72 protein-coding genes (2 of these 72 running past the window's edge) are annotated in these 57671 nt (G+C 30.6%); 19 read left to right on the top strand and 53 right to left on the bottom strand.

Annotated features, from left to right (window positions below; genetic code table 11):
* The 37 genes from Q9969_RS03835 to Q9969_RS03655 form a co-directional block, all read right to left on the bottom strand.
* Window positions 1-305 carry the start of a phage tail domain-containing protein gene (locus Q9969_RS03835; RefSeq protein ID WP_305554639.1) on the bottom strand. The gene continues 2653 nt to the left of window position 1, outside the view, so 305 of the gene's 2958 nt are visible here — the first part of the coding sequence; it begins with the start codon at window positions 303-305; its stop codon lies beyond the left edge, outside the window.
* A gap of 10 nt (window positions 306-315) precedes the next feature.
* A complete protein-coding gene (locus Q9969_RS03830) occupies window positions 316-1839 on the bottom strand; it encodes an Ig-like domain repeat protein (RefSeq protein ID WP_305554637.1) in 1524 nt (507 codons plus the stop codon).
* Window positions 1832-6355 carry a hypothetical protein gene (locus tag Q9969_RS03825; RefSeq protein WP_305554635.1) on the bottom strand — a complete coding sequence of 1508 codons (4524 nt, stop codon included), beginning with the start codon at window positions 6353-6355 and terminating at the stop codon, window positions 1832-1834. Before Q9969_RS03825 ends, Q9969_RS03830 begins: the two co-directional genes overlap by 8 nt.
* Window positions 6356-6566: 211 nt before the next feature.
* Window positions 6567-7010 carry a hypothetical protein gene (locus tag Q9969_RS03820; protein WP_305554632.1) on the bottom strand — a complete coding sequence of 148 codons (444 nt, stop codon included), beginning with the start codon at window positions 7008-7010 and terminating at the stop codon, window positions 6567-6569.
* A gap of 20 nt (window positions 7011-7030) precedes the next feature.
* A complete protein-coding gene (locus tag Q9969_RS03815) occupies window positions 7031-7279 on the bottom strand; it encodes a hypothetical protein (RefSeq protein ID WP_305554629.1) in 249 nt (82 codons plus the stop codon).
* On the bottom strand, window positions 7263-8339 hold the full coding sequence (locus tag Q9969_RS03810; RefSeq protein WP_305554626.1) for a carboxypeptidase regulatory-like domain-containing protein: 1077 nt from the start codon (window positions 8337-8339) through the stop codon (window positions 7263-7265). The genes Q9969_RS03815 and Q9969_RS03810 overlap by 17 nt, the downstream gene beginning before the upstream one ends.
* A gap of 38 nt (window positions 8340-8377) precedes the next feature.
* Window positions 8378-8878: a hypothetical protein gene (locus Q9969_RS03805; RefSeq protein WP_305554623.1), complete on the bottom strand. Its 501-nt coding sequence runs from the start codon at window positions 8876-8878 to the stop codon at window positions 8378-8380.
* 25 nt (window positions 8879-8903) lie between these two features.
* On the bottom strand, window positions 8904-9332 hold the full coding sequence (locus Q9969_RS03800) for a hypothetical protein (protein ID WP_305554620.1): 429 nt from the start codon (window positions 9330-9332) through the stop codon (window positions 8904-8906).
* Window positions 9333-9344: 12 nt separating this feature from the next.
* Window positions 9345-9707 (bottom strand): hypothetical protein, encoded by a 363-nt coding sequence (locus Q9969_RS03795; RefSeq protein WP_305554617.1) that lies wholly within the window; start codon window positions 9705-9707, stop codon window positions 9345-9347.
* Window positions 9708-9730: 23 nt separating this feature from the next.
* Window positions 9731-10018 (bottom strand): carboxypeptidase-like regulatory domain-containing protein, encoded by a 288-nt coding sequence (locus Q9969_RS03790; RefSeq protein WP_305554614.1) that lies wholly within the window; start codon window positions 10016-10018, stop codon window positions 9731-9733.
* On the bottom strand, window positions 10000-11007 hold the full coding sequence (locus Q9969_RS03785) for a major capsid protein (protein ID WP_305554611.1): 1008 nt from the start codon (window positions 11005-11007) through the stop codon (window positions 10000-10002). Before Q9969_RS03785 ends, Q9969_RS03790 begins: the two co-directional genes overlap by 19 nt.
* 68 nt (window positions 11008-11075) lie before the next feature.
* Complete coding sequence (locus Q9969_RS03780) at window positions 11076-11702, bottom strand: hypothetical protein (RefSeq protein WP_305554608.1); 627 nt, start codon at window positions 11700-11702, stop codon at window positions 11076-11078.
* Window positions 11703-11705: 3 nt separating this feature from the next.
* Window positions 11706-12050, bottom strand: coding sequence for an XkdF-like putative serine protease domain-containing protein (locus Q9969_RS03775; protein ID WP_305554605.1), 345 nt, complete (start codon window positions 12048-12050; stop codon window positions 11706-11708).
* 308 nt (window positions 12051-12358) lie between these two features.
* The gene (locus tag Q9969_RS03770; RefSeq protein ID WP_305554602.1) at window positions 12359-12640 is read right to left on the bottom strand and encodes a hypothetical protein; all 282 of its coding nucleotides are present in this window, start codon (window positions 12638-12640) and stop codon (window positions 12359-12361) included.
* Complete coding sequence (locus tag Q9969_RS03765; protein ID WP_305554599.1) at window positions 12637-14301, bottom strand: hypothetical protein; 1665 nt, start codon at window positions 14299-14301, stop codon at window positions 12637-12639. The genes Q9969_RS03770 and Q9969_RS03765 overlap by 4 nt, the downstream gene beginning before the upstream one ends.
* Window positions 14302-14327: 26 nt before the next feature.
* Window positions 14328-15746, bottom strand: a complete 1419-nt coding sequence (locus Q9969_RS03760; RefSeq protein ID WP_305554596.1) for a phage portal protein — start codon at window positions 15744-15746, stop codon at window positions 14328-14330.
* Window positions 15747-15754: 8 nt separating this feature from the next.
* Complete coding sequence (locus Q9969_RS03755; protein WP_305554593.1) at window positions 15755-17038, bottom strand: PBSX family phage terminase large subunit; 1284 nt, start codon at window positions 17036-17038, stop codon at window positions 15755-15757.
* Entirely contained in the window at window positions 17025-17546 is a 522-nt protein-coding gene (locus Q9969_RS03750) for a hypothetical protein (RefSeq protein ID WP_305554590.1), read from the bottom strand. Before Q9969_RS03750 ends, Q9969_RS03755 begins: the two co-directional genes overlap by 14 nt.
* A gap of 31 nt (window positions 17547-17577) precedes the next feature.
* Window positions 17578-17856 (bottom strand): hypothetical protein, encoded by a 279-nt coding sequence (locus Q9969_RS03745; RefSeq protein WP_305554587.1) that lies wholly within the window; start codon window positions 17854-17856, stop codon window positions 17578-17580.
* A 34-nt stretch (window positions 17857-17890) separates the two neighbouring features.
* Window positions 17891-18016: a hypothetical protein gene (locus Q9969_RS03740; protein ID WP_305554584.1), complete on the bottom strand. Its 126-nt coding sequence runs from the start codon at window positions 18014-18016 to the stop codon at window positions 17891-17893.
* 876 nt (window positions 18017-18892) lie between these two features.
* Window positions 18893-19213 carry a hypothetical protein gene (locus tag Q9969_RS03735; protein ID WP_305554581.1) on the bottom strand — a complete coding sequence of 107 codons (321 nt, stop codon included), beginning with the start codon at window positions 19211-19213 and terminating at the stop codon, window positions 18893-18895.
* A 28-nt stretch (window positions 19214-19241) separates the two neighbouring features.
* A complete protein-coding gene (locus tag Q9969_RS03730; RefSeq protein WP_305554578.1) occupies window positions 19242-19532 on the bottom strand; it encodes a hypothetical protein in 291 nt (96 codons plus the stop codon).
* 99 nt (window positions 19533-19631) lie between these two features.
* The gene (locus tag Q9969_RS03725; RefSeq protein ID WP_305554575.1) at window positions 19632-19790 is read right to left on the bottom strand and encodes a hypothetical protein; all 159 of its coding nucleotides are present in this window, start codon (window positions 19788-19790) and stop codon (window positions 19632-19634) included.
* 340 nt (window positions 19791-20130) lie between these two features.
* A complete protein-coding gene (locus Q9969_RS03720) occupies window positions 20131-20358 on the bottom strand; it encodes a hypothetical protein (RefSeq protein ID WP_305554572.1) in 228 nt (75 codons plus the stop codon).
* 18 nt (window positions 20359-20376) lie between these two features.
* Window positions 20377-20781 carry a hypothetical protein gene (locus Q9969_RS03715; RefSeq protein ID WP_305554569.1) on the bottom strand — a complete coding sequence of 135 codons (405 nt, stop codon included), beginning with the start codon at window positions 20779-20781 and terminating at the stop codon, window positions 20377-20379.
* Complete coding sequence (locus Q9969_RS03710) at window positions 20778-21224, bottom strand: hypothetical protein (RefSeq protein ID WP_305554566.1); 447 nt, start codon at window positions 21222-21224, stop codon at window positions 20778-20780. Before Q9969_RS03710 ends, Q9969_RS03715 begins: the two co-directional genes overlap by 4 nt.
* Window positions 21221-21430, bottom strand: coding sequence for a hypothetical protein (locus tag Q9969_RS03705; RefSeq protein WP_305554563.1), 210 nt, complete (start codon window positions 21428-21430; stop codon window positions 21221-21223). Before Q9969_RS03705 ends, Q9969_RS03710 begins: the two co-directional genes overlap by 4 nt.
* Window positions 21427-21726 carry a hypothetical protein gene (locus Q9969_RS03700; RefSeq protein ID WP_305554560.1) on the bottom strand — a complete coding sequence of 100 codons (300 nt, stop codon included), beginning with the start codon at window positions 21724-21726 and terminating at the stop codon, window positions 21427-21429. The genes Q9969_RS03705 and Q9969_RS03700 overlap by 4 nt, the downstream gene beginning before the upstream one ends.
* The gene (locus tag Q9969_RS03695) at window positions 21716-22039 is read right to left on the bottom strand and encodes a hypothetical protein (RefSeq protein ID WP_305554557.1); all 324 of its coding nucleotides are present in this window, start codon (window positions 22037-22039) and stop codon (window positions 21716-21718) included. The genes Q9969_RS03700 and Q9969_RS03695 overlap by 11 nt, the downstream gene beginning before the upstream one ends.
* 12 nt (window positions 22040-22051) lie before the next feature.
* Window positions 22052-22273, bottom strand: coding sequence for a hypothetical protein (locus Q9969_RS03690; RefSeq protein WP_305554554.1), 222 nt, complete (start codon window positions 22271-22273; stop codon window positions 22052-22054).
* Between the two features lie 196 nt (window positions 22274-22469).
* Window positions 22470-22871, bottom strand: coding sequence for a hypothetical protein (locus tag Q9969_RS03685; protein ID WP_305554552.1), 402 nt, complete (start codon window positions 22869-22871; stop codon window positions 22470-22472).
* On the bottom strand, window positions 22868-23113 hold the full coding sequence (locus Q9969_RS03680) for a hypothetical protein (RefSeq protein WP_305554549.1): 246 nt from the start codon (window positions 23111-23113) through the stop codon (window positions 22868-22870). The genes Q9969_RS03685 and Q9969_RS03680 overlap by 4 nt, the downstream gene beginning before the upstream one ends.
* Window positions 23110-23904: a hypothetical protein gene (locus Q9969_RS03675; RefSeq protein ID WP_305554546.1), complete on the bottom strand. Its 795-nt coding sequence runs from the start codon at window positions 23902-23904 to the stop codon at window positions 23110-23112. Before Q9969_RS03675 ends, Q9969_RS03680 begins: the two co-directional genes overlap by 4 nt.
* 1 nt (window position 23905) lies before the next feature.
* Window positions 23906-24145 (bottom strand): hypothetical protein, encoded by a 240-nt coding sequence (locus Q9969_RS03670; protein WP_305554543.1) that lies wholly within the window; start codon window positions 24143-24145, stop codon window positions 23906-23908.
* 2 nt (window positions 24146-24147) lie between these two features.
* Window positions 24148-24504 carry a hypothetical protein gene (locus Q9969_RS03665; RefSeq protein ID WP_305554540.1) on the bottom strand — a complete coding sequence of 119 codons (357 nt, stop codon included), beginning with the start codon at window positions 24502-24504 and terminating at the stop codon, window positions 24148-24150.
* The gene (locus tag Q9969_RS03660) at window positions 24501-24677 is read right to left on the bottom strand and encodes a hypothetical protein (protein ID WP_305554537.1); all 177 of its coding nucleotides are present in this window, start codon (window positions 24675-24677) and stop codon (window positions 24501-24503) included. The genes Q9969_RS03665 and Q9969_RS03660 overlap by 4 nt, the downstream gene beginning before the upstream one ends.
* Window positions 24674-24841 carry a hypothetical protein gene (locus Q9969_RS03655; RefSeq protein WP_305554534.1) on the bottom strand — a complete coding sequence of 56 codons (168 nt, stop codon included), beginning with the start codon at window positions 24839-24841 and terminating at the stop codon, window positions 24674-24676. Before Q9969_RS03655 ends, Q9969_RS03660 begins: the two co-directional genes overlap by 4 nt.
* Window positions 24842-25141: 300 nt before the next feature.
* On the opposite strand from Q9969_RS03655, the gene Q9969_RS03650 reads away from it, so the two are divergent.
* Window positions 25142-25321, top strand: coding sequence for a hypothetical protein (locus tag Q9969_RS03650; protein ID WP_305554531.1), 180 nt, complete (start codon window positions 25142-25144; stop codon window positions 25319-25321).
* 248 nt (window positions 25322-25569) lie between these two features.
* On the opposite strand, the gene Q9969_RS03645 is transcribed toward Q9969_RS03650, so the two are convergent.
* From Q9969_RS03645 to Q9969_RS03620, 6 genes are all read right to left on the bottom strand, one after another.
* Window positions 25570-25983: a hypothetical protein gene (locus Q9969_RS03645; RefSeq protein ID WP_305554528.1), complete on the bottom strand. Its 414-nt coding sequence runs from the start codon at window positions 25981-25983 to the stop codon at window positions 25570-25572.
* A gap of 49 nt (window positions 25984-26032) precedes the next feature.
* The gene (locus Q9969_RS03640; RefSeq protein WP_305554525.1) at window positions 26033-26449 is read right to left on the bottom strand and encodes a hypothetical protein; all 417 of its coding nucleotides are present in this window, start codon (window positions 26447-26449) and stop codon (window positions 26033-26035) included.
* On the bottom strand, window positions 26439-26573 hold the full coding sequence (locus Q9969_RS03635) for a hypothetical protein (RefSeq protein ID WP_305554522.1): 135 nt from the start codon (window positions 26571-26573) through the stop codon (window positions 26439-26441). Before Q9969_RS03635 ends, Q9969_RS03640 begins: the two co-directional genes overlap by 11 nt.
* Window positions 26570-27031 (bottom strand): hypothetical protein, encoded by a 462-nt coding sequence (locus Q9969_RS03630; RefSeq protein ID WP_305554519.1) that lies wholly within the window; start codon window positions 27029-27031, stop codon window positions 26570-26572. The genes Q9969_RS03635 and Q9969_RS03630 overlap by 4 nt, the downstream gene beginning before the upstream one ends.
* A 31-nt stretch (window positions 27032-27062) precedes the next feature.
* Window positions 27063-27890, bottom strand: a complete 828-nt coding sequence (locus Q9969_RS03625; RefSeq protein ID WP_305554517.1) for a Bro-N domain-containing protein — start codon at window positions 27888-27890, stop codon at window positions 27063-27065.
* Window positions 27891-28094: 204 nt separating this feature from the next.
* A complete protein-coding gene (locus Q9969_RS03620) occupies window positions 28095-29261 on the bottom strand; it encodes a tyrosine-type recombinase/integrase (protein WP_305554514.1) in 1167 nt (388 codons plus the stop codon).
* Between the two features lie 82 nt (window positions 29262-29343).
* Between Q9969_RS03620 and Q9969_RS03615 the strand changes: the two genes are divergently transcribed.
* From Q9969_RS03615 to Q9969_RS03585, 7 genes are all read left to right on the top strand, one after another.
* Entirely contained in the window at window positions 29344-30528 is a 1185-nt protein-coding gene (locus Q9969_RS03615; RefSeq protein WP_305555008.1) for a cysteine desulfurase family protein, read from the top strand.
* 12 nt (window positions 30529-30540) lie between these two features.
* Window positions 30541-30912 (top strand): Fe-S cluster assembly scaffold protein NifU, encoded by a 372-nt coding sequence (nifU, locus tag Q9969_RS03610; RefSeq protein WP_305554511.1) that lies wholly within the window; start codon window positions 30541-30543, stop codon window positions 30910-30912.
* A gap of 54 nt (window positions 30913-30966) precedes the next feature.
* Window positions 30967-31332 carry a desulfoferrodoxin family protein gene (locus tag Q9969_RS03605; protein WP_305514103.1) on the top strand — a complete coding sequence of 122 codons (366 nt, stop codon included), beginning with the start codon at window positions 30967-30969 and terminating at the stop codon, window positions 31330-31332.
* A gap of 153 nt (window positions 31333-31485) precedes the next feature.
* Window positions 31486-31917, top strand: coding sequence for a hypothetical protein (locus Q9969_RS03600; RefSeq protein WP_305554508.1), 432 nt, complete (start codon window positions 31486-31488; stop codon window positions 31915-31917).
* Window positions 31918-31932: 15 nt separating this feature from the next.
* Window positions 31933-34188 (top strand): DHH family phosphoesterase, encoded by a 2256-nt coding sequence (locus Q9969_RS03595; protein ID WP_305554505.1) that lies wholly within the window; start codon window positions 31933-31935, stop codon window positions 34186-34188.
* A gap of 12 nt (window positions 34189-34200) precedes the next feature.
* Window positions 34201-35085, top strand: a complete 885-nt coding sequence (locus Q9969_RS03590) for a zinc ribbon domain-containing protein (RefSeq protein WP_305514108.1) — start codon at window positions 34201-34203, stop codon at window positions 35083-35085.
* On the top strand, window positions 35085-36074 hold the full coding sequence (locus Q9969_RS03585) for a zinc ribbon domain-containing protein (protein ID WP_305554502.1): 990 nt from the start codon (window positions 35085-35087) through the stop codon (window positions 36072-36074). The genes Q9969_RS03590 and Q9969_RS03585 overlap by 1 nt, the downstream gene beginning before the upstream one ends.
* Window position 36075: 1 nt before the next feature.
* On the opposite strand, the gene Q9969_RS03580 is transcribed toward Q9969_RS03585, so the two are convergent.
* Complete coding sequence (locus tag Q9969_RS03580; RefSeq protein ID WP_305514112.1) at window positions 36076-36366, bottom strand: transcriptional regulator; 291 nt, start codon at window positions 36364-36366, stop codon at window positions 36076-36078.
* 277 nt (window positions 36367-36643) lie between these two features.
* Between Q9969_RS03580 and Q9969_RS03575 the strand changes: the two genes are divergently transcribed.
* The 8 genes from Q9969_RS03575 to rrp42 all read left to right on the top strand — a co-directional run bounded on the left by Q9969_RS03575 (window position 36644) and on the right by rrp42 (window position 42554).
* Window positions 36644-37273 carry a zinc ribbon domain-containing protein gene (locus Q9969_RS03575; RefSeq protein WP_305514116.1) on the top strand — a complete coding sequence of 210 codons (630 nt, stop codon included), beginning with the start codon at window positions 36644-36646 and terminating at the stop codon, window positions 37271-37273.
* Between the two features lie 70 nt (window positions 37274-37343).
* Window positions 37344-38054, top strand: a complete 711-nt coding sequence (locus tag Q9969_RS03570; protein ID WP_305514118.1) for an RNase P subunit p30 family protein — start codon at window positions 37344-37346, stop codon at window positions 38052-38054.
* Window positions 38044-38400 carry an Rpp14/Pop5 family protein gene (locus Q9969_RS03565; protein ID WP_305514119.1) on the top strand — a complete coding sequence of 119 codons (357 nt, stop codon included), beginning with the start codon at window positions 38044-38046 and terminating at the stop codon, window positions 38398-38400. The genes Q9969_RS03570 and Q9969_RS03565 overlap by 11 nt, the downstream gene beginning before the upstream one ends.
* Window positions 38401-38606: 206 nt before the next feature.
* A complete protein-coding gene (psmA, locus tag Q9969_RS03560) occupies window positions 38607-39377 on the top strand; it encodes an archaeal proteasome endopeptidase complex subunit alpha (RefSeq protein WP_305514122.1) in 771 nt (256 codons plus the stop codon).
* A 35-nt stretch (window positions 39378-39412) separates the two neighbouring features.
* Window positions 39413-40111 carry a ribosome assembly factor SBDS gene (locus Q9969_RS03555; RefSeq protein WP_305554499.1) on the top strand — a complete coding sequence of 233 codons (699 nt, stop codon included), beginning with the start codon at window positions 39413-39415 and terminating at the stop codon, window positions 40109-40111.
* A 33-nt stretch (window positions 40112-40144) separates the two neighbouring features.
* Window positions 40145-41044 (top strand): exosome complex RNA-binding protein Rrp4, encoded by a 900-nt coding sequence (gene rrp4 / locus Q9969_RS03550; RefSeq protein ID WP_305514126.1) that lies wholly within the window; start codon window positions 40145-40147, stop codon window positions 41042-41044.
* Window positions 41045-41069: 25 nt separating this feature from the next.
* On the top strand, window positions 41070-41759 hold the full coding sequence (gene rrp41 / locus Q9969_RS03545; protein ID WP_305514128.1) for an exosome complex exonuclease Rrp41: 690 nt from the start codon (window positions 41070-41072) through the stop codon (window positions 41757-41759).
* Window positions 41760-41768: 9 nt separating this feature from the next.
* Complete coding sequence (gene rrp42 / locus Q9969_RS03540) at window positions 41769-42554, top strand: exosome complex protein Rrp42 (RefSeq protein ID WP_305554496.1); 786 nt, start codon at window positions 41769-41771, stop codon at window positions 42552-42554.
* On the opposite strand, the gene Q9969_RS03535 is transcribed toward rrp42, so the two are convergent.
* The 9 genes from Q9969_RS03535 to Q9969_RS03495 all read right to left on the bottom strand — a co-directional run bounded on the left by Q9969_RS03535 (window position 42551) and on the right by Q9969_RS03495 (window position 47967).
* On the bottom strand, window positions 42551-43165 hold the full coding sequence (locus Q9969_RS03535) for a molybdenum cofactor guanylyltransferase (protein WP_305554493.1): 615 nt from the start codon (window positions 43163-43165) through the stop codon (window positions 42551-42553). The two genes, rrp42 and Q9969_RS03535, sit on opposite strands and share 4 nt — an antisense overlap.
* A gap of 20 nt (window positions 43166-43185) precedes the next feature.
* Window positions 43186-43944: a hypothetical protein gene (locus tag Q9969_RS03530; protein WP_305514134.1), complete on the bottom strand. Its 759-nt coding sequence runs from the start codon at window positions 43942-43944 to the stop codon at window positions 43186-43188.
* Between the two features lie 20 nt (window positions 43945-43964).
* Complete coding sequence (gene cbiT / locus Q9969_RS03525; protein ID WP_305554490.1) at window positions 43965-44528, bottom strand: precorrin-6Y C5,15-methyltransferase (decarboxylating) subunit CbiT; 564 nt, start codon at window positions 44526-44528, stop codon at window positions 43965-43967.
* Window positions 44529-45077: a UbiX family flavin prenyltransferase gene (locus Q9969_RS03520; RefSeq protein ID WP_305514136.1), complete on the bottom strand. Its 549-nt coding sequence runs from the start codon at window positions 45075-45077 to the stop codon at window positions 44529-44531.
* A gap of 9 nt (window positions 45078-45086) precedes the next feature.
* Window positions 45087-46313 carry an HD domain-containing protein gene (locus Q9969_RS03515; RefSeq protein ID WP_305554487.1) on the bottom strand — a complete coding sequence of 409 codons (1227 nt, stop codon included), beginning with the start codon at window positions 46311-46313 and terminating at the stop codon, window positions 45087-45089.
* A gap of 4 nt (window positions 46314-46317) precedes the next feature.
* Complete coding sequence (locus Q9969_RS03510) at window positions 46318-46620, bottom strand: hypothetical protein (protein WP_305554484.1); 303 nt, start codon at window positions 46618-46620, stop codon at window positions 46318-46320.
* Window positions 46621-46864: 244 nt separating this feature from the next.
* Complete coding sequence (locus Q9969_RS03505; protein WP_305554481.1) at window positions 46865-47152, bottom strand: hypothetical protein; 288 nt, start codon at window positions 47150-47152, stop codon at window positions 46865-46867.
* 101 nt (window positions 47153-47253) lie between these two features.
* On the bottom strand, window positions 47254-47511 hold the full coding sequence (locus tag Q9969_RS03500; RefSeq protein ID WP_305554478.1) for a hypothetical protein: 258 nt from the start codon (window positions 47509-47511) through the stop codon (window positions 47254-47256).
* Window positions 47512-47778: 267 nt separating this feature from the next.
* Window positions 47779-47967 carry a hypothetical protein gene (locus Q9969_RS03495; RefSeq protein ID WP_305554475.1) on the bottom strand — a complete coding sequence of 63 codons (189 nt, stop codon included), beginning with the start codon at window positions 47965-47967 and terminating at the stop codon, window positions 47779-47781.
* Between the two features lie 1144 nt (window positions 47968-49111).
* Here Q9969_RS03495 and Q9969_RS03490 point away from each other — a divergent pair.
* The 3 genes from Q9969_RS03490 to Q9969_RS03480 all read left to right on the top strand — a co-directional run.
* Window positions 49112-53275: an Ig-like domain-containing protein gene (locus tag Q9969_RS03490; protein WP_305554472.1), complete on the top strand. Its 4164-nt coding sequence runs from the start codon at window positions 49112-49114 to the stop codon at window positions 53273-53275.
* Between the two features lie 62 nt (window positions 53276-53337).
* Complete coding sequence (locus tag Q9969_RS03485) at window positions 53338-54915, top strand: hypothetical protein (protein WP_305554469.1); 1578 nt, start codon at window positions 53338-53340, stop codon at window positions 54913-54915.
* On the top strand, window positions 54869-57671 hold the 5' portion of the coding sequence (locus Q9969_RS03480) for an Ig-like domain repeat protein (protein WP_305554467.1). The gene runs 1280 nt beyond the window's last position; the window shows 2803 of its 4083 coding nt (coding positions 1-2803); it begins with the start codon at window positions 54869-54871; the stop codon falls past the right edge of the window. The genes Q9969_RS03485 and Q9969_RS03480 overlap by 47 nt, the downstream gene beginning before the upstream one ends.

The following is a 57671-nucleotide window of genomic DNA, read 5'->3' as shown; positions in this document are numbered from 1 at the left end:
GATGCACTAACATTTAATAAATCTAGACTAGGTCCTGCAATACTTAAGTTTCCAGTATAACAAGCAGCATATTCTAATGTTATCTTTGTAATTTTAGAACCAGTTGGTATTTTTGCTTTATAATTTTTAGTGGTTAGTGTGGATGGTCTGTTATGTGTTCCACTGCTACTTGCAATGTCTGATTCTGAAATCGCATAACTTGATGTGTTATTTTTTATATTATTTAAATTTGTGAATTCTCGAAATTTAGTGTTTGATGAACTACTTTGAGAAATAGTGCTGGGATAAACAGTTTTACTTGACATGGTTACATTTTCACTCCAATATTCTCTTTGCAATAATATTTCTTATTCTGGAAGGGCCATATTGACTAGTAGTATTATGTCTTGCTCCGCAGGATATTTGTTGCCAGTTAGGTAAATTAACTAGTTCAACAGTTGCATTTTTATTTAACTTAACAGATTCTATTCTAGCATGTGTTTCATCAATTTTTGTTATTTTTATGTCAAACCAATCAATAGCTCCATCATAAGGGCCTGCGTATGCTGATGTACCTGGGAAACTTCCTTCCCAAGTGGTTAGTGCATTTGTTCCACCACCTCCACCTCCATTATATGAAGAGTTAACATCAGCTAAAAGAATTATGCCTGTGTATCTTATGTTGTCGTGCCTGAATTCGAATGATAATTCCCATTTTTCAATATTTGGAAATCCTCCATTTATGATAAATCCTTTTCCAACACTTTCTCCGTTTGCTTCATTATACGAATGACAGTATTTTGCTCCTGTTGTCCCGTCTAAAGCCGGTTTGAATAAGTAATCTTCAATAATGTAAGTTCCGTGTAGATTCATGTATTCAGCGGTTATTGTTGCATCTCCAATTCCTTGTGAATTATATGTGTATGTTGCTTTACCCTCATTATCTGTGTTAACTGTGGTTAAAATTGTGTTTCCTTGTTTAAATGTGATTGGTTTGTTAACATTGTCTGATGTGAACAATGTGGCGGTTAAAGTACAGTATTCTTCTCCATTACTTATGTTAGGGTAGTATAATATTTGTTTGCCTGCTGTTTTAGTAAGTGTTAGACTTCCTTCCAGTACACTAAAATTGATATGTGCATCACTTGAAGTATAATAGTTATCTTCATAATGTATGTTTAAACTATATTGACCTACATTTAGTCCAGTTAGTGTTGTTGAGAATGAACCATCATTACCTGTAGTGATAGATGCCAAGACCTCATTATTGTTCCTCAAGCTTATGTTTTGATGGATTAATGGTTCTCCATCATCACTAGTTAAAACACCGCTAACATTTACCACATCTCCAGAATAATATATTTGATTATTTGCTGGAGAATTAATATTTAAAACACTTGTTTCTTTATTTATATCTCGTGTTATTTCACTTGAAACTGAATTTTCATAGTTATCATTTCCATCAAAAACTAATTGGAAACTATGTGTACCTAAGTTTACTGGGGTTTGAGTAAAAGTCACTACTCCCTCAGTATTAGTGATTTGTGTATCAACAACAGTATCTCCGACCTTTAACTTAATATTAACATTACTTATAGGGGTGTTTTCTTCATTATGTAATGTTCCAGTAATATTAAACTCATCACTATAAACTAATGATAATGGCACATTAATACTAAGTACAGTATTGGCTTTTGTTTTCACTGGCAGTACATTAAAAACTTGAGAAGTTACTAATCCTACTGTTTCTTCACTTTCAGATATTATGCTTTGATATCCTATGAAATCAGAAAAAGATTTTGGGGAAACTATATTCCCCAATCCTCTTATCTTTTTAACATCGACAATTAACTTATCCACTTATAATTCCTCCCGCACGTGCATTCTTTTTATTTAATTTGATTTTTTCTTTTAAATCCAAATCTTGGAAGTGTTTCTCTTTAACCAGTAACTTGATTAATTTTATTAACCAATTTTGATTTTCAGGTGCTTCATTGATTAATCTAGCCACTTCTGCAGCAGAAACTCCTTCTGGTAAATCAATGAATTTATGAATATGTTCAACAGTTACTTTACCGTTGATTTCCACATCATCATCACTAGAATTGTTATCCACTACAAGAGTAGAATCATTTTTAGATTTAATAGCATCAATAAATTCACCAAAGCTTAATCCTCTTGGAGCAGGTCCAGCATGACTAGCAGCAGGAGTCCAATTTCTTTGATTCATCCAACCGGTAGTATCCATTTTATGCCCTGCAACATTAGCCCAGAAATGTCCGGTCTTACCCCAATGCCCATGAACTTTACTGGCCGGTAAGCCCATACTATGAGCCATTGCAATTAATGCATCACTTGAATCACTACAATTCATACCCCCACCAGCAAATGCTCTTTGCCATGAACCATACTTATTACTATCGTAATAAAATTCATAATGACATTGACTAAATACATCTTCTGCAATTCGTTTAAATGTACTAAAGTCAATTTTTGGAGTTCCATTTTCAAAATCACCAACTTTAAATCCTATGCTTGTTGCATATTTACCAATGATTTTAGGACCTTTCATTCTCCATTTATCAGATAATGATTTGATTTTTTGGGTGTGTTTTCCAACACCATCAGACCAGCCAGCACCTTTATTGGATGGATCTTCCAATCCAATTGGTATTTTAATACTACCCGCTCTGATGAGATCTGCTACATTGAACCTATTATTATTTCCAGTGACATATCCTCCAATATTATCCATTGAAATAAAAGGATTAGTGCGGATTTCACTTAATGTCATGGTTTGTGGCATTTGGTATTTTCTTAATGCATTTGTAATACTTTTGAATCCATTTGTTCCACTACGTTTCACAGTTGAAACTTTTCCACTTGGACTTGAAGGTCCAGCACCAAAACCCCCAGGATTTTGAAGTTTACGATAGAATGATCCAATTTTACTACCTAACTGATCAAAGTGCTGACTTGATCGAGTTTTGATTTTACCTGCAAAACTAATAACATCATTACTCATTCCTTTCCATGAAGATATCATTTTAGCATTAGCTTGTTTTGTTTTAGTCACCATACTGTTTAATTGAGTTGTAGTGTTATTTTTAGCAGAAACGAATCCTTGTTTGTTTTTAGTAACAATATTATTCATGTTAGTTTTAACATTATTAGTCATTTGTTGCATTTTATTTCCAACAGTAGCAGCAATATTGCTCATTTGAGCAGTGTCATTTGCTTTAATATTATTAAATGCTATTTTGTCTTGTGAAACCATACTTTGAAGACTGTTTCCAGTTAATTTAGCAAGATTTCCATATTGATTGATAACATCTTGGTTTGCTGAGTTTAATTGACTAGTATCAATTCCAACATTCATTGTTGGAGTGTCTAACTCTTGGACAAGACTAGTATCTGCTTCAAGTGTTGGGTTTCCAAATTCATTAACTAATGTTTCACCAAATTCTTTAGCCATCTCTCCGGCAGGTTTCATTTGGTCTGAAACACGACCTAACATATCTTTAAATTCTGAGACAACTTTAGTTTGAATAATCCCTGGGCTATGAATACCCATTGAATTAAGTAAACCTTTTACAATATTTTTACCTATTTCTTTTGCTTTTTGTACAAGTTGGCCTCCAGCACTCATTATCCTAGAACCTATATTTAGAAATTCAGTATATATTTTTCCAGGTAATTGTTTAACATGATTTACTACTCCAGACACCATACGAGAAGCCGCACTTACACCACCACTTACCCAACTTGCACCTGCACTAATAATTCTACTCACAATACTCAAAAGTATATGTCCAACTCTTCCAGGTAAACTAGATATTCTATTGATGATTGCATTTACAAATCCCCTAGCAGCATTTAATGCACGGGATACTAAACTTTTTGCAAATAATCCCACATGAGTAATTATGACATTCAATACTGAGAAGAACATTGATTTGATAACTGCCCAAATTTGCCCCAACATTGTTTGTAAAGTGATTTGACCACTTAAAAATTGGCTGAAAATAGTGATTATTATTTGTAAATGATTCCAAACAGTCATGAATATTGTGATTATTGTTTGCCATGCAAACTGGAAGGTACCTAATAAAAATTCTCCAATTAATGTGAGTATATCTAAAACAGGTTGAATAGCAGTTAAAACACTAGGAATAATTCCACTTAACAATGAAACAATAGCATTCCAAACTGTACCAAATATTTCTAATACTTTTCCTAACGCTGGAACAATACCTGGACTACAACCAAGAAGAACACATATTATAGGTTTCAATGCATTATAAATACCTTGACCTATAGGCAATGCAAAATTATACAACATTTGCAAAGCAGTTATAGCAGAACGAATAGGACCTGTCAGTAACTTAAAACTAAATCCTATTGCATCAATAATAGCTCTTGTACCATCAACTTTACCTTTAGCAGACTCCGGAAACATTTGATCCCAAATTCCACGCAACCAATCCACTACTGGTTTTAAAGAATCATTTAACCATTTCCAAGCAGCACCTATAGCATGAATTGTTGCTTGAACATCAGGATGATGAATAAAAGCATCCCACAATCTGCCGACATTATTTTTAATAGCATCCAACATTGAACCAACATCAGACCACCAACCAAATGCTTTACCAACTTCATAAATGGCATACACCAATATTCCAATCACGGCAACAACCGCCAATATTGGAGCTACAAATGCTACTACTGCAGAAACTGCAGACCATGTGACAGTTGCAAGGAAACCTAATGTGGTTGCCAATCCCATGTTAGTAATCATCCATGCTAGACTAGAAGCTTCAGCTGCAATAAAAGATATGGCTGAACCTGCAACACCTGGTATTAAGTTAAATTTTATTGCTAATGCTAATGCACCTACTGCTAATGCCACACCCGTAATTAATAGTGCGGCTCTTTGCCAGTCAGGCATATTATTCCAAGCATCTTGCATTGATTTGATGAATCCTTTGGCCTTTGTAACGACATCATAAATTGCATTGGAAATTAGAATTAAATAAGGAGTTATTGGAACTAATACTGCTGATAATAATTGACCTCCACTAACACTTAGGACTGCATAAGCATCATCTAAAGTTTTAACTTGTTTTGCAGTTTCTTCAAACCCCATGGTTTTTAATGTTTTATTCATAGCTTCAAGAAGACCAGTTTTATTTTTAAGATCCCCATCCCACCCATTATCCATGAGTTTTTGTTGATCAATACCAAGTTCCAACATTCTTTTGAATTGCCCATCCATTGCATCAGAAACAGCCAATATTGCATCTTCTTGAGTACGACCTTCTTTAACAAAAGCTGAACTCATAACTGCAGTTGTCCTAGATAAATCTATCATTGCTTCTTTAGGAATATTAAATTTCACACCCATTTCTAATGCACTAGCACCTACTGCATCCATATCAACTTTACGGAACTCACTTTGTAACTTTCCAAGACCACTTCTGAAATCTTCAACTTCAGAACCAGACATTTTAATTCTTTTACCAAAAGCTTCAATGTTTGATTGAGCATTGATGTTTGCTCTAGCTGATTGAGCAAAACTATTAACAAGATCATATCCTATCATTCCTGCAGTCATTGATGCTGCAGTTCTAAGAAATCCTAAACCCCCACCAGCACCTCTTGCTGATGTGTTGAATTGATTTAGTTTTGCTCTTGCTTGACTAATACTATTACCCAATCCTGCTAGTTTACCTTTTGCACTTGCAGTTGCACTAGTAAAAGCTTGAGTGATCCTATTTTTTGCAGTTGAACTGAAGTTAACTATTTTATTTCTTAAATTATTAAAACTGGAACCAGTTCCCACTACTGTTCCTTTGACTTCTATGAATGATGAACCCATTTTAGAACTAACAATACCTGCTTTTGTGCTTAATTGTTGTAATGGGATTAATGCTCTTTGTTCACTATTACTTACTTCAGAAAATGTTTTTGTGCTTGATGAACCAAATGATGATACAGAATTTTTTAAACTATCAAATTTACTTCTGACACCATCAGAAACTCCTTTGATTCTATCCATTGCTTTAGAAGCAGTATTTGAAACATTTGTAATTTTACCAATACTATTAACTGCATTTCCTACTTTTTGTTTGATTTTATCAAATGCTGATGATCCACTTTTTCGTAGACTGTCAAATCGGGTTTTTGCAGATTTCACGAATTTTTCCATTCGTGACATAGTTTGTTGTGCAGTACGTGAAGCTTGATTAATCCCCTCCATACCTTGTTCACCTGACAACCCCATATCTTTTATTGCTTTTTCTGCTTGTTTTGCAGCTTTACTTATTGTTTCTTCTGCTTCTATTATTACCTTGATTACTTGTTTAGATACCATCAATTATTCACCTCCATATAATATTTTTATTGAATAAAAAAAAGGAGATGAATAAAAATAAAAGTTTTAATTTTAATCTTTTACTTCATTCATCTCCTTGTATAGATTCATTCGACCTTTACTAATTAATAATGCTTGAGTTGGAGTTAAATCACTTTGCTTTTCTGCCAAGTGATACCCACAATAATCAAGCCAGATGATTTTTGTACCTTCAGCTGTTCTCAGGAAAGTCTTCAATTTCAGTTTCTAAATCCTCATCATTAGCACCTGAAATTTCTTCAATTTTTTCATAAATTTCAATGATTTCATTTTTATGCAATTTTTTGATTTGTTCAAGTGTCCATTTTTCAGGGTTACCTGGATTATCAGTACTTAATTTTATTGCTTCATACATTGCTTTTTTAGTAGCTTTACTTGAAGCATTGATATTGAATTTTGCTTTTGATTCCATTTCCCCTTTTACTCTTCTTTTCTTTTTTGTGAATGTTTTTTCATTGATAGTGTAATCTCCCAAATCTTTTTGTTTGATTTCATCAATTCTATCCCATTCTCCACTTGTCAAAGCTCTTAAGCAAATCTCCCCATCAAGAGAGTTAATGTAATATTCGTGATGATCTTCTTTTCCATTTAATATTTCAGATATTGATAATACCATAATTAATTCTCCTTTTTTTTCTAGTCTAATGTAAATTCAAATGAGGTGTTTGTTTCAGAAACAATAATATCATTTAAATTATTACTTTCTACACTTACATGGTAGGTGCCTTCAAGAATATTTTTTATAGTACATCCTCCAGCAGAACCTGTTGTTCCAGTGTAAGTATTTACTCCATCAGTTAATGTAACTGTTTTAGAAGCTACATCTGTTCCATTTAATTTTATTGAAATTTCAGGAATTACCTTAGGCTCAGGGAGAATGTGCAACTCCTAATTCAGTTTGATTGTTTTTGAGTAATACATACATATCAGTTTGAACTTTAGTAGTTTCATCAGCAAGAGTTATTTCGTTTGATCCTAATGTTTCCATACTAATAGTAGCATCAATACTGTCTGCACCACTCATATCATATTCAACAGCTAATGTACACATTGGGAATACTATTCTCATTAATAAATCAGGATATTCACACATTCTCACATTTATTGCAAATGGAATTTCAAGAATAGTACATCTTGAAGGTTCATATGCTCCACTGTCACCTACAGTTAATTCACCAATTTTACCATATTCTGCTGCAATAATAGATTCAATTGTATCTTCAGTTAAACCAATGGTTACACTTGGGGTATTCTCTCTTTTTTGTGCTAAAGCTAAAGCTTGTGGTCCTCTTGAACCAAAACCCACTATGTTATCTACTGCAAGATTGTTTTTACCTTCAAAAGATAAATTGGTTCCAATACCTGTCATTGGTTTATTATTTAATTCTAAGCTTATGTCATAGAACATTAAGAATAAATCATTGATAAGGTCTTTTGGTTTGGTGAATGTTTCACTATTTTTACCAATTATTCCTGCATGTTCTGTTTTATAAATCCAATTTACTTCCACACTCATTGATTCATCAGATACTTCGAATTTTAAACCATCACAAAGTAGACCAAATATGTATTTTTTCAATTGATCTGCAACATATACTGCTCTGAACGATTGAAGTTTTTTATTTTCCCCGCCCCAGAATTCATGTGTATGTACATCTCCAGAACCTGCAGTGTATTTATAATTATCAAGATAAGCTCTGAAATATAATGCGAATCTTTGTAAATCTGCATCTGCTTTTGTAGTTCCTGTTGGTTTGATGATTCCTGCACGTGACTGTTTGTTCATTCTACTTGAACCTGATTTTGTAACTGGTTTGTCATTTAATTTGAAGTCTGCAGAGTCTGCTTCACTCCACCAATCCAATTTGGATTCATTGAAATTAGTAGTGTTTAAAACTTCGCCGTATGTGGTTTCTTGACATAATCCAAATCCTCTATCTACCATTTTTTAATCACCCTTTTTTAATTAGTTATTATTGATTTTCATTGACAACATATTTTCCAATCAACATAATAAATGAAATTAATTCTTAGCTTTGTAATTGGTACTTTTTCTCCAAGGTCATCATCTTGTATGAATCCCACTGGAGCTAATAATTCAAATACTGGCCTTAAACCTTGAATCATCGTATTATCTTCTTTAAGTACCCTAATATGATTTTTAGCAATGCATGCTGCTATTCTAGTTGCTAAGTTTTTTCCTTTTATTTCTGATTGCTCTATGTCCTCTTCGTCATATACTATGCAATAAAATTCGAAAGGAGTTTGTAGCTCCATTTTACTTGAAAGTGTTCCTTTTCCACTTGCTATTGTTGTTTCTTGTTCGAATAACCATATACATGGTTCTTCGATTTCATCATCCGAACGATAACTAGGAATGAACATTTCAACATCAGATAAAATTCCTGTTGGAGTTAATTCTTTGGTGATGCATTGTTTCACCATTCTAGTTACTGCTTCAGGACCTTTAATAATATTCAACATCTAATACTCCACCATTTCTTTTTTTTTATTCTAATGTTCCATTCTTAGCAATTACAACTGCACTTTCAATAGATTGAATAACTTCAATCATGCTCCTTTCAACAAATTTTTTAGGTTTTTGACCTTTAACATGTTTAAGAAACCATTCCCTACCTCTCCAAGTAAAATGTAATACTTTTGCTTTTTTAGGCTGTATCACTGCATGTCTTGCACCATATACTCCAGTACCATCATTAACAAATGGTAAATAAAAAGCATCATTGGTTACTTCATGCTTGTCTTCAGATTTAATAATTTTATAATTATTTGCTCCATGACTTGTTTGTCTTGGAGTGTTTTTTTCAAAAAGTGTTTTTGTATTTTTACTTAGTTGATCTAATAACTTCTTTTTAAATTCAACTGCATTTTCTGTAAGATGAATGTTAGATTCAACTTTGATATGGATTGTAACCATGTATATTCACCTTTATATTTTGAATACTTTTACTTTGGATGATTTCTTAAAAGGTTTGAGGTCTTGTTTTAAGTCATTTGTGAATATTTCACTTGAGTAAATTTTAGTGGTGTAATCATTGACTTTTTTGATTGGGGATTCCCCACGTGAAATATGAAATGCGATCATGTTAGATACTAATCTACTGCATATATTTTTCACTGCTAAAGGAGTGTTTTCTTCCCATTTTCTGTTACAATATGAATTGATTAATCCTTCACTTTGTGAAATCCAATCTTTGATTAATTTCTCAAATTCTTGTTCATTATCTTTGAATCCTAAGCTTTTTGCTTTGATTCCTGATAGGTTTTTCACATCATCAACTGTACAATACAAGACCCTGATCCCCCTTTCTCATTTTATTCTTTTGTTAAAGTTATTGCAAGTGTAGTGTTTTCTTCACTTACTGTAATGTTTCCAGTGTAAACAGCATAACCTGTTTTGGAAGCCATTACACTATAACTTCCTTCTGGAACATTACTTATTGTGCATCCTCCAGCACTTCCTGTTTTACCAGTAAATTGATTTCCATCTGTATCTTCCAATACAACATCAACATTACTTACTGGATTTGTTCCCTCCATTACAGATACTGAAATGTTACGGGTAACTGCTGGTGTTGGAGGAATTATGCTTCCTTTAACCAAGCAAGACTAGTAGCATCTTTGAATGCAAAGTTGATATCTGCATACATTGTGGAAGCAATATCGTAAGTGTTACTTCTTAACATGAATTGGGATTCTACCATTATGTTATCAGGATCTGCTAACCATTGAATGTTTTCTTTGTGAGTTAAGATGACTGGTTTTTTAGTGAACCCATTACGTAAAGTACTGAATTGTGGTATTCCTACAATTGGAATATCTTCAATTATTAAGTCACCGTCTTTAGTGATTATTGCTTCTCTACCGTATTTATCTTGATTATCAGCTATGAACCTGTATAATGCTCTTCTTAATACTGGTGGTACGAAACAAGCCATTCCACCATCGACTTTGTATTTGTCTGGGAATAAATCAAACATTCTACGGAGTTCTTTTAATGGGTTGGAATCAGTTGCAGTTAAATCAATTTCTTCAACACTGATTTCTGATTTGGTTTTTACTTTTTTAACAATACCATCAATGACTTTATAACCAGATGATGCAGTAGAGTCAGTAGAATTTTTATCTCCATAAAGTAGGATTCTTTCTAATGCTAAACCATTGGCTTCTGCAAAAGTATTAGTTAAAGTGTTCATGAAGTTTTTACCTTCAATACTGTCATATAATGTAGTACGATGTAATCCAGTTAATGCTCTTAATTCTTCTGCATCGAAACTTGCATCAGTAAAGCTTGGGTGTTGAGCATTTGATAATGTTTGTGGAGTTCCATTGATTCTTCCTGCTTCCAATTCAATGTCAAAACTCATCATGTCTAATTGTCTTTTGTGATTGTGACTTGTAATGAGTTTTGTTTTTTCAAGAAAAGTTGCCTTGTTACTTAATGCTTGGATGTATTTGTCAGATTTTTCTGCTTGTAATACACCATTATTTAATTTTCCACTTCCTTGACCAATATCTACGAATTTAGTAACGAAACCCTCTCCATTTAGGATACGGTCACGGATTGTGTTTTCAACTAGTGCTATTGACATTATTTATACCTCTATAAAAAAATTGTAAAATTGTTTATTTGATATTCATATAAAAACTTAATTTTTTTTTACCAGGTCATACCATTACTATTCCTACCTGTTCTTTTCATGAAAGAATCATTGGTGGTGGAAACTGTACTGTTATCTGGGTCTAATTCTTGTGATTTAGCAACAACTGAAGCAGTATCTAAAACAGCATCATTAGGTTTAGGTGGTTCAGAATTATTTGCTTCAGATTCATTATCATTTTTACCTACTGCACCTGGTGCAGGAGTACTATCATTATCTTCAGGTGGGTTTGGATCTTCTTCTTTTTCAAGTTTAACTACTCTAGTATCGATGGAGTCAATTTTTTTATCCATTGCATCTAATTTTTCCATGATTTTAGCAGCACTACCTTCATCATCATTTGGTTTTGGTGGTTCAGTAGTGGGTTCTGTTGATTTAAGAATAGATCTTCCTAAAAGTTTTTCCAAGAAACTTTCACTAACAGAAACTCTAGCTTCTTCAGTTGTACTGTCATTTGTTGTTGATTCAACCATGATTTCACTTCCAGTTATATCAATTGATTTTTTCACATACTCATCATCATCGTCATACACTTCGAAATGGCATAGTGGATGTGAAGGTTCATCAACAATACTAATACTTGAAGGAGTCCATTCCCCTATGTCTTTAAACTTTAATCTAGCCATAATTTAATGTAACCCCCTGTCCATTTCTTGAACAGATTTTGTAGGTGCGGATAATATACTAAAACCAGTATACTTACCATCACGAATAGCCTGTTGTATATCTTCTTTTAACACATCAACACTTGCAAATAATGTTCCTTTAGGTAATGTATTACTCATCCACTCAACTGTTGAATCAGTAATATACAATTCTAAAAGTTTACCGACATTCATTAAGCTGTGTTGAACATCCATTAATACACCATTACGTGCAATAACGAGTAATGCTTTTCTAATTGTTTCTTCATCAAGCACATCCCCAGCTTTATCAGGTATTTCTGGTACTAGCACCGGACCTTTAACAATCATATATATTTTGCCCCCATTGTATTTTGAGGTTTAAATTTTTTATTTAAAAGATAGAAATTGATGAAGAAGTAAATAAACAAAAAAAATAATAATATTATTATACTTCCTCTTCAATACTTAAAGGTGGAAAAATAGAAAAAATAATAAAAGATATACATTACATCCATAAATTAAAATAATAAAATAGTAGTAGAGATGGGATTTGAACCCATGAAAAAACTAATTCAATAAATCCTAAGTCTATCTCCTTTGACCACTTGGATACTCTACTAAAAAAACATTAGAAAAAAATAGTTGATTTTTTTTTTTTAGAAAAGCAACTCCAAATTATAAACAGGGATTGCTGATAATACCTCATCAGAAAAAATATTCTCTGGATTAACTACCCCATACTTTTCAGGACAATCATAATGATGGCAATCTTGCCTATATAAATTTCTGATGAAATCCGGATCATTTTTTAATAATTCATCATATATGAATTCTAGTTTTTCTTCTTTTGTTGCAGTGTATGTTCCTGGTTCCAGGAATAATTCAATGACTCTTTTTTCATATTCTTCATATGTCATAGGATATTTTTTTTCATTCATTGTTTCATCCCCTCATCCCTTATTCTTTCGGCATGATCATAATCTTTACCTTTATATTCCTCAATACTTATAAATTCATCAGCATCTAAATATTTACTTTGTTTACCCGTGTATTCAAAGAAAATAATATGTTCTGTTTTATATGTTTCAGGGTTTGTTTTGTGTCCTTTTTTCCAACTATCTGGGTAAAATTCATATACTCCTTCACACCAGCTGCGTGGTTCAAAACCACAGTGCCTATAAACTCCATAATTACCAGAGTAACTATCAAATTTGGTTCCACCATTCTTTATAGTGAATTCTAATAATGCTCTTATGGAATCTTTTTTACCATTTGTATTTGTACATACACTTATGATATCACCATCGGGTTTTACTGCTGCTGTACTTCCATTTTTGGTGACATACATTTTACATCCTGATTTAATATAGTCTTCAGGAGTGTAAGTTAAATCAACTCTCCATGCTTTATGTTTAGGTTGTGATTTATATGCATCATCTAAATATTTTTTAAACTCATAAGCATCATTGATTTCTTTAACATTGATGGTATGTTTACCATCTTTAGTTGTATGTTTGGTGTACTTTTTATTTAATAGTTTGTTTTTGAAATTGTTACCAATACTTTTAATCTTTGATTTGGTATTTTTTTGTTGTTTACCTTTATGATTATAATTTTTAGTATTGGCTTTTGGTGTTTTGATTTTTGAGGTGATTTTCTTAGTGATCTGTTTAATCTTGGAAGTTACTTTTTCAGTAGTGTTTGATATACGTGTTTTAAATGTTTCTAGTGGTTTTGTTAGTATGTTTTCTTTATTTGCATTATTTGTTGGTTTATTTTGTGGAGATAAATAAGAAGTATTGGGAATATTATAGGTGTTTGGTGTTTTACCTAATCCTTCTGGTCTTCGGTTAGTGTATCTTAACCAACATTTACAGTTAGCTACATTTTCTGCTCCACTATGTAAGTCCCCAGGATACATTGATTGTGCATGATATGATCCGTAAATATCAAAGTAATCTTCAATAGGTACTGGTGCTATAAGTTTAGCTCTGTGCCATGCACGGGTTTTACCTTTGCTTCTACCATTCATCCAAACTTTATAATTATAACCTTCATTTAATGCATTGATAAAACTAATGTTGGATTCATTGGTGTGTATACTATCTCTTATGATATTCTTGATTCTTGCTTTGGCAGTATCTTGATATTTCTCTTGTAGAACATTTCTTGTTTGGGCTTCACTTAAACCATTATGTACTCCACTACGGAGTTCAGATTCTATTTTTGCCTGTAATTTAATAGCTTCAGTGTTGATACGATTGGTTAATATTTCACTGTATCTTTTAGAATTTAATTCCACAGCATGAGTAACATACTTATCATTTTGATGATGTATACGCTTACGCTCATTTTCCAAGGTAGAGGTCATTAATTTTTCTATATTAGAATCTATGTTCTTGACAGTATTACCATTTCCATACATTACCTCATCGATAATGGAATTAATAATCTTATCCTGCAAGGAATGTGCATTATGTATTGCTTTGTTCTGATTCTTGTACTTGTAGGTTAGGTGAATATTGTCTTTGATTACATATAGTTCATGTAATCTTTTAAGTTTCATTGCATATTCTAACCTTTGCTGATAAGTATACATCCGCCAATACACACCCCATTAATGGTTTAATCATATTTTTCCAAATAAGACTTACCCATATCTTTATCTAAATCATTAATCATACTATTCAATTTACCTTCAGCATCAATGGGATCATCACCATACAACACACTATCCAATGACTGATTATTCATAAACCTAGCATTATAATATTCATCACTTTCATCCATGTGCAATTCAAATGACTCACCAAAACGGTTAATAAACTCACCTAATTTCATCGCACCATTCTGCAATAATTTTATACCTCTGCCCAATACTTTATCTTCCTCATCAAAGTTACAAGGAAGATATTCTATTTTATGATCATTAGTAGTGAACTCATATTTGATGATGGTTTTGTTAATGTAGTTTGCCATTCTTTTTTGAATATTACCCACAGTACTTTTGGAATAATTTTTGAGTAACATTTCAGTCCTGTTACTTGCAATACCAGATGATTTGCTTTCACCTAATCTTTCACGTGGCACACGATGAATACGATAAATACGATCTGCCACGGAATCAGCTAATGCAAGAAAACTACCTTCTTTTTTCTCCTCACCTATTTTATGCACATTAACATTGATTGGTGCATCACCATCACTTGGAACACACATTACCAATGCAGTTCCAGGTTCATTAGTAACAGTACTGAATTCTTTTTCCAAATCCCTTTCAAAATCATCCATACTGTAATCTTCTTTTTCCTCAATACTTCCTGTAACTGTAATCACATAATTCGGAATTCCTTTAGCTTTGAAGTGTCCTTGTTGATATTCAATTATTGCATTGTCCGTTAGAATAGCATCTAATTCACTTAAGTATCCGGGTTTACCATACACTTTACTTTCATTGCTTTTACCATTAAACCATAATAACTCATTTGCAATCGTATCAGGAGTAATATCATATTCAAAGACTCCAGTGTTTTTATTTAGTCTTTGAGTATTGCTTGGGTCATATAGTTTGAAGTATGATTTTTGATTACCTATTTTTTGAACAACACGTTTTTTATCACGGCACATACGAAGATACAATGAAGGAATCTGATTCACACTTTTAAATGCTGGACCTTCACGTAAAATTTCCAATCCTGCAAAACCATATGTTTCAATGTCATTTAAGAAGGAATCGCATTCCTCATCAAATTGGAAATCATTCAAGAATTCTTCAAGTTCAACTGGTATTTCCATTCCTTCTTTACTGATAATTTTTTTCCCACTGTAAATTGCATCTTCACATTTGACAGTAATGCAAATATCATGCAATCCAGATATATCTCTGAGTTTCTCTAATTGGAATGGATTGAAAGGTGGATCTATAGCCTCATCACCATAGTTCATATCTTCTGTACTTAACTCTTGACTTTTCACATCATATTCATTAAGTACACTTTTAATTACAGCATCTTTTAAGAATGTGTTTGTTACAATTTTAACCATAAATATCATCATCTCTTTTTACGTTTTCTTAATTTGAATCCTTTTTTACGAGGACCTAATATGCCTCCACGCCACATGTCTGGACAATGGTCATCAACTTTTAATGGTTTATCCTCACCCCGTTGTTGAGCTTTTGTATCCCAACAATAAGATTGAGCTTGAGTAATACTATTTTTACAACTTGAATTAATGAAAAAACGATTTGTAGCAAATAAATTTTGAATAGTAGTAATATCTTCAAAAGTATCTGGAGCATAAGTTTTTACTTTCATTCGTATTCTTTTATCTTTTTTAGCAGCTGCTTTTAGACTGGCCGCATCATGAGGTAGGAAAATAGTATTGTTTTTATTAAGATGGTGTTTGTCTTGGAGTTTAACTAAATCATCTACTCTATTAGTGTCTGATTGAGTTACTCCTTTGATTTCAGCATCATAATAAGTTTCATCCATTAAATAGTAAGTATTACCATCAACTAAATCTTTTTTATAACCTATCACTCCAAACGTAGTGACTGTTGATACTCCATAATCACATGTAATATTCATATCATCTACTTCAACAGGAGTATTATACACATGCACATCCTCATCGAACATGTCATATATTGCTCCTTCAGCAATTACCCATTGACCTAGAATATTCCTTTTGTAAAACAAAGGATTTTTCTTATTTACTCTTATTAATTCATCAACATATTGTTTTGGAAGATTAGGATTATCCTCAAGAAGAAATTTCCATACTTTAACAGTACCTGATTTGAGTAATTCTTTATTGTTAATGTAATCTGTGTAGAGAAAATGGTATGGGCTTGATGGATTCATGTTAAGAAACATTTTTGCTCCAGGTAAACTACATCTACTTATTGCCATTTCAATTGTTGATTTTGGGTTACGTGTTACCTCATCTCCATACCATCCTCCAACTGTCATTCCCGCAACAACATCAGTAGCTCCTTCATCATTAAAACCCATGAGGTAAATTGTTTTATCTTCAACCTCTAAGATATTTTCATACCTATCATGATGATACCAAATATCCTCAGTATTTAACATTTTAAAAAAATTAGTCAATACATTTCTTTTTAATGTAGTGATAGTTTTACCACTCATTAAAAATTCATCATGAGGACTTTCACATAAAAATTTTAACCATCTGGCACTACAAGTTACTGTTTTACTAGATCTAACTGCACCTTCAACAATGTTAATCCATGCATTACTATTATTGAAAAAGTCTTTACTTTTGGGACTTGTTTCCCCCCAGTTCCAATATTGTTTATTATTTGAAAGCATCAGCCAACCTTTTTAAGCCGTTATGTTCAACTACAGATTTATTATTATCCGTAGACATTCCCATAATTAATCGTAATTCTTTCATTAGAATAGCTTTATTCACACTATTACGCTTTAAAGCTAAAATCTTCTTATCATCAACAACATCAGAATATTTTATAGATTTTCTTTCTTGATCCAAATCATCAATTTGTTCTAAAATAGTTCTAACTTGATTACCAAAAGCATCATCAACAAGAACCTTATTCTGATTTCTGATTCTTTCAACATTTTTCATGTCAAAAGCATCTGCTCGTTCTTTCCAATGCCATCTTTTAGACCATTCATCAACAGTCCATTTTTTAGGTGGTTTAGAAGCGGTTTCAGAGGTGTTTTTTTCAGCCCATTTTAAAAATTTGGGTAATGTCCGAGGTTTGGGTGAGTATAAATATTGGGTGAACACTTCAAATGCTCTGGTGGTTTCTTTACCTTTTTCATCTGTTTGTCTTTCTTCCCAAATTTCACTCATAGTAACCTTCCTGCTAGTGTTTTTTTTTAATTCAGATTATTTTGATTAGTTCTGTTATTAGGAATACGAATATTCCTCCGAAAAGAGTTATTAGAATGCCGATTAACCATTTTAGAATGTTAAATGTTGTATTTAATTGTGCTATTTCTATTGCTAGTTTGTCTTGAGTAGCATCTAACTTTTTTAGAGTGTCTTCTAAATTGTCAGTTTGGTTGAGTACTACTTCTACTTTTTCTTCATTACTTGTTAAGCGTTTTTCTATGTTTATGAATGTTTCTTCACGCACACAATCATGGTTATCTAGAGTCATAATGCTTAACTCCTAAAAATTTTGTTTATAATATTTATTCTATTTCTTCGGTTTCATCTGCTTCTTTTTGTTTGTTGATTGTGATATTGGCGTCTTTACTGAGGTATCCTACTAGTCCGGATACTATTGCCAGTGCTATTTGTTCGTAATTGTTTAACATTGCACAGATTGCACCTATTATTAGTCCTGTTATGAGTATTGTTTTGTTGTCGAATTCCATTGTATTATTCACCTTTTTTCTTTTTTTTGTTGTTTTGAACAGTTTTTTAAATATTTTATTAAACACGATTTTCTAAATCCTCGTGTTTTTTAAAATAAGATTGAATGAAATAATATATTTTAATGTTTTTTATTGAACGATTATAAATATTAAAAAATGGTAGGTAAGAAATAATTGAATGAGTGATAATAAAAAATTGATTTTAAAAAGAATTTTACCTACACATCTTAATATAAATCCAAAGAAGGAGAATATCTCTTAAAATAACACATCAACAATTTTTTTTATATGAACCGGATTTTTATGTGTTTTCCCTTTTTTTTTTATACTAAAATTTAATATTCATATCTGAACTTCTATATTTTTTAAAAGGAGGAAAAAAAATGGCGGAGACAATAAAAGAAAAAATGTTTTTTTCCCAAAATAATAAATTTCACAATCCAGAATATATTCCCTTTTTTTTTACAAACAATTAATTTCATATATTACTAATCCACATTTTTTACAATAGATTAATGCATGATGAGTATCATAGAGTATTTCCTTGTTTTCACCACATTCCCGGCATCGCAAACCAGGAACATGCTTATGCTGATACTCATAACTCATCATTAAAATACACAATCCTCATCTCATAATATGAAAAAAATATATAAATGTATTATAAAAAAGTATATATCCCTCCCTCTTCAATATTAAAAGGTGGAAAAATAGAAAATTTTTTTTTTTAGAATGTTGATAAAATTATCATAAAATTATATTCAAGACCAAATTTATCCATAACATTCTTTTAAATAAAATTCAATACTACATACATTATATTATACCGGCTTTTCTTTTAGCATATTTGACTCTTTTTAGTTCATCTACCCAGTCACCTATTTCTTCTGGGAAATGTATTGTTCCCAATTTACGGGTTTCATTACTTACAAGCTCACCACTATTAATAAGTTTCCTTCTTTTTCGTTGGTATTTGGCTTTGTTGTCTTGAGTAGATTTACATGCACATTCTATGCTGCAGTACATTTTTTTGTTTTCGAATTTTATGAATGTTTTGCCACAATACTTGCAGGTATATGTGGCAAAGCAGGTTTGAATTGATCCATCACTGCATTCATAACTTTTTTTAAGTAACATTCACTACTAAATATTTTTTAGGGGAAGTTCATCTATATTTACATAGTAAGAAGTCATCTATATGTTCTAATATATATTCTATTGCTACATTCTTAAATACTTTTAAATTAATTTTAACCTCTGTTTCCTTCTCATAAAAATAATGACCTCTTGAATTATACTCTGTTTCTTCAATTAAAATATGAATATAATCTTCCACAAGAAACATATTCAACTCATCAAATTTATGTATACTTTCACGACACGCAATAAAAATCTCACGAGTAATAGATTTTCTAACATCATGCTTCCCCACAAAATCACAATCAACAAACTTCATATTCACCCCTCTTCAAAGCAGGGACAATTATGAGAATAAGAACATACCATTTCAGGGGCTCCATTCTCAACAGTTGCATTCCCATGCTCACAACACATCTCATTCTACCACCAAACTGTACTTACCCTCTTCAATATCATATAACAATTGGTCTAAATCATCACATCTCTTCATTGCTGAAGCAATTTCTTCATTTTCTAAATCAAATCGTATTCTTTGAACTTCTTTACAAATATTTCCAATAGTAAATTCAGTCATTTAATCACCTTTTAAAATATAAACTCCATCTACCACATCGTTCACATTTCTTATACTCATAAACACCATTATTAATTAATAAACGATACCAATAACCACAAAAACACTTATTCATTTTAAATCTCCCCTTTTTTTTAGGAAAGGGTAAATATTAACCCTTTCCATCTTTTTTTTATATTTTTGAATGTTTAATACAAAACGGTTTTCCTAACCACATTCTCCACTTACAGGTAAACTTTTCACCATTTGAATTTTTATAAGTGGTAATATATTTAAACGGCAATATTTGCTTTAATATCCATATTATTTTTTTCATAATTTTCACTCCATTCATTGATTTTCAATTAGTATGTTCATCTATTCTTTTAATTAATTTAGTATAATCTAATTCAAAAGAATCATTAGAATCATTATCATATGCTTTTAAACCAGAAATACAAACTAATTCATGCCTAACCTCTTCCAATAACTCATCAAAGTTATTTAATAATTCAAGCACTTCTTCATGTTGCAATATCATATCATCTTTGTAGAATCTTCCTAATTTCAAACTAAACCTATCACTCATCTAAAATCACCTAATTTTTTAATAATTCTCTTCAATGAATTCCTTAAAATCTTCATTTGTAAACCCTTTTGATTCCATAAATTTTATTAAATCAGAAATGAAGTCATGTTGTTTGTTTAATAAATTTACCGCAGATACTGCTTCTTCAATTTCATCCGTCTCAAATAAATAAACTACATCACCTTCTCTATCAATAACATAATAACGTTCTTCATCGAATTCAATGTAATATCGTTTACCTTCAAAACTTTTAAGATAATCAGAAGTTGATTGTGCCTCTCCTATGTGCACTCTGTTTAGAAATGATTCTAATTGTCTTAAATCATCAATATCATTGAGATTGAAAAATTTAATCTCTTCTCTGTCATTAAATTTAAGATAATGTTCGTCTTGATTATACCTTACTTTTGAAAATCTTTTCATATTCCACACCTATTAATATATTTGCTTACTAATTCTTCTGAGCCATATTCAAATATTAAATCCTTAACATAATTCATATCCTCGTGCAATAGTTGTAATATGTCTTTATAGTCTTTGATTTCTTTATTTAAGTGGTTTAATAATTCAACAATGCTCTCAACATTCTTTTCATGTTCTAACCAGTATGCTCTATTGGTTTTATTGTCTATGATTTCAGTTTTACAATCAGTTATTTCAAAACGATCATCTATCCTCCCAAGTCTTTCAACAGTTAAATAATATTTCTCATTATCATTTTCTAATCTATCAACCTTAGCCCTAAGTTTAGTATTTTCTTTATCTAACTTATTAACAATGTCAAATGAATCATCTACATCAACTCTTTCTCCTGTTAATGTATCCACCCAGTAATAGTCATCATCTATAATTAATCTATCAGTCATTTAAATACCTCTTTTTTTGTTATTCTCTTCCCTTTCTTTAATACTGCTGTGATTGGATAATCCTCAGGCTGCTCAAGTATGTGTCCGTCAAATTCCAAATCATACCAAAAATTACCATCTTTCAATACCAATTCCTCATCAAAAATATCAGATAATTTTAACCTTTTTTTGTTTTCACTATTATTGAAATCGTTATCTTTACTCAATTTTTACACACTCCTTTTTTTGGGTATGTGTTGTACCCTGTTTTTTCCAAGTATTCTAATACTTTTTCCTCTGTTGTTAAATTTCCTGCTCCAATAATCAGTTTACAGTAAGTATCATCAACCATTAGTTTAATGTAAATGTTTGAGATATCGAATATTTCTAATTCGTTTAATGCTTTCCAAGCTAATGGATATTCTGTTCTATATAATCCTATTTCAACATATATTGTCCTATCTGTTGAGGATAGAATCATGTCTACTGCTTTTTGAACTTTATCAGTAACCCTATTGCTCATTTTTGGCCTCCAATAATGCTGTTTTAACAGTAACTAAACCTTTTAAATAATTCAATCTTCTTTTACAATAATCAATACTAAACTCTAACTCTTTTAATTCATTTGCCATATCTAATAGTTCATTTTTCACATGATTTTTTCTAACACTTTCATTATTCTTACCATAGAGTTGTTTAAAATCAGTACTTGCAATAATCTCTTCACTTAACTCATTGTACTTTTCCTTTAAATGATAGTATTTTATTTCCTTACTTGATAATTCAATGATAAGTTCACTCCACTCGCTTAAATTTACACTAATTTCTTCGTTCATTTCCATTCCCCTTTAGTATCTTCTACGATACCCCTGTTCTTCACAATAATCTCTTAAATCTTTATACCATCTTTTATTACTAAAATTAGAACTCAAATCAGGTTTAACTTTTAAAGTTGCTCTTTTTAATGACAAACCTTGTTCCAAAAATGGTTTAACACCAATAAACAATTCTTTTATTTCAGCCCTTCTCTCAGCAGTAGTCTGACTAATAACAGTAATTCCATCATTCATCTTTTAAAACCCCCTTTTTATAACAATGTTATATTAAATCATTGATTGATTTAATCCTAAAAATAAATAAATAAATAAAAAAAATTTCTCTCTTGAAAAAATTTCTAGAGATGAATGTGTATTAATGCGCATATACACATTAATACACATTGCCCTATAAGTACTCACGAAAATACACTTGAAATTGTTAAATTTCTCATGAATATTTAACATAAGCAATCTCCTCAGCATCCAAAATCTGTTTAATCTCATCAAAAGAAACATGTTTACGCTTACATTCAGCTTCAACTTTATTCAACCCAACAACTCCCTTCCTGGAATAAATAGTATTAACCCACTCCATAATCTCTTGAATATTAGAACCATTCTCTTGAATTATAACCTCTTTCTTCTCAAGCTCACAAATTCTTTTAGTAATTGATTTCTCTTCAAGTTTCAACTCATGCAACCTATTTACTAATTCATCCTTTTCATCAGAACCATACATATCCATAGCCAATAACTCATTAACACGATTAGATACACTAAGATACCTATCTTTTGCAGCATCAACAATATCACAATCAAGAGTAAGTTGAATACGTTGCTTACCACTCATAACCCCACCCCTTTGAATACTATAGGATCATCCAGTAAGGTCATTGTTATGAATTTCATGTAATCAATACACTGAAGAATATGTTTACATAAATGACGTCCTAACATGCAACCAGGACAATCACATAACCAATGATTATCAATATCCCATGTAACCATATATGTTTCAGGATTACTACTGGATCTGACTTCGAATTGGATTACTTCATTATCCCCATGGGTAATGGTTATTGGAGAAGTCATATGGACTCCTCCACATCATCATCCTCAATTGCTTCGGGACAATGTTCATTAATGAAAGCTAATAACTTATCTTCCATGTCTGCACTAATGTCCCCATTTCCAATTAATACTAATAAGCGATTTTTCATACTTACTTTATTAATTATGGATTTTGTTTGTTGTAGTGATGCTTTGATGGTTCGTGCATAGTTTAAGCTTACTGGATCATAATCTACGTCTTGTAGTTTATCTCCAGTGGTGAACTCTTCCTTATTAATTTCTACATCAATCATCTCATTAGATTTTCTACTCTTTGGCATTTCTTCTGCAGTCATTTCATCACTGCTTACCTCACCAGCTCCTATCAACTCACTAATGGCACGGTTAGTTGCCCGTGTTTTAGCAGTTGATATGATAGTATGATCACTGACTTTTTGTTTACCTTTTTCACTACGGGAGCATAATGCATCTGATTCAACACTACGCCCATTAGGCAATGTTGCACATACACAATAATATGCTTCACTAATACGACCAGTTTTAGTTCTTATGAACTCATGAGTAACAATATGAGTATTTACATTAAATGCCCTACCTAATTTTTGCCAAGCACTTTTCTTTTTAAATTCCCTTTCAACTAAGCCATATTCTCCTTTACTATTTTTTTCTTTAACCATGATTTTTTGAAAATCATTCTCATCAAGAATACCTTCTTTCCCACATAATCTTTGATACACATTCCACTGTTCAATAGCAGTATCAACATCAGGAACAATATCCTTTATATTCATTAAAGTATTTTCTGTAGCCATTTTATACTCCTCCATATAAGAAGTTTCTCATAACACCAGATTCAATAGTAAACATACCATGCATCACATTGAATAATAAGCCGAATAATGCTGCTAAAACAATGAATAATACTAGGAATGTTATATTTGGATGGTTCATTGCCCATTCTAAAAGAAGATTAAAGAAGGAAGTGTTACTTTCTTCCACTTTCCCTAATCTAGCTGGAGTATCTTTTTTAGTAGTGTAATCAAATAATATCATATTCAATCACCCCTTTTAAGAATACTAATGTTTTTAAGAATTTCATCCGCAGAAGTTTGGTTGATCATAATCAAAGCAACATCACCCCTACCCTCAGCTTGAACATAATACTCAATTCTCTGAGTAAACAAGTACTCTTCAATATCCTGTCTATGATACCTGTTAACGATTAAAGCATCAAAACGATAACCCGTACCATTAAAAGTAAAAACTCTGGAAACAGGTAATACAATTTGATTTTTGTTGATGAAAGCTTCCTGTATTGCTTCAATGTCTTCTAAATTCCAAACTGTTTTATTATGAACTAACCAACCTACACTTTCGCTACGTTGAAAATCATTAGTATATGATTTACTCATAAATACCACTCCTCATAACAGGAGTAGTATTCATCATACATTTCCTTTAGGTCCTCTTCACTCATTTCTGATGGATGTAGTGAAAGATATTGTTGATACTGCTTATCAACACTACTCTCACCAGGTTCATCAAAACTATGCGGATACACTTCAAAAGAGGAATACATGCTCATAATATTCCCTCCGTATTAATGTCCTCTTTAGAAATGTTTAATCCTAAAGCCATATCTATGGCTTTTTGAGGATCATCCCCATCTCCATATACGTATCCTTGTACATCTACTACATTCCATTTATGAGTTATTGGGGTTTCCCATAAAAAGTAGTGTTTAACCATTTAAATCACCTTCTTTTTGAGCTTGAAGGTAATTCCAACCAATTTTGAGGACTGTATCAGTAAGTCCTTCATCTTCTAATTGTTTTTTTACTTCTTCACTAAATTCTTTCATATAAATCACGCATTGGATTTTTTAGATATGTTTTCAAAAGTTGCCGCTTTTGAACCATGTCTGTAATAATAAATTGGTTGTGGTAGTATATAAATATTACTCTTTTCATTAACCTTATTAGGACAAATTTTAAATACTGTATAGTATATATATAATAGTAATTAAGAATAAACATGGAGGTCATGGTAGTGATATTCAAACAAAAAACAAAAATCATCAAAGGCGCAAGCAATACTAATGCAGTTAAAAGTAGTGTCCCCGCCACAATAGCTAAAATGCTCAATGTTAAATCTGGAGATAGAATTGAATGGTGTGTTGAGAGTATTAATGATGAATTAACTGTTAAAGTTTCTAAAGTTGTAGAATAATTCTCTTTTTTAATTTTTTTAATCTTATTAATTTTAAAGATAGCTCCCGCTAATGTTGTTGATAACTCCCTACTTCGTGTAGGACTATTTATTTTGGCATAGGATAAATTTAAATAGTTTTTAGGTAATAAATTATAATAGGTTATGAAATCACGCATTGGTATTCCGTCCCGGAATTACTAATTTTTTTGTAGCCTATTGTGGTGAGGTGTTGCCGCACCTACGACCCACAATTATTACAAAAAATCTTATTTTCGTTTGTTTTTCTTTTTGATTTCTCTTAAATAAACATTAACTGTTTTTAATATTTGCTCCTTATAATTATAAATTTCATTAACATTTTTGATATTATAAGCTTTAAATAGCTTTTTGCCTTTTCCTGCTTTTTCATATCCATCAAATAAACTTATTCTTAACCGATGAATGTTATTAAAATACATTCTAGCTACAGGATAATATTTATTATCATCTAATAATACATTACAGTAACTTTTAAAGTCACGTAAATATATTCTTTCAGGATTTATTATTTTAGCATAGGATAAATTTAAATAGTTTTTATTATAAAAATTACATATGGTTACTATGGTCTCACTGTCCTGTGAACTATTTTTTGTAACCTGATTGGGTGAGATGTTGGCGCATCTACGACCCCAATCCATTATTACAAAAACCTTATTTTTTCTTTTTAATTTCTCTCAATCATTGTTTTTATTCATAATCTTGGTCTGTTTGATACCAATAACTTTTCCTAGAATCCTCATCATAAATTCTTTTATAATCATGTCCATTTTCTTTTTTTACTGGTTGTGAATGTGTGTATGCCCAATCATCACCATTTTTATTGGATTTATCCCATTTTTCAACATAACTATCAGATCCGTATTCTGGTTCTTTATTTTCTTCTTGATTTTTATTATTATTTGATTTTATTGTTGATTTAGTATGTTTTATATTACTTGTATTATCTACTGTTTTGTTTGTAATGTTAGTAGTATTATTTTTTGTAATATTGGTTGTATTGTTTGCTTGAGTTTTATTATTCAAATCATGATGATTAGAATATGTTGCACATAGTATTATTACACAAATGATTATTAAAATTCCAAGTATTTTTTTAATTTTCATTTTTTTCATCACCTATTTTTGCCCATTTGTATATATACGCACTAGTATTATCTCTTTTACGTTTCTTTTTATTCTTTTTCTTATCTTCTTTTTCTTCAGTAATGTTTCTATTATATATTTTCATTGTATCACTACTGAAATTACTGTTATTAATGTTAAAAATAATCCTAAAGCAAAGAAGTAAAATCCAAATTTAGAATACTCTCCTTTACCATTAGCAACATTTAAATTATAATTCACAACATATTCGCTTTCACCAATAAATTCACTAATATATTCTTCACAGGTCACATCATCTTCATAATGATGACATACTGTTTCAGGAGTAGGGTAAAATTTGTATTGTTTTACCATGCAAGATTTAATGAATAAACCTGCTGAAAGGAAATATGATATTAATGATAATACTAAGGTTATTACTCCAATGGAGTATACAATATTTGGAAGTATTGTTACTTGTATAGTGAACATTATTCCAATGATACTTATCATTTGCACTGCTTTATTATCTAAGCTTTGAATTGATTCATCAACAATCCTGTATGATGTTTTCATATTTTCAACATTTATTAAATCATCCATGTTTCCCATAACTCCTCTTTAATTTTTTAAATCATTCATCTAATGTTTTTGGATTTTTTGCTGTTTTTTTACTTACTACTTTTTTACCTGTATTTGCTTCTAGTTCTTTGCGTGCATTACCTGCAATGTCTCCTCCTCGTTTAGCTATTATTTTGCTTTCTTTGAAACCTTCGGGATTTTCAGTTTTACTAATTTCTGTAGTGGCTAATTCACCTAGCATATTTATAACTAATTCTGCATTAGTCATATTATCACGTAAACTTTCTTTTTTTAATCCTTTAAATTGTTTGTGTTGTTTTGTTGTTAATCCAAATGAGGATTTACTTATTTCATTTGTGAGAATTGCATATTCACGACCTATTTTAACACCAGACCTATCCCATTCAGCAGTTAAGTCTTTTCTTATTTCGATACTTCTCATTCTTTGAGTGATCCATTCTTCAGTATACCCTTTTTCACGATATAAATTAATTGCTCTTTCAATAGCTAATTCAGGGTCTGCTATTTCATTAAGTCTTTCACTACCTACTTGAGCTAACCATTGTTTGAATGGTTCTGCTTTAGGTGATGGGACTGATTGAATAAGTCTTAATAATTCTTTTGTTGTTGCAACATCTGTTAATCGCATTTTTCCATCTTTTGCAGGCATTTTCAACTTGTGACAAATTGTCACACTTTCATCAGATTCATCTGAAATTCGTTGTTTTAGCTTTCTCCAGTATGCACTAGGATTTTTACTTTTAGTAAGAATTGCAATAACATCTATTACTGAGAAATAATAATCTTCTATTTCATCGTCCCATTTAACTCTTATTTCTTGGGATTCAAATAATTTAATGTTGTTTTGTTTATCACTCATTTTTTTTTAACCACGCTAATAATAATTTTTTTAGTTGTTATTTTTATATTTTGTAAATTTTTTATTTAAATGTTTCTATTCATGTTATTTATAATTTGAAGTTGTATTGTTCAGTATTTTTAAGTGAATATTATTTAGTTGTTCATGGTGAAAAAATGAAACACAATGCATTTCATTTTTCCGTGTTCAACAAAAACAATAAAACTATAACAATTTGTGCAATCTATCTAATTTATCATCACTAATATTACCTAAAACTAATTTTTCCAAATTATCCATACGTTTATTAGTTTCATCATACTGTTTTTTCAACTCACTATTCTCACTTTCCAACACATCATTCTTTTCTTTAGCCATATCCAATTCGCTTTTAACTTTATTAATGTCCTCAATAACAATAAAAGGCAATGCAGATACATATTCACTTTTCAATTTACTAGGTTTTATTTTAATATAAGAATTATAAGCAATACTTTGAGGTTTACGGCCTTGCAACAAATCCACCTTACCTTCACTCATACCAGCTTCAATTAATTGTGTAGCATGATAACGTCTTAACATGTGCGGTGCAAACCTACTATACTGGCCATTTTTACCTAAACTTAGATTGTCATTAGTGTCTTTGAATAATTGATTGAAATATCTTTCATTAACATGAAATAATAGTTTATTCTTTTTCAAATAATCTGGCCTGCTAAGCAGATACATATTAATTGCACGTGTACTTTCAGGTGAACTGAAAGTATAATATTGTACTCCAGTTTTTTGTCTTTTGAGATGCCATGTTGGGATCACATCAATTTCAGCCATATCATTTATAGCTTCCCATACATTTTCATGATTATGATATTCAGAAGTAGCTTCTAAATAATCTTCAATTGTTAAATTCAAAATATCTATCCTGCTTATCCCGCTGCTGGACATTAATAAAGTGATAGCTTTTAACAAAGGATTATTTGTTTCAATACATAATTTCAGAATTTCCCTGTCAACAAGATTATCAGGATTGATTGGTATTGACTGGTTGCTTTGTTTGGTGCTGAAATAGGGTAATGATTCTATGGTTATATCATAATGGCGGAATACTGTTTTGATCATTGTTAAATATGTCCGTGCTGTTGATATTTTATAATTTTCAAATACCCATTTGCGGTATTTTATTAACCATTTTCGCAAACTACAGTTTTTCCATCTGATATTGTTTTCCTCTTCACGTTCAGCTATTTCTAAACATTCAATTATTGATTTTTGAGTTATTTGTTCAAAATATTTTACACTTCGCCAAAATATTCTTCGTGTACCTTCCGCAGTATTTCTCTCATTGAAAAGGGTTTGTAACATGTGGTATTTGTCCATGTGTTTATATTTCATTATATCACTTTTTTATCTGTTGTGAGAGAGAGCATTTGGTAAGTATTTGATGAATGTTGATGTTATTTTAATAAGTTATGAAATGTATTTGGATAACTCAGCAACTACTCAAGTTAGCAAAGAAGTTTTAGATGAAATGATGCCTTATTTCACAGAAGAATTCGGCAATCCGTCAACTCTTTATGGAATAGGTCGCGAATCTAAAAAAGCATTAGAATTAGCCCGTCAAAGAGTAGCCGATTCAATCAATGCTAAAAAAGATGAGATTATATTTACTAGTGGTGGTTCCGAATCCGATAATTTAGCAATTAAGGGCATCGCTTTTAAATTAGCTAAAAAAGGTAAACACATAATTACAAGTGAAATTGAACATCCTGCTGTAAAAAACACTTTGGGATTTTTAGAGTCTCTTGACTTTAAAGTAACCTATTTGCCGGTTTATGAAAATGGCATTATTAAAATTGAAGATTTGGAGGAGGCAATCACTGATGAGACAATTTTAATCACCATTATGCATGGTAACAATGAAATTGGTACTATTCAGCCCATTGGGGAAATTGGCAGAATCGCCCATGAAAAAGGAATCAAATTCCATACTGATGCAGTACAAACTTTCGGCAAAATTGAAGTGGATGTTGAAAAATTAAATGTTGATTTACTTTCATTATCCTCCCATAAGGTAAACGGTCCAAAAGGTGTTGGAGCATTATATGTTAAAAAAGGAACAAGGGTGGTGCCTCTTATCCATGGGGGAGGTCAAGAAAAAGGCATCAGATCTGGAACAGAAAACGTTTCAGGTATTGTTGGTTTTGGAAAAGCATGTGAACTGGCTGTAGAAAACCTCAAGGAACATTATGAGAAACATATTGCCTTAAGAGATGAACTAATTGAAAAGGTGCTTTCAAGAATTCCGGATTCGTATTTAAATGGGGATCCTGAAAAGAGATTGCCTAATATTGTAAACTTCAGATTTAAAGCCATTGAAGGGGAATCTTTAATTTTACTTTTAGATGCTAAAGGATATCAGGCATCTACTGGTTCAGCATGTTCATCAAATACTTTAGAGGCATCTCCAGTATTGGCAGCATTAGGTTTAGATCCTGTTGATGTTCATGGTTCTCTAAGAGTATCTTTATCTCCAGAAAGTGACGATTTCAATATTGATGAATTTGTTGAAGTAATCGCCGGCTCAGTTGAAAGATTAAGACAAATGTCCCCATTATGGAATCAGGAATTAAATTATAACAAAGTTGTAGGAAGAGAATAGGAGAGTGTTTATATGGATTATTCAGAAAAGGTAATGGATCACTTTGCAAACCCAAGAAATTGTAGAATGATGGATGATGCAGATGGAGTGGGAACTGTTGGAAACCCAACATGCGGAGATTTAATGACAATTTACATTAAAGTAAAAGATGATGTTATTCAGGATATAAGTTTCCAAACATTTGGTTGTGGAGCAGCTATTGCAACAAGCAGTATGATTACTGAAATTGCTGTTGGAAAAACCTTGGAGGAAGCTTTAAAAATATCTCGTAATGATGTTGCTGAAGAGTTAGATGGCCTTCCACCTATAAAAATGCATTGTTCAAACCTTGCTGCCGATGGACTTCAAGCTGCAATTGAAAATTATTATGAAAATAATCAATAATAATATATACTCTAAATAATAAACCATTCATTATATCTAATGGAGATGTTTTATATGGCAAAAATATTAAAATGTAATGAATGTGGAAGTATTATTCAGGTGTTAGCTGAAGGCGATGAAAGTGTATGTAATGATCACATGTTTGAATTCCCTACACAAACTGAAGGGGATAAAGCTCTTAAACATAAACCTGTTGTGGAAATTGATGGGAATAATGTAACCGTTAAAGTCGGTGAAGCTGCCCATCCAATGGATGATGACCACTACATTCAATTTGTTGTTGTTGAAGCAGGTGCTGAACAATATGCCAAATGCTTCAAACCGGGAGACGTTGCAGAAGCTACATTTACTGTAAACTCAACTGATGATGTTAAAGCATTGGCTTTCTGTAATCAACATGGACTTTGGTCCAGTGAATAAGTTTAAAAATTATTTTTAAACTCCTTTTTTTCTTATTTTTTTTCATAATAATGTTTAATTACTTGTTAGTATATAATTTATATTGTGTCTAGTTATGTTAAATTAGTAATTTTTATTGTAGTTTTGCTTGTTGTATCCGTCTCTATTGTTCTAATGGATAGTTCAATGGAAAATATTAACAAATCTATGCCAAAAATTAGTGATGGAATTGTTCAGGGGGATGCAGATTACAATGAATCCGTTAAATTATTAAATCAACGAAATTTTCATGATGCAAGTCAAAAAGCAGACGATGCGAAGGATAATTATAATAGGAGTTTGGCAAAATTATCCGAAATTTTAGATAAATATGGCAGTGATTTAAATGAAGTACATAAGAATTATATGGACACAACAATACATGAATTAAAATTAAAACTAAACGCTACTGATGAGCTTAAAGAATCAATATACTATTTGGAAAAAAATTATAATTATACCGGCTCAACCCATGGTAGTGAAGCTAATGATTTAATGTATGATGCAGTAAAATATCAAGATGAAAGAAATAATATTGTTCAAGGGAATAATGAATTATTTACTTAATATGAGGTTTTTAAATTGAAAACAAAATGTCGCAAGTGTAAGGGAATAGGTTCAATTGTGGTGGACTATAAAGAATGTGACGCCTGTGGAGGAACAGGTTTTGAAGATGATTTGTTCAATGTAGGTACTCATTTTAAAGGAGTAAACAGTAAAGCAAAAGCTAAATTTGACCTTGGAGGAGAAGAGGATATTCCATGTGAGGTATGTAATGGAAAAGGACAGGTTGAAGTATATGAGGAATGTCCTGATTGTCATGGAACCGGTCAGATTAATGTATGTAGGGACTGTGGAAAACTTCTTGATGAAAATGATATATGTCCGGAATGTAGAGAAAAAAGAAAGGTTGAAAAAATGAAATATGAGGAATACGAAGCTAAAAGAAAACAACCTAAGGATGTTTATGTCTTAGATTCTTTGTGTAATATGAAAGATATGGATAAAAATAAATTATATCTGGGAAAAGTAACAAGAGTTGAAAAATATGGTTCTTTTGTTACATTAAATAATGATGTTTGGGGACTCATGAGAGGCGATGTTTCTGATTATAAAGTCGGTGATGAGGTTATTGTAGTTGTAACAGCTATTAAATCAAGAGAAGGCAAAATAGATTTCGAACCGGCGCATGTTGAATCTTATAATATTAAAAAATTAACTAAATCTATTCCAAGAACTCTTATCTCTCAATTGGATGAGAAAAAATCCAAGTTTGTTAGAATTGATGGTGAAGTCCAACAAATTCAACAGACCTCTGGACCAACAATATTCATTATTAGTGATGAAAGTGGAACTACTGAAATTGCCGCTTTTGATAAAGCAGGTGAGAGATCTTATCCTGAAATCGAGGTAGCTGATGCGGTGCAGGTTATTGGTGAAGTGAACGAACACAGTGGAAAAACACAAATAGAGTCATCTTCAATGATTAAACTTGATGAGGAAAACACTAAGCAACTACATAAATTGATAGACGATGCATTAAATGAGAGAGCTAAACCGCAAGAGGTTGATTTCTTAGTCAAAAGTGATATTTTAAACAGACTCAAACCTAAAATGTATGAAGCCGCTCAAAAAATTAGAAGAGCGATACTTGATGGAAGGACTATTTTACTTAGACACCATAATGATGCCGATGGAATTTGCTCAGGTGTTGCAATGGAAAAAGCTATCGTTCCTTTAATACAGAAAGTAAATCCAAGTAATGATGCTGAATATTATTACTTTAAAAGATCACCGAGTAAAGCTCCATTCTATGAGCTTGAGGATGTTGTTAAGGACTTGTCATTTGCACTTGAAGACCAAGAAAGGCATGGGCAAAAATTACCATTAATCGTATTATTGGATAACGGTTCAACTGAAGAGGATATTGTGGCATTAATGCAAGCTAAAATCTATGATATAGAAGTCGTTGTAATCGACCACCACTTTCCAGGGGAATTGCTTACAAAGGACGTAAGGAATGGTGAAATTTATGGTGCAAGAGTATCTGTTGACGAATATGTTGATACTCATGTAAATCCATACTTGGTTGGTGGAGATTCACAATTAACTGCCGGTTGTCTTGCAGCAGAAGTAGCCCATATTATAAATCCTGAAGTAGAGGAATTAATTAAACATTTACCGGCTATTGCAGCATTAGGTGACCGTGCTGAATGCGGTGAAGTCTGCCAATACTTAGAATTGGCTGCTCAAAAGGGTTTTACAAAAGAACACTTATCAAAAGTCGCTGAATGTGTTGACTTTGAAGCTTATTTCTTAAGATTCATGAATGGTAGAGGTATAATGGATACAATTCTTGCTGTTGATAATTTCGATAAACACAGAAAAATGATTGATGCATTATACAAGGAATATCAAAAACGTATTGACACTCAACTTAGAGCGGCTCTACCAAATATCAAACAAACCCAACTTGACAATGGAATCTACATAAACCTTTTAGATGTTGAAAAATTCGCACATAAGTTCACATTCCCTGCTCCTGGAAAAACCTGCGGATTTGTTCATGATCATGTAATAAAACAATTGGGTGAAGACAAACCGATTGTTACATTAGGTCATGGGCCTGATTTTGGTGTATTTAGGGCAACTGATGCCGTAAATGAGCAATATGGATTTAATGTAAATGAAATTGTTTCTAAAATGATTGAAAGAGTTCCACAAGCAGGTGTAGATGGTGGAGGTCATGAATGTGCAGGATCTATCAAATACATTGAAGGGCTTGGTGAAGAGGTATTGTTTAAAGTAGTTGGAGAGATTCAATCATTAAAAAAATAAACTAAGGTAAAAATGGCTTTAGAGAATTACTGTAAATACTGTGGTCATAGAATACTTGCAAATGAACCATATTGTACTGGTTGCGGACACAAAACTAAATATGATGCTGACAATGATGTTCATGTTTTAATACCTCCAGTACACAATATTGGATTTTTCAATTTTCCAATTGACTTTTCACCATATATTGAATCTAAAAAAGAGGTTAAATATGAAATATGTTCCTGCGGATATATGAATGATGTCAATAATGAATATTGTTATATGTGTGGAGCTAAAAGGTCACAAAGTAAATTGTCTAAGATTTTTAAAAGAAATTCCAAACCTAAATTTTCAGTTGGCACTGTCTTATGTGAATGCGGATCAATTAATTCAAAAGACAATGTATTCTGTGAAATGTGTGGTAAAAAACTAAAGGATGAAGAAACTCCCGTATTTGATAATTATAGTAATTTTAATTTAGAATTTAAAGATTCTATTTTCTGTTTTTGCGGTGAAGAAAATGATAATGGATCACTTTTTTGCCGGAATTGTGGTTTGCCATTGAATAATTATGGCAATAATGGTGACATGCTAATATTATGTACTTGCTCTAATTTAAATGAGATTACAGCCGATTTTTGCACTGACTGTGGAGCTAATTTAAATAAGGAAGATACAAAAATAGTTTGTGTTTGCGGACATATAAATCCCAAACATTTAAAGTTCTGTGAAGAATGTGAAAGGCCATTAAATCCTCAAAAAGAATTAAAAACAAGAATTATTTGTTCTTGTGGACAAATATTGGAATGGGATATTGTGTATTGTCCTAATTGTGGAAAAAACATTAAAAGAAAGATTATACATAAAAAGTCAATTGACAATACGGTTAAAAGTCTAAAAAGTAGGTTTAGGTAGTGGTTTATTTGAGAGCTTGTGATGTATGCGGGACCTTAAATTTTAAAGAGAATAATTATTGCACGCACTGCGGCAATAAATTAATATTGGAACATATTTGTCCTGTTTGCGGTGAAACTAACACGGATGACGCTACTTTTTGTATTAATTGTAAAAGTCAAATCAATCCAATTTCTATTGAGGACTTTGATACTTTGTTCAACGAGTTTAACCAAAATCTACTGGCTAATGCCCAAATAACTTCTGAGGAATATGGCCAGATTATTTCTAATATTTTTATTAGAGCAGATTACATAGAAATTTGGGGAGAAACTACCAAAAATAAGATTTTAAATCTAGCCAGTATTTTTACACCATGCAAACCTAAATCAAGGGGTTTTGAACGTGGTTTCATATTTTTAGGTAATGGTATTTTTTATGATGACAGATTAGCTGATTCCGTCCAAATTGCAACAATTATTCATGAATTAGGACATTTTTTCTTATTCAGCATAATTGAAAGTTTATTATGTCATATTTTTAAAGTTAAACCCTCTTCAACACTTCAAAGTTTTGTCTGGTATTTTTTAACACTTTTAGAGTTTAAAATAATGAATGAATATTGCGCTCACACCGTTGAGGGAAGATTTATACCATACGGATATCAAAATTACGGTTCATTTAATGCTTTGGTTGAAAATATAAATTTTGATGAAGAATCATTAGATAATATGATAACTCTTGGAAACTCATTTGCAAATGAAATAATTGTTTTTTTAGAAAATTACATTGATGAGGAGTTAAGAAGTGAAATTAAATTACAATATCGTAAAGACCTAACTCAACCAACTTATGATTCAATATTTAAGGAAACTGATAAGTGTTTTCCTTTTGATGTTAAAAATAGTATTCTGATTCATGTTCTGTGTGATGTTTTAAAAGAAGTTTCAAAAAATGTTGAAGAATTAAAGGAATTAGAAAGTATAAAAGAAGGGATAGAATCAAGTTAATTTATTCTTCTTTTTCTTCTTTATCTTTAATATTTTTTAATACGTCCTTACCTGTATCGGTTAATCTGTATAATCTTCCTTTACGAGCTTCTTCATTTATACATTCAACAATTTCTTTGCTTTTTAATTCGCTTAGAACTTTTGAAATGTGATTGGTTCTAATCCCGCTGTCACTTGCGATTTTTGTTGGTATTTTAACATCATCACCAAGTGATTTTAAGGTTTTTTCTCGGTATTTGGAAATTTGAACATATGAAGTTAATTTTAAAAGTTCATCGTTTTCTTTTACCATGGTTATCTATTATATTACTCATGATATAAAATATTTTATAACATTATATAGTTACTTTACTCACTTCTTTAATAATTTTATAAAAATGGAATAGTTGTTCGGTTAAATTTCGACATGTATTTTTTTTAATATTTTGCTTATCCTTTTCTGATTTAAGGGAAATTTGTTTAAATTTAAATCACTTATGTTTTTGAAAGTGCCGGATAAATAAAAAATTAAATATATAACATGTGGTAAAAATAAATATATAAAATTAATTTTTTTTTAAATGAGCAATATGAAATGTAGTAAATGTGGATTTGAAAATAAATACAAAGCGAAATTTTGCACTAAATGTGGAAGTTCATTAGTTGTAGCCGTTGGTGAAAGCGAACCTAAAAGAAATAATTCCAGATATCTTATAATTGCCTTAATCGTGGTTATTATAATTCTTGCTGGAACTATTGGGTATTTTGTATTAGGTAATCCTTCACACACGGTTCAAAATGATGATAATTTACAAAGTGCTGATTCAGATGAAAGTCAATCTGTGGATAGCAGTAATGGTGAAAAATATAGCAGGGATGCTTCTGAAAAAACAAAACCTATCTCTTCATCAAAAACAGAGTCTAAAGATTGGGTGTCTATAGGCAGTTATTCGGGTTCGGGTTCGGGTTCAGAAACTATTAGTGTTCCTGAAGGTAAGATCATGGTAAAACTCTCAGCATATCCAATTAAAAACTATGCAACAAATCATTTGTACGTTACCGGATCTAGTGGGGATTCTGGTGGAGTGGATTGGGGTTCAAAAAGTGCAGTTAAGACAAAATCTGACTCATTTACATACGAATCATCTTCTGAGGAAGTATTTACCATAGATTACTATGAAACTGTAGATTGGCAAGTTGAATTCTTTAGATATCAATAAGTGATATGATTATCACTTATTTTGTTTTTTTTTTAAAGATTATTAATATATGAAGTGTAAATTGATTACTATGTTTTTTGATTTAAATATTCAAGGAAATGACTTGGAGAATAATGTTAAGTTAGCTATTGAAGCCTCTAAATATGGATGGGAGCATATTAATTTTTCATATAATCAAAATGACTTTCAAAACGCTTTAAAGTTAAGAAATGAGCTGAATGATAATTTGGGAGATATTATTGATTTTGATTATACTTTAGAGATTAAATCAACCAACGTTAATGAAATTAGAAAATTTGTTAATAAATTTAGAGATAAAACCTTGTGCGTTTCTGTCATTGGTGGGGATTTGAAGGTTAATCGTTGGGTTTTGGAAAATATTAAAATTGATGCATTGTCAAGACCTTACCTGAAAAGATACGATTCAGGTTTAAATCATATTCTTGCAAAAGAAGCCGCCAGGAATAATGTTGCAATAGAGATATGTTTTAAAGATATTTTAAGAAGTTATCTGGCTCCAAGAGCTAAAATCATTTCTAATATGAAAGATATCTATACATTATATAGGAAATTTGATTTTCCTTTAGTTTTATCATCTAGGGCGGAAACTATCTTTGATATTAAAAGTGTCCATGATTTCATTGCTGTTTTCAAACAAACAGGATTAACAGATGATGAAATCATCAAATCTTTTAATGATGCAAGGAGCATATTGGAATATAATAAAAATAGGCGTAATCTAATTTTAAAAGGTGTTAGGAGGGTTAGTGATGAAACTTAAGGTTTTGCCCCCAACACTTAGAAAAAACAATAGATATTTAACAGTAGATATTAAAAGCATCTCTGAGATTGACAAAGGCGATTTGGTTAATCTTATTTGGAATACATGTATTAGATTTCAAGGGGAATGCAGGACATCTAATTTTAATTTATGGGTTGTGCGATTCTATGAGATGGAGAAAACTGAGGAGTATAATCATTATAAATCCATAATAAGATGTCAAAGAGAGTTTGCAGATGATGTGAGGTCATCATTAGCATTGGTGAGTAAATATAATGGCAAAAGCATTTCAATTACATCTATTGGATTGTCAGGCACCATACATGCTTCTCAAAAGTTTATTTAATTACTTTTGTTATTTTTAAATAGAAAACTATATAAATAAATATCATTATAAATATTTATTGGATTTATGGAAAAAAGAATAAAAAATATTTTAATTCACGAAAATATGTGATTAAAATAACAATTTGCCTTTTCATGGAGATTCGGTTTTATTTTTTAAGTTGTCGAAATTGAAAAATTATATTTATAAAAATATGAGGAATAAATATGCAACCTTTACAAAATGCTGGATATGATAGGGCTATTACTGTCTTTAGCCCAGATGGAAGACTTTTTCAAGTAGAATATGCAAGAGAAGCTGTTAAAAGAGGAACCACCTCAATCGGTGTAAAAAGTTCAGAAGGAATTGTTTTAGCTGTTGACAAAAGAACTACTTCTAAATTAGTTGAAGCATCATCTATTGAAAAGATATTTAAAATAGACGAACATATTGGTGCAGCCACTTCAGGTCTTGTTGCAGATGCAAGAGCATTAATTGAAAGAGCAAGAGTTGAAGCACAAATCAACAAAATAACTTACAGCGAACAAATTCATGTAACTAGCTTATCTAAAAAACTATGTGACATGTTACAATTATACACACAAAATGGTGGGGTACGGCCATTCGGTTCTGCTTTAATCATTGGTGGAGTATATGATGGTAAATGTAAATTATTCGAAACTGATCCTAGTGGAGCTTTGATTGAATACAAAGCAACTGCCATTGGTTCTGGAAGGTCTGCAGCAATGGACATTTTTGAAGATAAATATAAAGATGATTTATTATTAGAAGAAGCTATTGGATTAGCTTTAACTGCTATTAATGAAGCTACTGACCATGATACTACTTCAAACAATGTTGAAATTGCAGTAATTAAAATTGAAGATGAAAAATACGAAAAACTTTCTCAAGAAGAAGTGCAAAAATACATTGATGAAGTACTTCCTAAAGAAGAGGAAGAAGAAACCGATGAATCTCAAGAAGATTCAGAAGAATAATCATTTCATAAATTAATTAGTTAGGAGATGCTTTGATGGTAAATATTGATGAAGCTATTATTGCTAAATACGAATATTGCGGTGAACATTTTGAAATATTAGTTGACCCTGATTTAGCAGCAGATTTTCGAAATCCTGATGGTCCTGATGTTGTCATTGAAGATCTTTTAGCTGTTGAAGAAATATTCAAAGATTCTAAAAAAGGAGATAAAGCTTCTGATGAATCTATGAATAAAATCTTTGAAACTACTGATCCAATCGAAGTTTCAAAGGTTATTCTTGAAAAAGGGACTGTTCAATTAACTGCTGATCAAAAAAGAAGAATGCAAGAGGATAAAAGAAAACTGGTTATTAATAAAATTGCTACAGAAGCGATAAATCCTCAAAATGGATTGCCTCACCCGGTGCAAAGAATTGAAAATGCCTGTAATGAGGCAAAAGTCAAATTTGATCCATTCATATCAGTTGATCAACAAGTTCAATCAGCCTTAAAAGCTATCAAACCACTTATACCAATCCGATTTGAAAAAGTTAAAGTTGCAGTCAGACTTCCAGGGTCATCAGCAGGTGGTGCTTATAATGTTATTCATGGATTCGGTGAAATTATTAATGAAGAATGGCAACAAGATGGTTCTTGGATAGCTATTATTGAAATGCCGGGTGGTCTTCAGAATTCATTCGCTTCAAAAATGGCTGAAATTTCAGGTGGAGAAGCAGAAACTAAAACCATTTAATAATTAATTAATTTTCATGCTTATGGGATTATTATGATACACGTGGAAAATAAAGATTTAGTTATTCCAGGTCAAATATTGGCCGATGACGAATACTATTCAGGAAGAGGTACCTTTAAAGAGAACGGTAAAGTTTGTTCTTCTTTATTGGGACGTGTTTCTTTAAGGAATAAAAAGATTAGAGTCATTCCTTTAAAAAGTAAATATGTTCCTAAAAAAGGAGATGTTGTTATTGGTAAAATTAAAGATGTCAGATTCTCAATGTGGGATGTAGACATCAATTCTCCATATTCTGGAATTTTACCTGCTTTTGAAGTGTTTGGTCGTGAAAAAAAAGAACTCAACAGGACATTTGACGTTGGGGATGTGCTATTTTTAAGAGTTGTCGATGTTGATGAAATCAAAAAGGCGAAACTCGGTTTAAAAGGCAGGGGAATGGGTAAATTCAAGGGAGGAATAATTGTAGATATTGCTCCAACTAAAGTTCCCAGATTAATTGGTAAAAAAGGTTCCATGATCAACATGATTAAAGACAAAACCAATTGTAAAATCGTCGTTGGTCAAAATGGTCTTGTTTGGGTTAAAGGAAACGATGACATGGAACAACTTACCCGTGAAATTATTCAATTAATTGAAGCTGAAGCCCATACTTCTGGTTTAACAAATAAAATTAAAAACAAATTATATTTAACAATTGATGGTGAATTACCACCTGAAGAAGCAGAAGATGTAGAAGAAGAATTTGTTTTAGAAAAACCCAAACTTCAAAATTTTAAAGAGGAATTAGAACAGGAAGAAGCTAACAAAGAGAAAAAAGATAAACCGGATATTGGTGAAGTTATAGAAGAATTTAAAAGAAAAAATAAAAGCAAAGATGGTTCATTATCATACAGTGATAACTCCAGCAATTCTTTTATATTAAATAATAAATGATTCTTTATGATTAGAGGTTGATACGATGTCAGATATTAGAGATGATGGTAGGAAATTTGATGAATTACGTCCTATTAAAATTGAAGCTGGAGTGCTTGAACGTGCAGACGGTTCAGCTTATTTGGAAGTTGGAGGAAATAAAATATTAGTAGCTGTATATGGTCCTAGAGAATCATACATTAGAAGATTACTTAAGCCAAATACTGGTGTAATTAGATGCAGATATAATATGGCTCCATTTTCAGTAGATGATAGGAAAAGACCTGGGCCTGATAGAAGATCCACTGAGATTTCCAAAATCACCGCCGATGCTTTAAGACCAGCATTAATGTTGGAAAACTATCCTCGTTCAATGATTGATGTTTATATAGAAGTAATAGAAGCTGAAGGTGGAACTCGTTGTGCTGGAATTACAGCAGCTTCTGTTGCACTTGTTGATGCAGGAATTCCAATGAGGGATATTGTTGTAGGATGTGCTGCAGGTAAAGTTCAAGATGAAATTGTCCTTGACTTATCTGAAAAAGAAGATAAAGAAGGTCAAGCTGATGTTCCTATAGCTATGATGCCAAGAACTGGTGAAATCACATTATTACAAAGTGACGGTGACTTGACTGGAGAAGAATTTGAAAAAGCTATTAGTTTAGCTATGGAAGGATGTCTTGAAGTTAACAAAGTTCAAAAAGAAGCTTTAATGAAAAGATATTCTATAGAATAAGGTGGAAATATGGAGATAGTACCGGAAATTACAAGAAGAAGTATTGTTGACCTTGTCCATAATGATAAAAGAGAGGATAACAGGGCAATTGATGAATATAGGGACATTTCTGTTGAAACTAATGTTATTTCTAAAGCTGAAGGTTCAGCTCGTGTTAAATTAGGTGGAACTCAGGTTATTGTGGGTATTAAACCACAAATTGGAAGTCCATTTCCAGACACTCCGAATTTAGGAGTTTTAATGACCAATTGTGAAATGTTACCAATGGCCGATCCTACTTTCGAACCAGGACCACCTAGTGACGATTCAATTGAACTTGCACGTGTAGTTGACAGAGGTATTCGTGAAAGTGAATTGGTTGATTTGGATAAATTATGTGTTGAAGAAGGAAAACATGTTTGGATGCTATTTATTGATTTGCATATTATTGATAACTGCGGAAACCTTTTTGATGCATGCGAATTAGCTGTCATGGCTGCTTTAAAATCTACTAAATTGCCTGTTGCTAATGTCGTTGATGATGAAGTTGTTTTAAGTGAAGATGAAACATTTGATTTACCTATTAACAATGAATTGGCTTTATGCACTTTCGTTAAAATTGGTGATAAAATGGTTATCGATCCAACATTATCCGAACAACAAGTAGCATCTGCTCGTTTAAATGTTGGCGTTACAAAAGATGGTCACATCTGTTCAATGCAGAAAGGCGGAGATGAACCATTAACTAAGGAAGATATTCTTTCTGCCGTTAATTTGGCAGTAACAAAAACAAAAGAGTTAATGGAAAATCTTTAAAGGTCTTCGGGATGGTTAAGATTTCTAAATTCTTTTTTTTCTATTTTTTCATCATCGATTAATAGAAATTTTGTATCTATTTTTTCAATTAATCCTTTAATGTGCAAAACATCATTTTTGATTAATTCATCAATTTCTCCAATAATATTTTTGCTGTATATTGAATGAAGAGGTTCTGATGTTTTTAATTTGTTGGCACTGTCATGGTAGGGTACAATAGCTTGGTATGTATCTTCAATTTCATTAAAGATAGTATCAATATATTTTGTTGAAACATAAGGACTATCACAAGGCAGTATTAATGCATAATCGCTGTTTATATTTGAAAGTCCAGTCATTATCCCAGGCATAGGTCCTTTATTTTTGATTTTATCTTCAACAAATGTGATGGCATAGGCGTAGTCGTCAGGGTTAATAAATTCACTATATTTATTTATTCTGGATTCGTCGTTTAAAACAATTACAACTTCACTGATGTGGTGGTTTAAAGTAGAAAGGACATGTTTGATCATAGGATTATTTTGAATAATCATAGAACCCTTATCTTGACCCATTCTACTGCTTTTGCCTCCACATAAAATGATGCAAGATTTAATATTTTCATTAGTCATATTAAATCCCAAAATTTTTATTATTTAACATATACATCTGCAGTTTCATCAAACGGATTGGTACGTATCATCAATGCAATCATGTAGGGGTAATGTTTGTATAGGTATTTCAAATAATAAACCCACTCATGAATCAGTATGTTGTATACTCTTTCCATATCTCCATTTAAATGGTTGAAATCAGTATCATTAACAAGAGCTAAATCTTTCCTGTGTTCTAATTCTTCATCTAAGTGAAGAATCGCAGTAATTAAACTAGTAAACTCTTCTTTTTCAAGTAAATTGGGATTGTTGATTAAGTTAATAATTAATTCTCTTTTACTTGCAAGAAGTGTTCTCAAACTATCCAAAAACTCTTCCCTTTCTTCAGGGGAGATTTCTGCTTTAAACCGAACAGAAGACTCTTTAAGTTCATTTAATTTATTGTCAAAATCTTCTTCATCCCATGTTTTAATTGATTTTAAATTTTCAGTATTTGCTTTATGTTCATTAACAGTACTTAATTGCTTAATCAAGTTATTTCCAACTTCAGAAAAGAATGTACTCATTAACATGTCTAATTTTTCAAGCATAGCTTCTTTTTCTTTTCTTTCAATAATTTCATCAAGTAAAAATGCTACAAGCAAGATATCAACGGGGATGAAACCTAAATGTGTCCAAACATATGAAATAATATGTTCAGCATCCCCAAGCACTAAATAATTAGATCCATATATCACGATGATTAAAACAACCATTAATATTGAAAATTTCGCTTTCCAACTCAAATGCTTTTCCATATTGCAGTCTCCAATTTTTTTTATCTCTTTTTAGCTGTTATTATAGCTATTGGATTTTCACTAATCATTAAAATTCCACGATCAAGGACTCGTCCATTGGAAACATTAACTTCCGTAATTTTCGGATTATATCCTAAATCTTTAAGTTTATTTATGGCTTCAACTTTAGTGTCTACTAAAATAGCTGTAATTATGATTCTCCCTTCAGGGTTTAATTTTTCATGAACAATGTCCAGGATATTTTCTAACTGCCTGCCGCTGCCTCCAACAACGGTAATATCAATATTGTCAATATATTTTAGGACATTTGCGCCATCATCATTAATTAATGTGACATTATTTCCAAGTCCAAACTTTTTAAGATTTTTAGAGGTTACTTCAATCGCTTCTGGATTGGTGTCAATTGAAATCACATCACCTGCTCTTTGGGCAAATTCACAGGTTATTCCACCAGTTCCACATCCGCAATCAACAACTCTGTCTGTAGGGGTTACTTCTGATTTATACACAATTATTGCCCTTACTGCTTCTTTTGTGGGACCTGGAACATCACAGGATTTAATAAAATCCTTATCTTCTAACATTTATTCCCACCTTTTAAATAAGTTATTTTCAATTTTTAAGGAATCTAAGATTTTTCCAACAATAAAATTAATCAGTTCATCGGCGCTGTCATGTGCCGAGTAAAAACCGGGCATTGCAGGTAAAATAATGGCTCCTTCTTGTGATAATGTTAACATGTTTTGTAAATGTATGCTTCTAAGTGGTGTTTCACGAGGAACAATAACAGTTGGTCTTCTTTCTTTCAAACTCACGTCAGCAACTCTTGTTATTGTATTTGCACCATATCCATTAGCAATTGAGGATAATGTTTTCATTGAGCAGGGAACAATTGCTAGGCCGTCCACTTTAAATGATCCACTATTTATGGAGGCGGTTAAATCATTGAACTCATAGTATTTGTCAGTTAACTTTATAATGTCTTCTACTTTGTAATCGGTTTCCGATTCGATAACAATTTTAGCTGCATCACTTATGACTAAACTGTTTTCGATATTTAATTTTTTTAAAGCTTCAAGGAGTTTTATTCCATATATAACTCCACTAGCTCCAGTAATTGCAATGACTATCATATTTTTCTCCTAGAATAGCTTAATTTGGTCATAATGTATTCCGTGGAATTTCTCACGGTCAATTTCAGGCAAATCTAAATAATGGTCTAATTTTAGTTTCTCTAATTTTGACTTTTCTTCTTGTGGAACGTAGACACTAATGTCTGGTATGTTAAATCTTGCTTTACTTAACGCTCCGATTATGTTGGATATTTCAGTCAATGGGAATAATTTGCCATCAACATTAACTTGAGTTTTCATCTCATCAAAACGGGGGTATTCGGCAATGTTTATAAAGACATAATCTTTATCAAGTTCAAAATCTTCAGCTATTTCCTCCTCTGCTTTTCTAAGGGATTCTGCTTTGATTTTGTACATCTTTTCGGGGAATTTAAAATTGTCTAAACGTATTGTTTTAACTCTTTTTGGAATGATTCTGTTATCTAATCTGTTCATTATATCATTTGCATATTCATTGTCGCAGTGTCTAAATGTTGCGATAATGTCTGAATCATCATATTTATACATCTTTTTCTCATCGATGATGTCTTCATCAATTGTTCTTTTCAATGCTCTTCTAAACATTGAATTTACAATTCTGGTTGTGTGATGTTGATATACGCTTGGATACATGAAATATCTTGAAACCAACGCTCCTTCTGCTGCTTGAACGCCTTTAATGTCAAGAATCAATCCGTCCTGTAATTTCAAATTGGAGATTATTCTTTCGTAATCGATTATTCCATAAGAAACTCCTGTATTGTGGGAATCTCTTAGAAGGTAATCCATTCTATCCACATCAAGTTCCCCTGAAACGATCGGACCCAAGGTTCCCTTTCCGTTAATAATGTCTACAATTTCGTCAACGTCGAATTTTTCTTCAAGCAAGTCTCTCATTGATGTTTTTATAATTACGTATTTTGATAATTCTTCATGGGGAACAGATAATACTCCTTCGGATACATGGGAAAATGGACCATGACCTATATCGTGTAGAAGTGATGAAGCCCTAATCAACTCTATTTCATCTCTACTTAAATCTAGTTCTTCTGCAAGTTTAGATCCAAGATTCATTGTTCCAACGCAATGTTCAAATCTTGTATGTGTTGCTCCAGGATAAATTAAACTTATTAATCCAAGCTGTTTTATTCTTCTTAAACGTTGGAATTGAGGCATATCCATTATTTTTACTTCAAAACGGTTTAGGCTAATATCTCCATAGACACTATCTCTGATAAATTTCTTTTTATCCTTCATTTTATCAGTCGCTCCAAGATCCTATCCATTCTTCACTGTCGTTCCAAATTTTATCTATTGTATTGTTTATATCTGTAGTGTTGTTTGTTAAAGTAGTGTTATTTGTAGTATTGGTTGTATTTTTTGGTTTGATTGTTGGCACATAGTCAATTTCTTCCGGGTTAAATGAATCATTATTTATGGGTATCAATTTATATGAGTCATTATCTTCGTGTATTGTTAATGTTGCAAATGCAGAACTAATACAAAATGCAATAACTGCAATTATTAAAAATATGATTAAATGTGCTTTTATTGAATCTTTCATAATAACACTTGTTTTAATTTATTCAATTATTATTTATTTTAAAAGCTATTATTTAATATTTTCTTAAAATACTTATTTTTAATGCTTTTCATGTTTCTTTTTCAACTTTTCAAAAAATATGTAGAAAAAATGCGTTCAAATTAAATGGAGGATGTTTTCAAATAAAGAAAACTAAAACAGCAGTGAAATATTGATTGTTAGTCAACCCAGTTAATTTAAGAGATAATTTGAAAAATATTTTTTTTTATTCACCTCTGCGTTGGGTTGGGGGGAATTTGTTAGTTGGATCTTTGACCTGTCTATCATGGTTTCGGTCATTTTTTCTATTTTTTTCTACTAAATTTGATTGTGCCGTGTTTAGTATTCTTTTAACGGCATCTTTTCTTTCTTTGGGGTCGTTTGATAAGAGGTCAGGTATGTCTAGTTTTATTAGTTTGAATAAAATGTTGAGATTGGTTTTGTATTTGTGTTTTAAGTTTTTATCTTTGTGTTTTTCTTGTATTTTTTGGTCTGCGTCGAGTTTCATTGCCATTAAGTAATTAAACATGAATATGTTGGCGTAGAAGTCCTTGTTGTATTATTTCTTCTGAGGGTCTGCTGAAGTTTTCTATGTGGATTATGTTTTTTAATCTGTCAAAATTGGTTTCTATTTTCCATCTTTTGTTGTATAATTCTTTTAAAATCTTGTGTGGTGAATTTTTCGAATGGTAAATATGCTTGCAAGTATTTCTGTGTATTTTTTTTTCCTTTTTTGGTTTCGAGTTCTATTTCTGTTATTCGTATCTCAGCACTTTGTGATTCTAATGCTTTTTTCTTGGTTTCTTCATCATGGAAGTTTTTTGTGCGTATTGAGTTTATTGTGATGTCTATGGTTTCATCGTTGGTTTTCATGTTCTTTCGTTCATGTTGAAAGTCATCTACTCTTAAGCGTATTATGAAATGGGAATTTATACTCATGTGTTTTAGCATTAGTTCAAGAGAGGCATATCCTCTGTCGTAGGTTGTGGATGGTGTTGGTCATATTTATTCTTTGATTTAAATTGTCTAAATGTTTTAATGCTAGTTCTACTTCGTTTATTTTTTTTTTTTTTTTTTACTATTGGTTATTGTAGAGGTTAATATGAAATCTGTTTGTGTATCTGCTTATGCATGAGGACTCTAAAATCTGATTAATTCCTTTTTTAATCTATTGAGGTGAGGGTTATTTAATTCTTTTAGTTGTTTTTCTGTGTATCCAATATTTGGTGCATCGCAGATGCTGGTATCACCTGCCAGTATTGAATATCTTTTATAAAGACCTGGTCTATCCGGGTCATTGTAAATTCCGTCGATAAAGTCTTCATTCATGTCTACATAGCAAATATGATTAAGCAATTTTCTTCTTTGATAAAATATCGGATTTAGTTAAAGTCATATTTTTATCCTTCTTATCACTTCTAATAAAATTTTATAGCTTCTACAGCAGTTGTTCGACCACAATCATAGAAAAGATATTTGATTATACTTTCTAAAGTAGTTTTTCGATTTCGAACAAAATGCACTTTTCCATCATCATATTATATAATTTTCGATTTTCATATTTATCTAAGTTTGCCCAAGTTTCATTACAATATTCCATGAAATTTATCATCAAAAACAACTCCTAAATCAAAAAAAAATCATGAAATTCTAAATAACTATTATATAAAAATATAATTTACCAATATTTAATATTAACTGTTGACAATACTTGAAAATTAGATATAAAATAATTTAAACTAATTTAAAAACTATTAAAATAATTATGTCTAATTACAAGTAAATTAAATGAATTTAGAACAAAAAAAATAATCAAAAATGAAAAATCAATGAAAAATCAAAAAACCCCCTAAAACAAGTAATAAAATAAAAAATAAACCATATAACATAATATAATATCAAATAAAAGATTTCAATAAGAAAAAATAAGAAAATAAAATAATATAATTAAAAATTAAAAAATAAATTTCTTAAATTAACTGGGTTGATTGTTAGTAGAAAGTTTAAAATATGAGTTCAACAGGCAATGCAATAAAAAATCAATTTAGGTGGACACTCTTTATAATTGTCTTTAAAATTAAATTTTTAAAAAATTTAATGAAAATAAACTATTATTTTAAAATATTTATATTAAAATGTTTAATTTTTAATAAATTTTATGAAAATAATCTTATATTTTTTAGATTATATTACTATTAATATTCAACACATTTATATATGAGTAAAATAAAGTATTAATTAAATAAAGTTTAACAGAATAATTTTAAAGTATTCTATAAAAAAATATTTTTAATTTTTTGTTAATTTTATTTTAAAATAAGTAATTTTATCAGAATTTGAGTTTTATAACATATCATTTATATGATTTGAGTTTAACTAAATTTTCTAATTAATTTATTGGTAGTTGAACTTTTTGCATCTTTTTTTAAAAAAATTTGCAATTTCAATTAATATTCTAAAACAGGTGAATTTAATGAAAAAATTAAATATATTGCTGATATTGGCTATCATTTTAATTTGTTGTGTTGGTACAGTTAGTGCAACAGATACAAATGAAAGTGCAATAATTGAGGAAAGTGATGTTATTGGAGCAGATGTTGCTGATGAATCACTTGTAGACGTTGAAAAGAATGTGATTACAGTTGATGAAAATAATTTAAATAGAACTAATGTAAATAATGGTGTACTAAATTTAAGTGTAATGTACACTGTAACTAATACTACATATACTAATTTCTTTAATTCCGATGGAAGCTTAAATGTTAGTTCACAGTGTGATGCTTTAAGATTCAGGGGTTCATTTATAGATATTCCTTTTAAAAACTTTGTGATTAATAGGAATATAGGATTATATTTTTCAAATGATACTGTATTCCAAAACACTGGCTTTAAATTAACTGCTGAGGGGTTATCTCTTAATGGAGCCAAATTTAGTGGTGATAATTGGACTGGTAATGGGGCAGTAATTTATATTAACAGAAATAACATTGAGGTAAAAAATCTATTTATAAATGTCACTGCTCCTAATGGTGTTGATTTTCATGGAATTGATGTTTTGAATTCTAATTATGTAAAGTTATTAAATAATACAATTAATTATACTGTTCCCTATGCTAACTCTAATTATTATAACTATGTAATTAGGGTTAAGGATAGTCAAAATGCAAAAATTGCAAATAATACTATAAATGCTTATTTGCCTCTTAAGGATGTTAATTTTAACGTTCCAGGCATTACTTTTCCAAACATTGCAACAGATCTTGTTGCGGGCGCAGCTATACAATCATCCAACAATTTGAACTTTACTAACAATGTGATGCGTATAAATGTATCCTGCAGGGCAGGAAGCTATCCAACTTTAGATTCTGTTATTATTGTTGATTCAAATGATTCATATATTGGTCATAATGACATTGTTGAAATTGATAAAGTCACTCAACATAACCAAGCTAACTATTTGTATGCTGTAGACGTGTATAAATGTTATAATATTGTAATTGATGCTAATAAAATTAGACTTAATAGTGATGGTGGAGGATTTATTGTTAATAATGGTACTGGAGCAGCATATGGTGTTCAACTCACTGGTTCACACACAGGTGTAGTTATTTCTAATAACAACATTACCACTGTTAATAATGGTCCTAATCTTGGTATTTATTCCCAAAATTACTATGGAGATACTAGTTTAACTATTGTTGGCAATAATATTGATGTTACAGGTTCTGCAGGAACTGATTCATGGTCATTAGTATCTGGCATGGAATTACAAGATGATTATGCTAATGTAACTGGCAACACTATTCTTGTTAATAATGTTGCAGGTTATAATCCATCATTCAATGCATTTGGAGTTAGTTACGCTCAATGGACTTCTGGAAATCATATCTATGATATATACAATAATAATATTCTTGTTAAAAATGGAACATATGCGGTTTATTTAATGAGTGCAGTTAATACTACTGTGCATTATAATGCTTTAAAAACTATTAACTCCGCTGGTACTGTTAACTGTGGTGATGCTGCAGTATATATTGGTGGTGGAAGCGGTAATAGTGTTAGTAATAATTATTGCCGAGACATTATAAACACTATTTCATCTTCTTTCATAGATTTAAAAATACCCTTTGCGAATATTTATAAATCTGGTTCTTATTTAGGAAATTCTCCAAAAATAGGAAATGCTTTGGAAGATATCAATGGTTCTGATACATTAAATAGTAATCACTCAATAGATTTATCTATGGATGATGAAACTACATTGAATGTTGAAGATAATTTGGATGATGAAACTACATTGAATGTTGAAGATAATTTGGATGATGAAAATGTAAAATCAAATAATGATAATGTTTTAAGGGATGAATCAGATAATTCCTCTAGAGAAAATTCTCCACGTGTTATTTATGTTGGGCCAAATACTGGAAAGGGTAATGGATCTTATAATAATCCTTTTAAAAACTTAGAAATAGCTAATAATGCTATTTTAGATGGAGATGGAAATGGGAAAGAAGATAATCTAATAGTCAAAATTTTTGAAGGAACTTATGATTTTTATTATAGTTTAGGTTTTGAAGTTAAACCTTTTGGTAATTTAACTATGGAACCGGTTAGTGGTAAAGTAATTATTAAATCACGTCGTAATGATAATCATATAATTGTTGGTGGACTTAAAAATTTTTGGAAATATAACAATTTAATTTTTGATGCTTCAAAATGTAATTATGATATTAGGGGGGAGACTCTTAAAGGCGAATTTTATAATTGTACTTTCACTGGTTTCAATAAAAATAATCTTTTTGGTGCTTATTTTGGTAAAAATATTACATTCATGAATTGTAAATTCATCAATATTGATTGTCCGACAGAATCCATGTTTTATAATATTTGGTATGAAAAACTATTTAAATATTGTGTTTTTTCAGCTAATTATTCTAAATTTGCAAAAACTTTTAATGATAATGCAATATTTGAAGATGTTTGGTTAGGTTCTAATGAAATTCCTTCTTATTTTAACATTACAGATTCTAATAAATGTATTATTAAGAGGCATGCGATATTTTCTATTTCTGAAAATTATATTAATGATACTGCTTATGAGATTGTTGGTAAATTAATGTGGAATGATAGTACAAGTGATGGTATTGATCAGTTAGGTCCTATGAATGTTACTTTATCTTCAACTACTGGTGAATTACCAGGCACTGCTGTTTTAGAAAATGGTACTTTCAGAGTAATTTATAGAAGTAATTCTAAAGACCATACAGTTACTGCTAAGTTAGACTTTGAAGAATTGGAATTGAATTTTGAAATAGCAGATATTGATGTGAGTGTTGAAGATATTCTTGTTGGACAATATGCCAATATTACTGTGACTTTACCTGATAATTCAAATGGTATAGTTAACGTAGTGGTTAATAATAAAACTTATACAGTAAATGTTACAGACTCATCTTCTGTTAATATTACTGTTGATGAGATTTTAAATGAAGGAGAATACACTGTATATGCCACATTTAAAGATGAAGTAAATCAGGTTTATGGTGAAGCTTCAACTAATTTCACAGTATCCAAAATTGAAGATTATCAAATAAATATTATAGCTCCAAGTGAAGCTAAAATTGGAGATGATGTTATTATAACAATTAATTTTCCAATTGATGCTACTGGAAATGTAACTATTCAAGTAAATGATGATAAACAAAACCTAACAATAATAAATGGTACTGCTTCTTTAACTTTCACTTCTTTAAAAGAAGGAACTTATTCAGTTATTGTTAATTATGAGGGTGACAATAAATATGATGCTAATGAGAATAGTACTGATTTTACCGTATCTAAAGTTGAAACAAACAATACTGATGAAGTATTAAATATCACAACCCCAATAGGTACAACCACTCCTACATTCAGTATTAATTTACCTGCTGATGCAACTGGTAATTTAACTGTAACCGTGGATGGTAAAAATTACACCCAAGCACTTGTTAATGGTAGTGCTACTGTAAATGTTCCTGCATTATCAGCTGGAAACCATAATATAATAATTACCTATTCTGGTGATGATAAATATGCTCCAATAGTTAAAAATACTACTATTAACATTCCTAAACCTAAATTAACCGGTAAAGATATTACAATGTACTATACTAGTGGATACAAATATAAGATTCTTGTAACTTTGAATGGTGTTGCAGTTAAAGGAAAAAAAGTAATTATTAAGTTCAATAAGAAAACTTATCCAGTCATCACTGATAAAAATGGATATGCTATCTTAAAACTTGATGCAAAACCAGGTAAATACACAATAACTGCAACATATGATAATGTCAAATTAAATAAAAACATCACTATAAAAAGTATTGTTTCTGCTAAAAATTTAAAAGTTAAAAAATCAGCTAAAAAACTTAAAATCAAAGTTTCTTTGAAAAAAGTCAACGGCAAATATTTAAAAGGTAAAATAACATTAAAATTTAAAGGAAAAAAATATAAAGCAAAAACCAATAAAAAAGGTGTAGCGATTTTTAGTATTAAGAAGAATGTTCTTAAAAAATTAAAAGTTGGTAAAAAATACACTTACAACGTATCTTACCTTAAAGATAGTGTAAGTAAAAAAATTACAGTTAAAAAATAGAGTTAATTCTTCTCTATTTTATTTTTTTTTTTTATTTTAAGATCCATAAGTGGAGGTGGATTATGAAAAAGTTTTTTATTTTTTTGATGTTGGTTTTACTTTTAGGAATTAATATTGTATCTGCAAATGAAATTAATGATAATTTAACTTTAGATGATGATTCTTCCAATCTGGAAGTTAGTAATATTACTAATGAATTGAAATCTGATGATTCATCAGATTTAATAAAATCGGGATCTGATGTCATTGTAGTGAATAATTGGGATGAACTTCAATATTATGCATCACAAACAGATAAGGATTATATTGTAAAATTAAAGGAAAATACTAACTTTTATCCTACTAATTCTTCTGATTCAAACTGTCAAATTAAAGTTTTGAATAATTTTACTATTTTAGGTAGTTCTGGAGCATATATTGGTGATAATTCATCAATTCCCAAACTAATCAAATATACTGCTATTATTGTCCAAGATGGGGTTAATGCAGGTTTAACATTAAAAGGCATTGATTTTAAATGGATTAACGTACAGCACAGTCCTGATGCAATATTTCTTCAAATGGCTGGTAAATCAAATAACTCATTGGTGAATTGCTCATTTAGTAATATTAATACTAAGTTAGGTCATTCCTGTATTGTGTATTTAAAAAGAGGTTATGCAACTTTAGATAATTGTACTTTTATTAATTGTACAACTGATTTTGGTTGTGCTAGTATTTTTGAACGTTATCATTTTAAATCTGCGCACATGTTTGTGAAAAATTGTTATTTTGGAAATAATTATGCTAGAACTGAACCTGGTTGTATTAATAATTGTGCTCTTTTAACTGTTTACAATACTACATTTTATAAAAATAGGTCTTTTTGGTGGGCTGGAGCAATTCATACTCATGGTGGAGCTAATACAACTATTTATGATTCTAATTTCACAGATAATGTAGCTGGTTGGAATGGTGGAGCATTGTATACTTATAGTTACTTGCAAATTTATAATACAATATTTGAAGGTAATAATTGCACTACTAATAATGGTGGAGGAGCAATTGGAGCTTGTAATTATGAAACAGCACCTCATATTTATATTGAAAATTCTTTATTTAAAAATAATGAAAATCTTTGCTGGGCTCTTGATAACACATCAACAACTGGAACTGGTCGTGGAGGAGCAATTTCTATAATGGATGAAGGTTCAATAGAGGTTAGAAATTCGACTTTTATTTCAAATGCGGCTTCAATTGGTACAGCAATATGTGTATTAGATCCAGGTGGGGATTGGGGTTCTCCAAATGTTATCATTGAAGGAAATAAATTCATTAATCATACTAGATATGGTGATGTTTTATATGTTGAATTAGGTTCATCAAATGCAAGTATTTCGGATAATTATTATTTGGGAAATTCAATTGAATTTTCAAGGTTAAATCTTGAATTATTAGATGTTAATGATGATAATGCTTCATTTAAAATTAATTCGAAATTAGTTAATCCCCAATATTATGATTCAGATATTTTAGATAAAACGCTTTATGATGTTTATGTGGATAATAAGTATTTTAAAACAGTAAATTCAACTAGTTTTACTTTAGATTTTGATGATTTGGACATTTTTAATTGTATATGTTATTCCAAGTATTTCTAATCATAAATCAAACAGTTTAACAGTAATTAGTACTCGCGAATATATTTTCATTTCAAAAAATTATGGAAATGATGCTAATAATGGATTATCAAGGTCGAATCCTGTTTTTTCAATTAAAAAAGCAATTGAACTTTCTAAAAATTGTAAAAATATTTTAATTATGGATGGGGATTTTTATGAAGAAGATCTTCAAATAAATAATGATTTGACAATTAAAGGTGAGGGTAATGCTAAATTTATTGGTAGTATTTCAAAGTCTATGTTTAGTGTAAATGCCAGTAATTTCACTATTAAAAATATGAATATTGTTAATTTAACTGGAAATACTTTTGTTAAACAGAATAACGGTAATTTAATTATTTTAAAATGTTTAATAATGGATAATTTAGTATCTAAATTTATAGATTCTACTTCTGTTGAAATAGTTAATTCTATAATTATGAATAATAATGCAGTTATAGTTTATAATAATGGATTTGCATCAATTAAAAATTCGATTTTAATAAATAACAAAAAGGATATTATTTCTGGTAACATTGAGAATATTAATGTTAATTATAATTGGTGGGGTAACAATTTAAATAATTTAACTAAACCTAATAATTTAAAAATGGATAATTGGTTAATTTTAAATATTACTTCAAATTCAGATTCTCTTGAGCAAAATCAAGTGACATTAGTTCAGTTTGGTTTTAATCTGGTTAATGGCGATGAATATTTGGATTTTCCTAAATTTAATTTAAAAATTATCCCAGTTAATGGAAGTATTAATAAAAATATTACAGATTGTTATTCTACAGTGGAGTATACCTTAACAGAGTTATATGATGGGTCTTTAACTGCTAGTTATAATGGAATTTTCACCACGATTAATTTTAAATTTTTAAAATCTGATCCTAATATTTCATTTAAGGCTAAAAATGTTATGTATGGTGATAATTTAGTTGTTGAAGTCAAACTTCCAAATGATATTAGTGGCAATTTAACAGTTTGTGTTGGCAATTTAACTCAGGTAAAAGAAATTGCAAATGCTAATACAATATTTATTTTTGAAAATTTAAAAGCAGGTAATTATCCAATCATTATTAACTATACTGGAGATAAAAAATATTTGCCTCAAATTAAAACAACTTCGGTTACAGTATCTAAATATAATTCTTTTACTAAAATTTTAATTAATGAATTTGTGGTTGGTGGTGATGTTGTTTTAAATATCACTGTTAATGATGATGCTACAGGTAATGTAAGTATTTCAGTAAATGGTGTTGTTAACACATTAATTTTAGAAAATGCAAAAGCATCATATACCATGAAAAATGTAAGTAGAGGGGATTATTTTATCAGAACTATTTACAGTGGAGATGATAAGTATTTATCTAGCGAAAGTTCATATAATCTTGAAGTAGATAATTTAAATTCAACTATGGATGCGGTAATTGAAGATATTACTTATGGCGAAATGGTTACTATACAGATTACTTTAAATGATAATGCTACAGGGAATGTAAGTGCTACAATTGATGGTAAAACAAATACATCTAGTGTTGTCAATGGAAAATCAACAATAACTTTTGAAAATATTGATGCTGGAATCAAAAATGTTGTAATATTTTATACTGGTGATGATACTTACTTTAATAAAACAATAATTAATAATTTCACAATAAATAAGACTAATCTGTCATTTAATATTTCATCCAGCAGTATAAAAATTGGTCAGGATGCAATTATTTATATTAGTGTTCCTCCAAAGGTAAGTGGAACATTCACTATTAATGGAGTTACATTAAAAATCCCATTATCTGGTAATTTAGTTTATATAATTGAAGATTTAGAAATTGGTGAATATACATTTGTTGCAACATATTCAGGTAATAATTATTTTACTGTTTCTAATTCCACCACATTTAGCGTATCGGATTATCCTAATTCCCAATGGGTAAATGAAGGTTTTGACACTAGCAATAGTGGAAAATCAATATATGATAGTGAAGTTAATGGTAATGTATTTTGGAATCAAACTATCGGTGGTGAAATTGTTGGTAGTCTGATGATTGATTATGAAGGCAATATTTATGTAGCAACAAAATCTAGAATTTATTCTTTTACAAGTAATGGAACTCCAAGATGGAATTGTTCATATGGAACACATGATGGTAATTTTTCAGGAATCACAATTGGTCGGGATGTAATAATTTCACCAAAATCTGGAGATACATTATACTTTATAAATCAAACAACTGGTGAGATTTATGGGAGTTCTAATATATATCAAGGATCTAGTTTATTTTCACCTATTATTGATTCTAATGCAAATTTATACATTGTTAGTGAGTATCAAGTTTCATCAAACAATTATAATCTTGTTATAGTTCCATTTAAGGCTTGGAAGCATGGTGGACAAATTAAAATAGTTGATTTAGGTAATGTAAAACCTATTGCTTCACCAACACTAAATGATGATATTATAGTTGTTTTATCCCAAAACACTCTTAGAGTAATTGACGCTAAAACGTTGAAAACTATTTTTATCAAAAGTGGAAATTATGCTAAAGTAAAGCCGGTTATTGGTGAAGGAAACATAATTTACACGATTCATGATGATTTTATTGTTGCATATAACAGTTCTGGTGCTCGAATGTGGAAAACAAAAGTAACTGGAGGTGTTGGAAACAAGATAATTCTGAATCATGAAAAAGGAGTATATTCAGTTAATTCACAAGGTAAATTATATAAATATGATTTAATTAGTGGTA

The organism is Methanobrevibacter sp. V74, assembly GCF_963082495.1.
Lineage (GTDB): Archaea > Methanobacteriota > Methanobacteria > Methanobacteriales > Methanobacteriaceae > Methanocatella.
Note: the sequence above shows the minus strand (reverse complement) of the source record. Positions and strands in the feature narration are given on the sequence as shown.

Bases quoted from the DNA above. Each gene is read 5' to 3' on its own strand.
- Q9969_RS03825 (WP_305554635.1), bottom strand. From the start codon at position 6,355: ATGGTATCTAAACAAGTAATCAAGGTAATAATAGAAGCAGAAGAAACA.
- Q9969_RS03820 (WP_305554632.1), bottom strand. From the start codon at position 7,010: ATGGTATTATCAATATCTGAAATATTAAATGGAAAAGAAGATCATCAC.
- Q9969_RS03810 (WP_305554626.1), bottom strand. From the start codon at position 8,339: ATGGTAGATAGAGGATTTGGATTATGTCAAGAAACCACATACGGCGAA.
- Q9969_RS03805 (WP_305554623.1), bottom strand. From the start codon at position 8,878: ATGTTGAATATTATTAAAGGTCCTGAAGCAGTAACTAGAATGGTGAAA.
- Q9969_RS03800 (WP_305554620.1), bottom strand. From the start codon at position 9,332: ATGGTTACAATCCATATCAAAGTTGAATCTAACATTCATCTTACAGAA.
- Q9969_RS03785 (WP_305554611.1), bottom strand. From the start codon at position 11,007: ATGTCAATAGCACTAGTTGAAAACACAATCCGTGACCGTATCCTAAAT.
- Q9969_RS03780 (WP_305554608.1), bottom strand. From the start codon at position 11,702: ATGGCTAGATTAAAGTTTAAAGACATAGGGGAATGGACTCCTTCAAGT.
- Q9969_RS03775 (WP_305554605.1), bottom strand. From the start codon at position 12,050: ATGATTGTTAAAGGTCCGGTGCTAGTACCAGAAATACCTGATAAAGCT.
- Q9969_RS03770 (WP_305554602.1), bottom strand. From the start codon at position 12,640: ATGAATGAAAAAAAATATCCTATGACATATGAAGAATATGAAAAAAGA.
- Q9969_RS03765 (WP_305554599.1), bottom strand. From the start codon at position 14,301: ATGTATACTTATCAGCAAAGGTTAGAATATGCAATGAAACTTAAAAGA.
- Q9969_RS03760 (WP_305554596.1), bottom strand. From the start codon at position 15,746: ATGGTTAAAATTGTAACAAACACATTCTTAAAAGATGCTGTAATTAAA.
- Q9969_RS03755 (WP_305554593.1), bottom strand. From the start codon at position 17,038: ATGCTTTCAAATAATAAACAATATTGGAACTGGGGGGAAACAAGTCCC.
- Q9969_RS03750 (WP_305554590.1), bottom strand. From the start codon at position 17,546: ATGAGTGAAATTTGGGAAGAAAGACAAACAGATGAAAAAGGTAAAGAA.
- Q9969_RS03745 (WP_305554587.1), bottom strand. From the start codon at position 17,856: ATGACTCTAGATAACCATGATTGTGTGCGTGAAGAAACATTCATAAAC.
- Q9969_RS03740 (WP_305554584.1), bottom strand. From the start codon at position 18,016: ATGTTAAACAATTACGAACAAATAGCACTGGCAATAGTATCCGGACTA.
- Q9969_RS03735 (WP_305554581.1), bottom strand. From the start codon at position 19,213: ATGTTACTTAAAAAAAGTTATGAATGCAGTGATGGATCAATTCAAACC.
- Q9969_RS03730 (WP_305554578.1), bottom strand. From the start codon at position 19,532: ATGAAGTTTGTTGATTGTGATTTTGTGGGGAAGCATGATGTTAGAAAA.
- Q9969_RS03725 (WP_305554575.1), bottom strand. From the start codon at position 19,790: ATGACTGAATTTACTATTGGAAATATTTGTAAAGAAGTTCAAAGAATA.
- Q9969_RS03720 (WP_305554572.1), bottom strand. From the start codon at position 20,358: ATGAGTGATAGGTTTAGTTTGAAATTAGGAAGATTCTACAAAGATGAT.
- Q9969_RS03715 (WP_305554569.1), bottom strand. From the start codon at position 20,781: ATGAAAAGATTTTCAAAAGTAAGGTATAATCAAGACGAACATTATCTT.
- Q9969_RS03710 (WP_305554566.1), bottom strand. From the start codon at position 21,224: ATGACTGATAGATTAATTATAGATGATGACTATTACTGGGTGGATACA.
- Q9969_RS03700 (WP_305554560.1), bottom strand. From the start codon at position 21,726: ATGAGCAATAGGGTTACTGATAAAGTTCAAAAAGCAGTAGACATGATT.
- Q9969_RS03695 (WP_305554557.1), bottom strand. From the start codon at position 22,039: ATGAACGAAGAAATTAGTGTAAATTTAAGCGAGTGGAGTGAACTTATC.
- Q9969_RS03690 (WP_305554554.1), bottom strand. From the start codon at position 22,273: ATGAATGATGGAATTACTGTTATTAGTCAGACTACTGCTGAGAGAAGG.
- Q9969_RS03685 (WP_305554552.1), bottom strand. From the start codon at position 22,871: ATGAGTGGTAAGCAACGTATTCAACTTACTCTTGATTGTGATATTGTT.
- Q9969_RS03680 (WP_305554549.1), bottom strand. From the start codon at position 23,113: ATGACTTCTCCAATAACCATTACCCATGGGGATAATGAAGTAATCCAA.
- Q9969_RS03675 (WP_305554546.1), bottom strand. From the start codon at position 23,904: ATGGCTACAGAAAATACTTTAATGAATATAAAGGATATTGTTCCTGAT.
- Q9969_RS03670 (WP_305554543.1), bottom strand. From the start codon at position 24,145: ATGATATTATTTGATTACACTACTAAAAAAGATACTCCAGCTAGATTA.
- Q9969_RS03665 (WP_305554540.1), bottom strand. From the start codon at position 24,504: ATGAGTAAATCATATACTAATGATTTTCAACGTAGCGAAAGTGTAGGT.
- Q9969_RS03660 (WP_305554537.1), bottom strand. From the start codon at position 24,677: ATGAGCATGTATTCCTCTTTTGAAGTGTATCCGCATAGTTTTGATGAA.
- Q9969_RS03655 (WP_305554534.1), bottom strand. From the start codon at position 24,841: ATGGTTAAACACTACTTTTTATGGGAAACCCCAATAACTCATAAATGG.
- Q9969_RS03645 (WP_305554528.1), bottom strand. From the start codon at position 25,983: ATGGATTGGGGTCGTAGATGCGCCAACATCTCACCCAATCAGGTTACA.
- Q9969_RS03640 (WP_305554525.1), bottom strand. From the start codon at position 26,449: ATGAAAATTAAAAAAATACTTGGAATTTTAATAATCATTTGTGTAATA.
- Q9969_RS03635 (WP_305554522.1), bottom strand. From the start codon at position 26,573: ATGAAAATATATAATAGAAACATTACTGAAGAAAAAGAAGATAAGAAA.
- Q9969_RS03630 (WP_305554519.1), bottom strand. From the start codon at position 27,031: ATGGATGATTTAATAAATGTTGAAAATATGAAAACATCATACAGGATT.
- Q9969_RS03625 (WP_305554517.1), bottom strand. From the start codon at position 27,890: ATGAGTGATAAACAAAACAACATTAAATTATTTGAATCCCAAGAAATA.
- Q9969_RS03620 (WP_305554514.1), bottom strand. From the start codon at position 29,261: ATGAAATATAAACACATGGACAAATACCACATGTTACAAACCCTTTTC.
- Q9969_RS03615 (WP_305555008.1), top strand. From the start codon at position 29,344: ATGTATTTGGATAACTCAGCAACTACTCAAGTTAGCAAAGAAGTTTTA.
- nifU (WP_305554511.1), top strand. From the start codon at position 30,541: ATGGATTATTCAGAAAAGGTAATGGATCACTTTGCAAACCCAAGAAAT.
- Q9969_RS03605 (WP_305514103.1), top strand. From the start codon at position 30,967: ATGGCAAAAATATTAAAATGTAATGAATGTGGAAGTATTATTCAGGTG.
- Q9969_RS03600 (WP_305554508.1), top strand. From the start codon at position 31,486: ATGGATAGTTCAATGGAAAATATTAACAAATCTATGCCAAAAATTAGT.
- Q9969_RS03590 (WP_305514108.1), top strand. From the start codon at position 34,201: ATGGCTTTAGAGAATTACTGTAAATACTGTGGTCATAGAATACTTGCA.
- Q9969_RS03580 (WP_305514112.1), bottom strand. From the start codon at position 36,366: ATGGTAAAAGAAAACGATGAACTTTTAAAATTAACTTCATATGTTCAA.
- Q9969_RS03575 (WP_305514116.1), top strand. From the start codon at position 36,644: ATGAAATGTAGTAAATGTGGATTTGAAAATAAATACAAAGCGAAATTT.
- Q9969_RS03570 (WP_305514118.1), top strand. From the start codon at position 37,344: ATGTTTTTTGATTTAAATATTCAAGGAAATGACTTGGAGAATAATGTT.
- Q9969_RS03565 (WP_305514119.1), top strand. From the start codon at position 38,044: ATGAAACTTAAGGTTTTGCCCCCAACACTTAGAAAAAACAATAGATAT.
- psmA (WP_305514122.1), top strand. From the start codon at position 38,607: ATGCAACCTTTACAAAATGCTGGATATGATAGGGCTATTACTGTCTTT.
- Q9969_RS03555 (WP_305554499.1), top strand. From the start codon at position 39,413: ATGGTAAATATTGATGAAGCTATTATTGCTAAATACGAATATTGCGGT.
- rrp4 (WP_305514126.1), top strand. From the start codon at position 40,145: ATGATACACGTGGAAAATAAAGATTTAGTTATTCCAGGTCAAATATTG.
- rrp41 (WP_305514128.1), top strand. From the start codon at position 41,070: ATGTCAGATATTAGAGATGATGGTAGGAAATTTGATGAATTACGTCCT.
- rrp42 (WP_305554496.1), top strand. From the start codon at position 41,769: ATGGAGATAGTACCGGAAATTACAAGAAGAAGTATTGTTGACCTTGTC.
- Q9969_RS03535 (WP_305554493.1), bottom strand. From the start codon at position 43,165: ATGACTAATGAAAATATTAAATCTTGCATCATTTTATGTGGAGGCAAA.
- Q9969_RS03530 (WP_305514134.1), bottom strand. From the start codon at position 43,944: ATGGAAAAGCATTTGAGTTGGAAAGCGAAATTTTCAATATTAATGGTT.
- cbiT (WP_305554490.1), bottom strand. From the start codon at position 44,528: ATGTTAGAAGATAAGGATTTTATTAAATCCTGTGATGTTCCAGGTCCC.
- Q9969_RS03520 (WP_305514136.1), bottom strand. From the start codon at position 45,077: ATGATAGTCATTGCAATTACTGGAGCTAGTGGAGTTATATATGGAATA.
- Q9969_RS03515 (WP_305554487.1), bottom strand. From the start codon at position 46,313: ATGAAGGATAAAAAGAAATTTATCAGAGATAGTGTCTATGGAGATATT.
- Q9969_RS03510 (WP_305554484.1), bottom strand. From the start codon at position 46,620: ATGAAAGATTCAATAAAAGCACATTTAATCATATTTTTAATAATTGCA.
- Q9969_RS03505 (WP_305554481.1), bottom strand. From the start codon at position 47,152: ATGGCAATGAAACTCGACGCAGACCAAAAAATACAAGAAAAACACAAA.
- Q9969_RS03500 (WP_305554478.1), bottom strand. From the start codon at position 47,511: ATGAAAACCAACGATGAAACCATAGACATCACAATAAACTCAATACGC.
- Q9969_RS03495 (WP_305554475.1), bottom strand. From the start codon at position 47,967: ATGAATGAAGACTTTATCGACGGAATTTACAATGACCCGGATAGACCA.
- Q9969_RS03490 (WP_305554472.1), top strand. From the start codon at position 49,112: ATGAAAAAATTAAATATATTGCTGATATTGGCTATCATTTTAATTTGT.
- Q9969_RS03485 (WP_305554469.1), top strand. From the start codon at position 53,338: ATGAAAAAGTTTTTTATTTTTTTGATGTTGGTTTTACTTTTAGGAATT.